The sequence below is a fragment of the Nesterenkonia alkaliphila genome, assembly GCF_009758175.1.
Lineage (GTDB): Bacteria > Actinomycetota > Actinomycetes > Actinomycetales > Micrococcaceae > Nesterenkonia > Nesterenkonia alkaliphila.
Genome location: NZ_WRPM01000071.1, coordinates 57672 through 113728, shown reverse-complemented (window position 1 = coordinate 113728; position 56057 = coordinate 57672). Strand labels below are relative to the sequence as shown.

Sequence of the window (56057 nt, the reverse complement as noted above, 5' to 3'; positions counted from 1 at the left end):
GTAGGGTCTGATCGTTCACAGTGGAATGTTTCCGTGCTTCTTTGCGGGCAGCTGCTCGCGCTTGTGGTAGGTGGCGCGCAGCGCCCTGGCAATCTGCCAGCGGGTCTCTGCCGGCTCGATCACCGCGTCGATATAGCCCAGTTCAGCGGCCTGATAGGGATTAAGCAGTGCGGACTCGTACTCCTCGATCAGCTCTGCGCGGCGAGCCTCCACATCCCCGCCGGCCTTCTCCACCGCGGCCAACTCGCGGCGGTAGAGGATGTTCACCGCGCCCTGGGCACCCATCACCCCGATCTGGGCGGTGGGCCAGGCCAGGTTCACATCGGCGCCGAGCTTCTTGGAGCCCATGACAATATAGGCCCCGCCGAAGGCCTTGCGGGTGATCACAGTGATCTTGGGCACTGTAGCCTCCGCATAGGCGTAGAGGAGTTTGGCCCCGCGGCGGATGATCCCGTTCCACTCCTGGTCGGTGCCCGGCAGGAACCCGGGCACATCCACCAGAGTGAGCACCGGGATGTTGAAGGCATCGCAGAACCGCACGAACCGTGCAGCCTTCTCACTGGCGGAGATGTCCAAGGTGCCGGCGAGCTGGCTGGGCTGATTGGCCACCACGCCCACCGAACGCCCCTCCACCCGGCCGAAGCCGATCAGAATGTTCGGCGCGTACATCGCCTGCAGCTGCAGGAAGTACCCGTCATCCAACAGCTGCTCCACCAGCTGAGTCATGTCATAGGGAGCGGAGGCGGAGTCTGGAATCATCGAGTTCAGCGCCTCATCCTCGGCCTCTATCTTGGGCCGGGCCTCAAAAGGCTCCACCGGGGCCTCCGCCAAATTGTTCAGCGGCAGGAACTCCAGCAGCTCTTTGGCAAACTCAATGGCATCGGCCTCATCGGCGGCCATATAGGCGGCAGTGCCGGTGGTGGTGTTATGGGTGCGCGCCCCGCCGAGCTCCTCCATCTGCACATCCTCACCGGTGACCGACTTGATGACATCAGGTCCGGTGATGAACATATGGCTGGTCTTATCCACCATGATCACGAAGTCATTCAGCGCCGGGGAGTAGGCGGCACCGCCGGCGGCAGGGCCCATGATCAAGGTGATCTGCGGAACCACCCCCGAGGCGTGCACATTATTGCGGAAGATATCGGCGAACATCGCCAACGAGGCCACACCCTCTTGGATGCGCGCCCCGCCGCCGTCATTAATTCCGATCACCGGGCAGCCATTGCGGGCGGCGAACTCCTGGACTTTGACGATCTTCTCCCCATTGACCGCAGAGAGGGATCCGCCGAAGACGGTGAAGTCCTGGGCGTAGACGGCCACCAGCCGGCCGTCCACCGTGCCGTAGCCGGAGACCAGGCCGTCGCCCAGCAGCTTTTTCTTCTCCATTCCGAAGGCATGGGTGCGGTGCACGGCAAGGGCGTCGAGCTCCACAAAGGAATCTTCATCCAGCAGCATCTCGATGCGCTCGCGGGCGGTGTGCTTGCCGCGGTTGTGCTGCTTGGCGATGGCCTCCTCGCCGGCCGGTGCCAGGGTCTTATCCCGCCGGGCCCGGAAGTCTGACAGCTTATCGGCAGTGGTCTTGGGCCGCGGTATCGGCTGCGGGGAATCTTCCATAGTGGTTTTCGGCGCACTTTCGTCGAGGTCCTACAAACTGAAGCACAGTCTAATGAGGATGCTGGGACGTCCTAATGTATGGACCCTACAAATTTAGGACGACGCCGCACACCTCACCTGGTAGCGGTGTTAGCTACCGGTCAGTAAGCTAAGGGGCTATGACGCAGCCCACAGCCTCGCTCGCCTCCAAGACCGTTCTGATCTCCGGCGGCAGCCGGGGGATCGGCCATGCCATTGCGGTGAAACTGGCGGCAGCCGGTGCAAATATCGTGCTGCTTGCTAAAACCGATCAGCCGCACCCCACCCTGCCCGGCACGGTGCACACCGCAGTGGCCGATGTTGAAGCCGCCGGAGGGCAAGGCCTGGCTATCGTCGGTGATATCCGCAACGACGAGGACATCACCCGGGCGGTGGACTCCGCGGTGGAGCGCTTCGGCGGAATCGACGCTGTGGTCAACAACGCCTCAGCCATTGATCTGCGCCCGGCAGAGCACCAAGACATGAAGCGCTACGACCTGATGCAGGACATCAATGCCCGCGGCAGCTTCGCCCTGTCCAGGGCCGCGATTCCGCATCTGCGCGCCAGCGCCCAGCAGTCGGGCTGGGACCCGAAGATCCTCACCCTGTCCCCGCCGATCAACCTGGACCCCAAATGGTTCGCCCAGAACCTGGGCTACACCATGAGCAAATACGCGATGTCGATGACCACAATCGGACTGGCCGCAGAGCTCGCCAGCGCCGGAGTGAAGGTCAACAGCCTCTGGCCGGTCACGCTGATCGCCACCGAGGCGGTACGCAATATCCCCGGCGGTAAGGACCTGGTCCCCGGGGCCCGCAGGCCCCAGATCGTGGCCGAGGCTGCCTACGCGCTGATCACCGGCGAGGCCGACCTGGACTCGGGGACCTTCCTCACCGATGAGCAGGTGCTCCGGGAGACCGGGATCACCGACTTCAGCGACTATGCGGTGGACCCCAGTGCCGAGCTGCTGCCGGACTTCTTCCTGTAACGAGATGCACCCTCTGGACACTGAGCTGCTGCACCGGCGGTTGGTGCAGCCAGGCCTCTACGCACGGCTGCACCGGGTAGAGTCCACCGGCTCCACCAATGCCGATCTGCTGGCTGCCTCGGCCCAGCCGGGCTTCTCCGAGCAGTGGCCGCATCTTTCGGTGCTCACCGCCGAGGAGCAGACGGGCGGGCGCGGCAGACTGGCCCGGGCCTGGTCCTCGCCCGGCGGCGGCTCCTTATCCAGCTCCATTGTGCTGCGGCCCAGTCTGCCCCCAGAGCAGAGGCACTGGCTCAGTCTGGCGGCCGGCCTTGCCCTAGTCGGGGTGCTGCGCAGCCGGGGTCTGCCCGCAGCGATGAAATGGCCCAATGATGTGCATGTGGAAGACCGCAAGATCTCCGGCATCCTGGCTGCAGTTCCGCCGCAGTCCCCAGAGACGGTCATCCTGGGCTGCGGGATCAACGTGCTGCTGAGCGCAGATCAGCTCCCCATCCCCACCGCAACCTCCCTGCTGCTGGAGCTGCAGCGGGCTGGGCTGCCCGCTCCGGCCCCGGACAGCCCGCAGGCGGCCCGGCTGCGCACCGAACTGCTGGCCGACTGGCTGGAGAGCCTGGCCGGACTCCTGCAGCGGATCCAGGGGGCAGGTGATATTGAGCCGATCCGGCAGGAGATCATCGCGGTGATCAGCACGGTCGGCAGGCAGGTCCGGGTGGAGCTTCCCGACGGCAGCACAGCTCACGGCACCGCCACCGGAGTCGAGCCCGAGGGTGCTCTGGCAGTAGAGGTGGACGGGCGGCGTCGTAGCTTCTCTGTGGGAGATGTGTATCATCTGCGCCAGTCCGGCGGGGCCTGAGCCCCGACGTAGACTGGTGACCATGCTGCTGAGACTCGTTGAGGGCGAACAGGTGATCCTGCGCACCCGCGCGCACCACCGGGCGCTGATCCCAGCTGCAGTGAATCTGTTGGTGACCATCGCCCTGATGAGTTTTCTGTTGGGGTACCTCACCCGGGATACCCAGCCGGAGTTCGTGCAGCAGTACAGCCATATCGCGGTGTTCCTGGTCTGGGCGGCGGGGCTGCTCAGCCTGGGGCTGGGCACGCTGAAGCCGCTTATCGGATGGTTGAACCGGTTCACCTTCCTGACCACTGACCGGCTGGTGGAGAAGAACCTCGTCGGAGCACCCCAGCCCACGGTGATCCCGCTGGCACTGCTCAGCCAGCACCAGATCAAACGCACCAATATGCAGGAGATGGCCGGGGCCGGAGATTTGGTGCTGATCCATGGCGCCTACGGCCAGCACCAACGCACCAGACTGCGCGACCTGCCAGATCCCGAGGGCTTCAACACTCTGCTGGCCCAGGAGCTGGGCGAGTACCGGCGCCGGGCCCAGGCCAGAGCGGCAGCCGCCCAGCAGGCCCAGTTCTCCGCTGCCGCCCGCGGAGATGTCCACGGCGCCTCCTTCGGAGCCGGCCGTGTCTGAGGAAATCACCGGGCAGGGGCCGCCCCCTTCCTGGAAGCGCGCCCGCCAGCGCGGGTTCGGGGCCAGCCCCTATATGGCCGATGAGACTGCCGAGCTGCCCCGCCTGGGCGATGAGGGCGGCTATACCGCAGAGGAGCTCTCCGCCGCGCGGGCTGACTGGAGCGACTTCCCTACAGTGCGCACCGGCCGTCCCAGCACCCGCCAGACCAGCCCCGCCCCGCCCCGGCCCGGGGCCCGGCAACCGACCGCAACCCCGACCGATCCCGAAGGTGCAGCCGCCTTCACCGGTCACCCGCTGCCGGAGACCCACTCCGAAGGCGCCTCCGCCACTGCGCCGATTCCCGCGCCCAGTTTGGAGGAGCGTGACTGGCACCGGAACATCCGGCACCTGGAGCACCGGCTGCTGGGCGCCGAGCGTACCCTGACCTACCGTGAGATGGCCCAGCGGATGGGAGTCTCCACCCGCTCGGCCCGCCGGCTTTGGCGGGCGTTGGGCTTCCCCAACCTGGAGGAGGACGTCAAGGCCTTCACCGAGGCCGATGCCGAGGCCCTAGCCCAGATGGTGGACCTGGTCCGGGAGGGGCACCTCAATCAGGAGACCGCGATCAGCCTGACCCGCTCCGTGGGCCAGATGACCGACCGCATGGTGGTCTGGCAGATCGAAGCGCTGGTCGAGGACAAGATCGCCAACCAGGAGCTCTCCGACGCTGAGGCGCGCAGTCAGGTGGTCGAGGCCCTGCCGGAGCTGATCGACCCCCTGCAGCAGCTGATGAGCTATGCCTGGCGGCGTCAGCTCTCAGCCGCCCTGCAGCGGCTCACCGTGCGGGTGGAGTCGGGCCTGGCCTCGGTCTCCCGGGGACGTGACGGCAGCGAGCCGGACGCGCCGCTGCCGCTGGCCCGCGCGGTGGGCTTCGCAGACCTGGTCTCATACACATCGCTCTCCCGGCAGATGAGCGAGCGCACCTTGGCCCATATGGTGCAGCGCTTCGAGTCCCGATGCGCGGAGATCATCTCCATCGGCGGGGGCCGGCTGGTCAAGACCGTGGGTGATGAGGTGCTCTACAACGCCGAGACCCCGGAGGCCGGGGCAGAGATTGCGCTGGCTCTGGCAGAGACCATCGCCGCAGATGATGTGCTCCCAGAGGCGCGGGTCTCAGTGGTCTGGGGCCGGGTGCTGTCCCGGATGGGAGACATCTACGGCCCCACTGTGAACCTCGCGGCACGGCTGACCTCCCTAGCCGATCCGGGCACCATCCTGGTGGACTCCACTACCGCCGCCCGCCTCGAGGAGAACCCGGACTACATGCTGGTGCCGCAGCCGCCGCGGATCGTCCGCGGCTTCGGCGAGGTAGCTCTCAGCATGCTGCTGCGCGCCCGCGGCAGCAGCATCGCCCTGGATAACAGCTAGAGCACGCGGAGATAACGGTGCGGTATCTATTCGTGACAAGATAGTTCCGTGAGCACCAGCGCCAATTCCGCCGACAGCACTGCGGTGCCGTATGTCGACTACGGCTACGGCTCCCATGTCGGCCTGCGCCGTGAGCTCAACGAGGACTCCTTCGTGGTCACCGACCGGCTCTATGCGGTGGCCGACGGAATGGGTGGGCACGAGGCCGGTGAGGTGGCGTCGTCGTTGGCTGTCCAGGCACTCGCTGAAGGCTGGGAATCCCATGCCGGTAAGGTCGGCGAGCAAGATCTCCAGAGGTTCTTAGACGATGCCGACGCCCGGATCAGGGAAGCCACCAACTCCAAGGCCGGCACCACGCTCACCGGTGCCGCAGTGGTGGAGGCCGCCGACCACCACACTGGCGAGGACCACCGGGGCCAGTGGCAGTGGCTGGTGTTCAATATCGGCGACTCGCGCACCTATCTGCTCAACGACGGGGCGCTGATCCGGCTCACCCGGGACCACTCCCAGGTCCAGGAACTGGCTGACTCTGGGATGATCACCGCCGCGGAGATGCACTCGCATCCGCAGCGCAATGTGATCACCCGTGCCCTGGGCGCTGGGGATATGCTCGGGGCAGACTTCACCACGGCCACTGTGGATACCGGCCAGCGGCTGTTGGTCTGTTCCGACGGGCTGACCGGGGAGCTCACCGATGAGCAGATCGCCCAGATCCTCAATGCCGGGCGCAATGCCCAGGAGACCGTTGACTGGCTGATCCACCAGGCGCTGCGCCACGGCGGCCGGGACAATGTCACCGTCATACTTGTAGATGTCACGTAGTACAGCAGCCAACTTTCTAGGGAGCTCTATGTCTGAGATCTCGCGCGCCGACGTCGAGCATCTTGCAAAACTCGCCCATATCGCCATGACCGATGCCGAGCTGGAGAAGATGACCAGCGAGCTCGGCGTGATTGTGGACTCTGTGAAGCAGGTCCAGGAGGCCGCCGGGGCGGATGTGCCTGCCACCAGCCATCCGCTGCCGCTGACCAATGTGTTCCGTGAGGATGTGGTGGGCCATGTGTTCACCGCCGAGGAGTCGCTGGCCAATGCGCCCGATGCTGAGGACTCACGGTTCAAAGTTCCGGCCATCCTGGATGGGGAGTGAGAAGAAGATGACGACGACGCCCGCAGAGCTCGTAAGGCTCACCGCAGCCCAGATGGCAGCCAAGCTCCGTGCCGGAGAGATCACCGCAGTGGAGCTCACCCAGGCCCACCTGGACCGGATCGCTGCGGTGGACGGAACGATCAACGCCTTCCTGCACGTCTCCGCCGAGGAGGCCCTGGAGACCGCCGCAGAGGTGGACAAGATCCGTGCCGCCGGAGGCACCGGCGCCCAGGCCCTTCACCCGCTGGCCGGCGTGCCGATCGCGGTCAAGGACCTCATCGTGACCAAGGGTCAGCCCACCACCGCCGGCTCCAAGATGCTGCAGGGGTGGATGAGCCCCTATGACGCCACCGTGGTGGAGAAGATCCGGGCGGCGAAGCTGCCGATCCTGGGCAAGACCAACCTGGACGAGTTCGCCATGGGCTCCTCCACCGAGCATTCGGCCTACGGGCCCACCCGCAACCCCTGGGACACCGGGCGCATCCCGGGCGGCTCCGGCGGCGGCTCGGCAGCGGCAGTGGCCGCCTTCGAGGCCCCGCTGGCCCTGGGCACCGACACCGGCGGCTCCATCCGCCAGCCCGGCGCGGTCACCGGCACCGTGGGCACCAAGCCCACCTACGGGTCAGTCTCGCGCTACGGGGCCATCGCCATGGCCTCCTCCCTGGACCAGATCGGCCCGGTGGCCCGCACCGTGGAGGACGCCGCGCTGCTGCACGAGCTCATCGGCGGCCACGACCCCAAGGACTCCACCTCCCTGCCCGAGGAGGTGCCCGCTTTCAGCGAGCACGCCCGCAACCACCAGCTGACCGGACTGCGCATCGGCATCATCAAGCAGCTGCAGGGCGAGGGGTACCAGGCCGGAGTGCTCGCCCGCTTCCAGGAGGCACTCGAGGCGCTGCGCAGTGCCGGAGCCGAGATCGTGGAGGTGGACTGCCCCAGCTTCGACTACGCCCTGGGCGCCTACTACCTGATCATGCCCTCGGAGGCCTCCTCCAACCTGGCCCGCTACGACGGGGTGCGCTACGGCACCCGGGTGCTCCCCGAGGAGGGGCCGCTGACCATCGAGCGGGTCATGGGAGCCACCCGGGCCGCCGGCTTCGGCGAGGAAGTCAAACGCCGCATCATCCTGGGCACCTATGCGCTCTCGGCCGGCTACTACGACGCCTACTACGGCTCGGCCCAGAAGATCCGCACCCTGATCCAGCGGGACTTCGAGGCCGCCTTCGAACAGGCCGATGTGCTGATCAGCCCCACCGCCCCCACCGTGGCCTTCCCGCTGGGGGCCAAGCTGGATGACCCGCTGGCCATGTACCTCAATGACATCGCCACCATCCCGGCCAACCTGGCCGGTGTACCCGGCATCTCGGTACCCGGCGGGCTCAGCTATGACGAGAACGAGCAGGGCCTGCCGGTGGGCATTCAGTTCCTGGCTCCGGCCAGGGAGGATGCCCGGGTCTACCACGCAGCCGGAGCCCTGGAGAAGCTGCTGCAGACCGATGCCGAGCCGCTGTGGGCACAGATCCCTGAGCTGGCAGAGACCGCCGGGGCGGCGTCGTCGTCCGTTGTGGAAGGAGCGAACTGATGACTGAGACTCTGACGGAAGCGCAGCCGCTGAGCTTCGAGGAGGCCCTGGAGCGCTACGAGCCGGTGATGGGCTTCGAGGTCCATGTGGAGCTGAACACCGCCACCAAGATGTTCTCCTCGGCGCCCAACGCCTTCGGCGATGAGCCCAATACCAACGTCAACGAGGTCTGCCTGGGGCTGCCCGGCACCCTGCCGGTGGTCAACGGCAAGGCCGTGGAATCGGCGATCAGGCTTGGTCTGGCGCTGAACTGCCAGATCGCCCCCTACTGCCGGTTCGCCCGCAAGCAGTACTTCTACCCGGACACCCCCAAGAACTGGCAGACCTCCCAGTACGACGAGCCCATCGCCTTCGACGGGCACCTGGATGTGGAGCTGGACGACGGCGAGATCTTCCGGGTGGAGATCGAACGGGCCCATATGGAGGAGGACGCCGGCAAGCTGACCCACGCCGGCACCTCCGGGCGCATCCAGGGCGCGGAGTACTCGCTGGTGGACTACAACCGCTCCGGGGTGCCGCTGATCGAGATCGTCACCAAACCCATCACCGGCGCCGGGGAGCGCGCCCCAGAGATCGCCCGGGCCTATGTCTCGGCCATCCGGGACATCGTCAAGGCCCTGGACATCTCGGATGCCAGGATGGAGCGCGGCAATGTCCGCTGCGACGCCAACGTCTCCCTGATGCCCAAGGGCTCCAGCCGGTTCGGCACCCGCAGCGAGACCAAGAACGTGAACTCCATGCGCGCGGTGGAGCATGCGGTGCACTACGAGATCCGCCGCCATGCCGGGATTCTGGCCGCAGGCGGGTCCATCGTCCAGGAGACCCGGCACTGGCAGGAGACCACCCGCACCACCAGCTCCGGGCGGCCCAAGTCCGACGCCGATGACTACCGGTACTTCCCCGAACCCGACCTGGTGCCGGTCACCGTCACCGAGGAATGGGTGGCCGCACTGCGCGCGGAGCTGCCGGAGCCTCCGGCAGAGCGACGCCGCCGGCTGCGCCAGTCCTGGGGCTACACCGACGCGGAGTTCCGAGATGTGATCGCCGCCGGGCTGCTCGACGCCATCGAGGAGACCGTGGAGCAGGGAGCGGCTCCGGCCGTGGCCAGGAAGTGGTGGATGGGCGAGATCTCCCGGCTTGCCAACGCCCGGGACACCGAGCCTGCCGAGCTGGGCGTGTCCCCGGCCACCATCGTGGAGCTCAACGGGCTGATCGAGCAGGGCAGGATCAACGACAAGATCGCCCGCCAGGTCCTGGAGCACCATGTGGACGGCGAAGGATCCCCGGCGGAGATCGTGGCGGCCCGCGGCCTGGAGGTGGTCTCCGACGACGGCGCGCTCACCGCCGCTGTGGAGAAGGCCATGGCCGAAAACCCCGATGTGGTGGAGAAAGTGGCCGCCGGCAAGCTCAAGGCCATCGGCGCGCTCATCGGTCCGGTGATGAAAGAGACCCGCGGTCAGGCTGATGCTGGCAAGGTCCGCGAGATCGTCCTGCAGAAACTCGGCATCGAAGGCTAACTCCGCGTCTGATCTGCTACGACGGCGCCCCAAGAGAGTAAGTTCTTGGGGCGCCGCTCCCATTTAATGAGTGACTCAGATCACTTCAGCGTGTAAAGTAACCGGCAACGGGAAATGTTCTTGTAACACTCGGCAGAACTTTCGCAAACCGTGTGAAACAGAAGTCGAGTAGATTAAGCGCATTCTGGGAGAACCCAGGGGTGCCTTCGGGCACCTGAAACTCGCCTTTGAACATCCACATGAGGGGATGAACGCTATGAGTCCGCACGGACAGATCCTGGCGGCCGAACAGTCGCCGATCCAGGATTTCGCTGACACGATTGACCATCACTTTGGCAATATCACCGAGTTCTTCGTCAACCTGATCTTTGGCACTTCAGTGCAGATCCCCCTGGGCGCGCCGTTCCCTGAGGGCACCGCACTGTGGGACGGCTCCCTGGTGGTCCTCTGGGCCATTGTGGCCGCCATCGGCTTCACCATCTACTTCAAGGGCGTGCAGTTCACCGGCTTCCACGTGGCACTGGAGACGGTGCGCGGCAAATACTCCAGCAAGGATGATCCCGGCGAGGTCACCCACTTCCAGGCGTTGACCGCAGCGGTCTCCGGCACCGTGGGCTTGGGCAACATTGCAGGTGTGGCCGCAGCCATCGCTCTGGGCGGGCCCGGGGCCACGTTCTGGATGATCCTGGCTGGTCTGTTGGGCATGTGCACCAAGTTCGTCGAGTGCACCCTGGGTGTCCGCTACCGCACTATTGATGAGGACGGAACCGTCCACGGCGGACCGTTCAAGTACCTGCCGGTGGCCTTCCGGAAGCTGGGCCGGGTCCCGGTGGCCATCATCACCGGAATCTTCGCCATCTCCGTGATGCTCTTCGGCATCATCGGCGGCGGCATGTTCCAAGCCAACAACGCGTTCACCGGAATCCGCGATGCGCTGGGCACAGTCACCGGCAGCGAGAACACCATCCTGCATGCTGATGCCGGGGCCCTAGTCTTCGGCATCGTCTTCGCGGCCCTGGTGGCCCTGGTGATCATCGGCGGCATCAAGTCCATCGCCAAGGTCACCGCCTCCTTGGTCCCGGCCATGGCCGGTATCTACGTACTGGCATGTCTGGTGGTCATCTTCGCCAACTTCGGCAACATCGGTGCGGCTCTCGAGGCGATATTCGTCGGCGCGTTCTCCCCTGAAGGTGTGGCCGGCGGTGTCATCGGTGTGATCATCATCGGTGTCCAGCGTGCCGCCTTCTCCAACGAGGCCGGCATCGGCTCAGCGCCGATCGCGCACTCTGCGGTGAAGACCAAGCGGCCCGTCTCTGAGGGCTTCGTGGCAGCGCTGGAGCCCTTCATCGACACTGTGGTGGTTTGTACCATGACTGCCCTGGTGATCATCTTCGCCTGGTACCCCGACCAGGGCACCTTCACCGGTGCCGTGGAGGAGCACGCAGATGCTCCGATCGGGCTGACCTTCAGTGCTTTCGACTCCTTCTTCGACGGATTCTCGGTGCTGCTGGCCATCGCGGTGTTCCTCTTCGCGTTCTCCACCCTGATCACCTGGAGCTACTACGGTATACAGGCATGGCGCTACCTGTTCGGCAAGAACCAGGCCAGCGATATGGTCTTCCGGGTGATCATCTGCATCATGATCGTCATCGGCTGCCTGGTGTCCTTCGCCAACATCATCGACTTCGCTGATGCCGCCCTGTTCCTGTGCATCTTCATCAACGTGATCGGCCTGGTCATCCTGGCCCCGGTGGTCAAGAAGGAGATGGAACAGTACCTGGCTGACCGTAAGGCCGGCCGCCTGCACGAGGACCCGGAGTACATCCCCGGTCCGGAGGATATGACAGTGGTGGTGGACGGGAACAAGGTCTCCTCCGACACCTGATCCGAGGAACCCGAACAACTGACGCACCGCAGCGAGCCCGCCGGACTGCCCAGGCAGATTTCGGCGGGCTCGCTACATCCTGGGCAGTGTTGAGCAAGCTCCAAGCTTCCGTTGGGTTCGCACTGACCTGGGACTCCTAGCGTGGCCAGTGTTGGTTAAGCAGACCACGATGAAGCGAACCTTCAAGGAAGGTGATGATCATGCAGCTTGCCACCCTTCGCTCGATCTACGAGGCCGAACCCCCTTTCGCCACGGTCTACCTGCAGGCTCAGCCCGCAACCGCCGATGCTGAGCATCAGGTCCGGCTGCGCTGGGACGCGCTGCGCAAGCAGCTGGCTGATGCCGGTGCCCATGATGAGACGCTCCAGGCGCTGGATGCTGCTCTGCTCACCGAGGAGATCGCCGCAGTCCAAACCGAAGGCCGAATACTGGTCGCCAACCGCCGCGGCATCCTGCTCGAGGAGGACTTCGACGCCACCGGCGAGGGCGGTGACCGGGCGATCCTGGGCGAGCCGCCCGCCTTGGGCGACTACTTGCGCCAACGGCTGCGCTCCGTGCGTGCTCTGGTGGTACTGGTGGATAAGGAACGGGCCACGCTGCGCCGGGAAGTCCTCACCTCCTCGGCCGTACTGGAGGAGGCGCCGTCCTCGGCGGTTGAGGGTTCCGCCACCGAAACCGTGAACAAGCCCCGCGAGGGCGGTGAGCACCACCGGCGGATGCAGCAGCGCGCCGATGAGGCCGCCTGGCTGAACATCCGCGATATTGCTGATCACGTCCGCAAGGTCGCCGCCGGCTGGCAGCCTGATGCGGTGGTGGTGGCCGGGGAGGTGCAGGGCCGCAAGCTGCTGTTGAACGAGCTGCCCACCGATCTCAGCGAGATCTCCCATGAGCTGGAGACCGGCGGGGGGATCCCCAATGACTCCGCGGACTCCGGCGGCGAGCAGGCGCTGGCCGATGAGCTGGCTGGCCTGGCCCGGCGTATCACCATCGATCGCGTCCGGGAGCAGACCGAGCGCTTCGGCGATGCCCGCGCCAACGGACTGGCGGTAGAAGGCACCGAGGACATCCGGCGCGCAGCCCAGCTCGGCGCCGTGGAGACCCTGCTGCTGCGCTACAACGCTGAAGCGGAGGAAGAAGATCAGCTGCTGCAGGCGGCCGCTGAGGTGGACGCCGGAGTTGCCCTGGTGGGCACCGGGGTCTCTGGAAATGTGGCGGCCATCCTGCGGTACCAGGCACCGGTGGACCAGATGGATGTCCAGCCCCAGGGCTAGACTTGATCGGGTGACTACAGAGCACGACGACGCCGCTGCCCCTCCGCCTGAACTGCGTGAGGAGTATGCCCAACTCGCCGAGGAGGTGGCCACCCACCAGGTGGCCTATCACCAGAAGGATGCCCCTCTGGTCTCGGACGCCGAGTACGACGAGCTGATCCACCGGCTGCGGCGCATCGAGGCTGAGCATCCTGAGCTGAAGTCCGCGGACTCACCCACTGAGCAGGTGGGCGGGGCCCCATCGGAGGCCTTCGCCCCGGTGGACCACATTCAGCGGCTGTACTCCCTTGAGGACCTGTTCTCCCGGGAGGAGCTGCGGGTCTGGTATGACCGGGCCGTTGCCTCCCTGCAGCGGCAGCGCCCGGAGGAGAAGCCCCGCTGGCTGGTGGAGCTGAAGATTGACGGTTTGGCCATCAACCTGCTCTACCGCAGCGGGGAGCTGGTCCGGGCCGCCACCCGCGGCGATGGGATCACCGGGGAGGATGTCACCCATAATGTGCGCACCATCAAAGACATTCCGCAGACCCTGGCGGGGGAGAACCACCCGGAGGAGCTGGAGGTCCGCGGGGAGATTTTCATGCCCTCCGCAGACTTTGAGGCGTTCAATGAGACCCTGATCTCCGCTGGCAAGCCGCCGCTGGCCAATCCCCGCAATGCTGCTGCCGGGTCCATTCGGCAGAAAGACCCGGCCAAGACCGCAAAACGGCCGCTGTCCATGTTCGTACACGGGATCGGCGCCCGTTCCGGCCTGGAGCTGACCAGCCAGCACGAGGCCTATGACCAGCTGGCTGCCTGGGGGCTGCCGGTCTCGCCGTACACCGAGATTCTGGATACCTTCGAGCAGATTGAGGCCTACCTAGACCGGTACCAGGACAAACGCCATGATCTGGTCCACCAGATCGACGGCGTGGTCATCAAGGTGGATGACTTCACTCATCAGCGGGCCCTGGGCCATACCTCGCGGGTGCCGCGCTGGGCGGCTGCGTTCAAGTATCCGCCCGAGGAGGTCACCACTGAGCTGCTCGACATCCGCGTGCAGGTGGGCCGCACCGGACGGGTCACCCCGTTTGCGGTGCTGGAGCCGGTGAAGGTGGCCGGGTCCACCGTGGAGAAGGCCACTCTGCACAACCAGGATGTGGTCAAGGCCAAGAACCTGCTGATCGGCGACCGGGTCACCATCCGGAAAGCCGGCGATGTCATTCCGGAAGTGCTCGGCCCGGTGCTGCCGGAGAGGAAACGGCGCCAGGAGGAGCCAGGGCGCCTGAGGGAGTTCGTCTTCCCTACCCACTGTCCCTCCTGCGGTGCGGCCCTGGCACCGACCAAAGAGGACGACGTCGATATCCGCTGCCCCAATACAGAGTCCTGTCCCAAGCAGCTCAGTGAACGGGTCAGTCATATCGGCTCCCGCTCAGCACTGGACATTGAGGCCCTGGGTGATGAGGCCGCCAATGCCCTGACTCAGCCGGACGAGCCGAATCCTGCTCCGCTGCGCAGTGAGGCAGACCTGTTTCACCTCAGCCCAGAGGATCTTCGAGAGGTCCGTATCTGGCGGGATAAACGGGGCAAAGATGCGGGTCCCGGGCAGCGGGAGCTGGTCCGGTACTTCTGGACCAAGAACGGGCAGAAACCCACAGCCAATACCGTCAAGCTCTTTGCCGAGCTGGAGAAGGCTAAACAGCAGCCCCTGTGGCGGGTGCTGGTGGCACTGTCCATCCGGCATGTGGGCCCCACCGCATCCCGCGCGCTGGCCTCGGCCTACGGATCCATGGACAAGATCCGTGCTGCTGACGAGGAGGAGCTGGCTGGCATTGACGGAGTGGGCCCGGTGATCGCAGCCTCTGTGCGTGAGTGGTTCAGTGTGGACTGGCATGTCCGGGTGGTGGACCGCTGGGCCGAGGCCGGAGTGCGGATGGTCGATGAGGTCGATGAGGACACCCCGCGCACTTTGGAGGGGCTGACCGTAGTGGTCACCGGTTCCTTGGAGAACTACTCGCGGGATGAGTCCAAGGAGGCGATCATCTCCCGCGGGGGCCGAGCCTCCGGCTCGGTGTCCAAGAAGACCGACTATGTGGTGGCCGGCGAGAACGCCGGATCCAAACTCACCAAGGCTGAGCAGCTCGGCGTCCCGGTGCTGGACGAAGAGCAGTTCAGCCTGCTGCTGACCCACGGACCCGAAGGGCTGGAGAACCAAGGATGACCTATTCCGAGAGACTCAATGAGCTGTTGGCCATCGCCTCCGAGGCCGCCGCAGCCGGGGCGGCAGTCCTGGCCGAGCGGGAGCAGGTGGCCCCCACCGGGCTGCCGCTGGACCGGGAGAGTCACGGCATCACCACCAAGTCCTCGGAGTCCGACTTCGTCACCGACTTCGACCGCCGGGCCGAGGATGCTGTCCGGGAGGTGATCAGCGCCCGGCGTCCCCATGACGTGATCTCCGGGGAGGAGTACGGCACCACTGAGGTGAGCGATCCCTCCGGCTACCGCTGGTCCATCGACCCCCTGGACGGCACTACCAATTTTGTCCGCGGCATCGTCTACTACTGCACTTCCGTGGCGGTCCAGGACCCTGAAGGGGAGTGGATCATCGGCGTGGTCAACGCCCCCGCCCTGGATCGTGTGTGGTGGGCCGCCAGAGGAATGGGAGCCTACACCCGCCGCGGACAGGGCGAGCCGGTGGCGCTGACCGGTCCGGCCGGTGATCTCGGCTCCGGGCTGCTTGCCACCGGCTTCGGCTACGATCCGGCCCGCAAGGCCCAGCAGGTGGAATCGGTGGGGCTGATGAATGACCACTTTGGCAACATCCGCAGGCTCGGCTCGGCCGCCCTGGACATCTGCCTGGTGGCAGATGGCACCCAGGACGCCTACGCCGAGTACGGGGGTCAGGAGCACGACTGGGCCGGCGGAGCGGTGATCGCTGAGGAGGCTGGTGTGCCGGTGCGCCGCCCGGCCTCCGGGGACGGAGTCAACCACCCGGACTGGTGCATCATCGGCCGCATCGGCATCGAGCCGGCCCAGCTTAAGCCGGTCCCCACCGGACTGTAGCTGCCAGGCAGGGGCCGATGAGCTTCACCAAACGCGTTCTGGGGCCTGCCGGAGCGGCTGAGGCTGCCGGGCTGCGCTGGCTGCGCTCTGCCGAGCAGGCCGGCGGACCACGGGTGGTGGAGGTGCTGGAGGTCCAGCCAGAAGCACTGGTCCTGGAGAGTATCGCCACCGGTGAGGCCACCCAGGAGGCTGCCCGGGGCTTCGGAGCAGCTCTGGCCCGGCTGCACACCTGGCTCTGGCCGGAGCGCGCAGGGCGCGACGACGCCGCCCCACCTCGGTTCGGGCAGCTTCCGCCCGGGCATCCTCCGTCGGTTCCGGCGCTGTTCGGACCCGCTGGACAGTTGTTGGAGCTGGGGGCGGGCCGGCACAGCTCCTGGGGAGCATTCCATGCCGCGGAGCGGCTGGACCCGGTGCTGGGGCAGCTGGATGAGCAGGCGGCGTCGCTTCGCTCACGCTCCGCAATTGCCTCGGGAGACCCCGAGGTGCCGCCGGTCTCCGCTCGGCTCCATCGGGCGTCGTCCTCGGACCTGGAGGTGCTCCGGGCGGCACGGGACCGGATTGCCGCTGGGGACTTCGACGGCTCCGAGCCGGCCTCTCTCCTCCACGGCGATCTGTGGAGCGGCAATGTCCTTTGGTCCCCGCAGGGCGCAGTGCTGATCGACCCGGCAGCGCATGCCGGGCACCGCGAATCTGATCTGGCGATGCTGCAGCTGTTCGGCCTGCCGCATCTGGACACGGTGCTGGAGCCCTACCAAGAGACTGCTCCGCTTGAGCCAGGTTGGCAGGATCGGGTTCCTGTGCACCAGTTCTTTTACCTGGGGGTGCACTGGCTGCTCTTCGGCCCGGCCTACCGGGAGGCCACGATGACCGCCGCCCGCCGGATCCTGGCCCTGTGACCTTCCTGCCAGGTGGGGTCCACCTCGTAGGGTTGGTACTGAACAGATCGAAAGCGAACAGAAGGGTGCCATGAGGACTGAGCCGGTGCAGCGTTTCCAAGTGGTTCCTGCGGCCTTCGTGCACCTAATGGATGAGCAGGATCGGGTGCTGCTGTCTTACCGTCAAGGCACTGGGTGGATGGATGAGCACTGGGCCTGCGGGGCGGCTGGCCATGTTGAGGAGTCGGAGAGCGTTTTCCAGGCGGCGGTGCGGGAAGCTCACGAGGAACTGGGTGTGGTGATCAGAGCAGCAGATCTCATTCCGTTGACTGTTGTGCACCGCACCAATGGCAGCGGCAAGCCTATCGATGAACGGGTGGACTTCTACTTCACGGTGCGGAACTGGGAAGGCCGGCCCAGGATCCGGGAACCGGAGAAAGCCTCCGAGCTTCAGTGGGCGCATCTGAATGATCTACCTGAACCAACCATTCCTTATGAGCGGTTCATCCTGGAGCAGTGGGCCGAGGGCTCTCTGTCTCCGATTACCGCCTACGGCTTCCCGGAGTAGTCTCACGGGTCAGACCGGCACCGTCTCCGTACCTGCCGATAGGCTGATCTCTAATCACTTGACTGAGCACTGTGCGCTGAGGAGGCCGACATTTTGAGTACGACGACGCCCGAGACCGAGGTGGCCGTCGTCGTAAACTCGCCCTCGACAACTTGGGTATGACTAGTCATACTTGAAGTGTGAAGACAGCGATCTCTGTGCCTGATGAAGACTTCGAGCGATTCGAGCGGATTGCCAAGCGCCACGGCATGAACCGTTCTGAGTTCTATCGCCGCGGAGCTCAGAAGCTGGCTGATGAACTCCAAGACGAAGCGGAGCTGACTCGCCGAGCGAACGAGGACATAGAGCAGAACGGCCAGCCTTCGGATGACTTTGACGGTGACTTCCTTCAAGAGTCCCAACGCAACATGTTGAAGGTTGAATGGTGATCCAGCGAGGGGACATCGTCTGGACAGACTTCGGGGAGCCTCGAGGTTCAGAGCCCGCGAAGATCCGGCCGAGCCTGATCCTCCAGGAGGATTGGCTTATTCGGTCACGGATAACAACTATCTTGACTGTCCCCCTGACCCGTAACCTCCGCAGGCAGATCAGCCCCGGGAATGTCCTGATCCCTGCAGGCATCACGGGCCTGGACAGCGACTCGGTCGCCATCGTCAGTCAAGTAGGAACTGTCTCGAGGGAGTTCTTCGAACCTTTTCCTGTGGGCTCCCTGACTGGGGACTATCTGCGAAGAGTTGAAGACGGTATTCGCCTGGTCATGGGACTGTGATCTCGGTGGCCGCCTATAGATTGGCCAATGACCTCACTATGAGCACTTCTGGGGGACTATCAACCACACGGCACTTAGAAACAGAAACACCCCGAACCATGGGTTCAGGGTGTTTCCAATGTTCTGAGACAGAACATTGGCGGAGGCGGGGGGATTTGAACCCCCGATCCCCGGTTAAGAGGATCCTTCATTAGCAGTGAAGTCCGTTCGGCCGCTCCGGCACGCCTCCTGGTCACGTCGAGTGCGGGAGCCGCTCAAGACGCGCCTATCCAGCGTACCGGCACCGCGACATCAGGGCAAAGTGAGGATGACCAGCCGGTAATGTGGAGCAGGTGAATCAGCAGGAGTACGTCATCGCGGTGGTGGGGGCAGGGCCCCGCGGCACCAGCTTCCTTGAGCGGCTGCTCGCCCAGGTCCAACGGAGCAGTCCCGGCCAGCGGCGGCCGCTGCGAGTCAACGTGTTCGACCCCGCCCCGCACGGGCCCGGCAAGGTCTGGCATCCCGAGCAGTCCCCGCTCTATCTGATGAACACCCCCGCCAGCTACCCCACCGCCGCCCCCGCCGGCCAGACCCAAGAGAAGCTGCCAGCTTCATCCTGCTCCCTGAGCTTCATGGACTACTGCCGGGCCAATGCGCTGAACGAGGATGCGGCCACATACCCGGCCCGGGCCGCCTACGGAACCTACCTCGCCTGGCTGAGCAAAGAAGCCTCCGCCCACCTGCGCGGCCGCGGGGTCACTGTTGATCACATCAGCGCCGAGGTGACGCAGCTGAGCCGCCGGAGCAACGGCTACCTCCTGACCGCAGCCGGCCGGGACTATCGGGCTGATGCGGTGATCCTGGCCTTGGGGCACCTGGAGGCCGAACAGGGGTCAGGCCCCTCACATCTGGCAGCACAGGCCGAGCGGCTCGGCCTGCACTACCAGGGCCCGGCCATCCCCACCGATGTGGACTATGAGCGTTTCGGAGCAGGGGAGAAGGTCCTGGTCCGCGGTATGGGACTGAACTTCTTTGACCTGATGATCCAGGTCACTGCGGGCCGCGGCGGGCGCTTCCGGCACGACCCAGAGGCACCGCCCGGACACCGGCTCAGCTACACCGCCTCGGGCCGGGAGCCGCAGCTGATCGCCGGATCCCGCCGCGGCACCCCCTACCGGGCCAAGACCACTGCCCCCGGATTTGTGCCCGAGGGTATCAAGCTGCGCCACCTCACCGAGGAAGCCGTGCAGAGACTGGTGGACGCTCACGGGGAACTGGACTTCACCGAGCACCTCTGGCCGCTGATCCAACAGGATGTGACTACCACCTACGCGCAGTTCGGCGGAGCCGGGGAGTTCGACGCCCAATCCTTCGCCCGTCCCTTCACCGAGCGCCACTGGAGCTCGCCGGAGGAGTATCAGCAGAGCATGATCGAATGGCTCGAGCACGACGCCGCCACTGCCGCAGCAGGTGCCGGATCCCCAGAGAAGATGGCCGTCAACGCCCTCCACGCAGCCCGGCTGATTATCAAGCGACTGGTCACCGAGCGCCTGATCCGGCCTGAGTCACGCCTGCGCGATGTGGAGGGCTGGTTCGAAGCGCTGGTGGAGGGCCTGACATCCGGGCCCCCGCTGCAGCGCATGGAGGAGCTCGCCGCTCTGGCCCGCGCCGGCATCGTGGAATTCCTGGGCCCTGAGCCGGTCTACGGAGTGGACAGCACACAGCGAGCCTTCATCGCAGACTCCGCGGTGGTCCAGGGAGCCCGCTACGCCGCAGAGCACATGATTGAGGCCATGATGCCGCCCAACCGCATCACTGAGGCGATATCACCGCTGGTCCGCGGCCTGCTGCAGCAGGGCCTCGCTGTGCCTGCAGTGATGGAGGCCGGTGGCCAGAGCCATGTGCACAAAGGCTTCGAGGTCACTGAGCAGCCACACCGCCTGCTACATAGCGACGGCACATCGGGCCAGATCTATGCGCTGGGTCTGCAGCTCTCCTCAGCCCAGTGGGGCACCGCCATCGCCGCCGAGGCCGGCGGTGACCCGCAGACCACCGCACGCACCCTGGACGATGCTGATGCCGCAGCGCTCGCAGTGCTGCAGCAGGCCGGCGGAGAAGACTGAACAGCAACCGCTCAGCAGGGCCCTGTCCGGCCTGGCCCCTTCAGCCGCCCAGGACCCTCAGCCAGTACCTTCAGCCCAGTACCTTCCCCGGGTTGAGCAGCCCGGCTGGGTCCAGGGCGGATTTCACCGCGCGCATCGCGCCCAGAGCAGTGGCGTGTTCGGTGCTCATCGGCCCAATCTTTCCGATCCCCACCCCGTGCTCCCCGGTGCAGGTCCCACCCATGGCCAGAGCGCGGTCCACCAGCCGAGCGTTGATCTCCTTGGCCCGGGCCAACGCCTGTTCGTCCCCGGGAGGCAGCAGCATGGCCAGATGGAAATTGCCATCGCCCACATGCCCCACGATCGGGGCCAGCAGATCCACGGAATCCAGATCAGCTTTGGTCTCTGCAATGCATTCGGGCAGCTTGGAGATCGGCACGCAGACATCGGTGGCCATGGCGGTGGCACCCGGGACCAGCGCCAAGGTAGCCGGTAGCACATCATGCCGGGCCTGCCACAGCTGCCGGGACTCCTCCGGGTCCGCGGCCGTCAGGTGCTCGGCGGCCCGGTACTGCTCGGCCAGCTCAGCGAACTGGGCATACTGGGCCTGCACCTCAGCACCGGAGCCGGAGAACTCCACCATCAGCGTCTCAGTCACCGGGGCACTGTAGCCGGTGTAGCGGCGCAGCGCATCCACGGTGAGGCGGTCCAACAGCTCCACCCGGGTCAGCCGCAGGCTGGAACGCAGCGCAGCCACCACCAGCGCCACCGCGCTCTCCAGTGAGGGCAGCGACCAGACTCCGGAGACGCTGGCCTCAGGCACCGGGTGCAGGGCCAGGGTCACCTCTGTGATCACCCCCAAAGTTCCTTCAGAGCCCACAAACAGATGAGTCAGGTCATAGCCAGAGGAACTCTTCTTGGTGGTGGACCCGGTGCGGATCACCGAACCGTCGGCCAGCACTACGGTTAGTGCCACCACATTCTCCTTCAGGGTGCCGTAGCGCACTGCCGTGGTGCCGCTGGCCGATGTGGCGGCCATACCACCCACACTGGCGTCCACCCCCGGCCCGGCAGGGAACTGCAGACCGTACTGCGCCAGTGCGGCGTTCAGCTCCGACTTCATCACCCCGGCCTCAGCAGTGGCGTAGAGATCATCGGCGGCGATGTGGATGATCTGCTTCATTCCGGAGAGATCCAGGCAGATGCTGCCTGAGGAGGTGTTAGCACCGCCCTCCAGCCCGGTGCCGGAGCCGCGCGGAACCACCGGAATGCCATAGGCCTGGCAGATCCGCATCACCTCCGAGACCTCCTGGGTGCTCAATGGCTGCACCACAGCCAGCGGGGGCTCCCAAGAGTGGTAGGAGCGGTCATGGGCCTTCTGGCTCAGCAGCTCAGGATCTGCCGAGACCCGGTCTTCGCTAAGAGCGGCAGCCAGCTCGCTGAGCAATGTGGAGGCTGCGGGTCCAGTCATCGGCGCCTAGCCCTTTATGCGCCGGATGGTCAGAGTCTGAGTCAGTGTGCCCAGCGGCCCATGCTCATCGTGCAGCACTGTCTGGGTGAGCCCGACGCCGCCGGCCCCGGCTGACTGGGTGACATCCAGCCCAATCCACTCACCCCGGGGGTGCCGGAACAGTGAGACGGTGGAGTCCACATTCGGATAGGCCACCTGGCGGGGGTCCATCGCGGCAGCGACCCCGTTGGAGACATCCACCAGGCCGATGTAGCTGGCCAGGGCGCTGACCTGCTGGCCCTGCACCAGGTCTACTGAGGTGCGCGCCCAGGCCTGGGCACGACCAGGGCCCAGTTGCCGGTGGCGGGAGTCCGGCAGGGTGGCGATGAACCCGCCGGGCCAGGAATGCTGAGGATTCCAGAGCTGCATCGTCTCCGGGGCGGGCATTGCGGGCAGTTTGGAGGTCTCCAGGTCCGCTGTGTCAGAGGCGGCCAGAGCCCAGGCCCGCAGCACCGCCACAGTGCGGCCGGCATGGCTCAGCGTGGCCTCGCTGAGTTCAATGGTCCGGCCTGGGCGCAGCACCTGGGTGGTGATCTCAACCTCGGCGATCGGCACCACTCCGTAGATGTCGTAGCTCAGCCGGGAAAGGGTCAGGCCCCGGGCATATCCGGCCTGCTCCAGAGCGTGCACCAGCAGACCCAGGGTGGGGGCAATGTGCTGTTCGGTGGGGTTCCATGCCCCGCCGGTCGCTTCGGTGGCCCGGTATCTGCCGTTGCCCGAAGGCACAAAGTAGGCAGGCGGCGTCGTGCTGGGATCTGTCATATATGCCCCTTCAGTGCTGAGTGAGGTGCTCTGGGTCACAATAAAACTACCAGGGAAAGCGACCATTACTAACCGAACGGTCAGTAAGTCTGCTACATTGATCGTTCGTGAGTTGAATCACTACCCCCTGTGCAGCTCCTCACACGGCTGCGCCACGTCCTTGAAGCGTCACGAGTGTCAATGGAGGCACAATGAGCCAGCAGGCATACCTCAGCAAAGAGGGCCATGAGCTGACCCGCGAGGAGAAGAAGGTCCTCGCGGGAACGCTGGTCGGCACCACTATCGAGTGGTACGACTTCTTCATCTATGCGCAGGCCGCCGGGTTCGTCCTGGCGGTGCTGTACTTCGAGCCGCTCGGGCAGGAGAACGCGGCACTGGCTCAGCTGGTTGCCTGGGCCTCGATCGGCATCTCGTTCCTCTTCCGCCCCCTGGGAGCCATCTTCGCCGGGTACCTAGGCGATAAGTTCGGGCGCAAACTGGTGCTGGTGATCACCCTGATGGGAATGGGCGGTGCCACCGTACTGATCGGCCTGCTGCCCACCTACGCCGCATGGGGTATGGCCGCGCCTATCCTGCTGATCGTCCTGCGCATCCTGCAGGGCCTCTCCGCCGGTGGCGAATGGGGCGGCGCAGCCCTGCTCTCGGTGGAGCACGCCCCGCGGCATAAGCGTGGCCTGTTCGGGATGTACCCGCAGATCGGTGTGCCGCTGGGCATGCTGCTGGCCACAGTGTTCATGTTCGGCCTCAATGCCACGCTCACCGAGGACCAGTTCCTCGAGTGGGGCTGGCGGGTACCCTTCCTGTTCTCCTTCGTGCTGATCGTGGTCGGGTACCTCATCCGCCTGAAGGTGGAGGAGTCACCGGTCTTCACCGAGATGAAGGACCGCAAGAAGGAATCCTCCGCACCGCTGAAGGAGCTGGTCACCACCCACAAGAAGTACACCTTCTTGGCCGCGCTGATCTTCGCAGCCAATAACGCCGCAGGGTACTTAGTCATCGCGTTCTTCGCCTCCTACGGTGCCTCAGCCTTGGGAATGTCGCGCACCGAGACGCTGATCGCCTCACTGATCGGCGGTGTGGGCTGGTTCATCTTCACCATGCTTGGCGGCTGGATCTCCGACCGGATCGGACGGGTGCGGACCTTCCAGATCGGCTATGGGATCATCATCATCTGGGCGGTGCCGATGTGGTTCCTGCTGGACACTGCCTCACTGCCGCTGTTCGCACTGGCGATTTTCATCCTGACCATCGGACTGGGCCCCTCCTACGGCCCGCAGTCAGCGCTCTACGCCGAGATGTTCCCGGTTTCGATCCGGTTCTCCGGTGTCTCGATCGGCTATGCACTGGGCTCGATCATCGGTGGTGCCTTCGCAGCCACTATCGCGCAGGCGATCCTGGATGCCACCGGGAAGTCCTGGCTGATCGGCGTCTACATCGGCGGTTTGGCCGTCGTCTCCTTCATTGCAGTCTCCCTGGTGCCCAAGAACCTCCAGGGCATCAACCTGCATGATGACAGCGACCGGGAGGCCCTGGAGGTCGGCTCGGTGCTCAACAGGAAGTAAAGCAGCTCCAGAACCAGCAGCGGCGGGCTCCCACAGCGTGGGGGTCCGCCGCTGTCTGTGCCCCGCGGGCCGATTAGGCTGAACAGAGTCATTACCATCCATCGTGAGAGGCAGGCAGACATGCGAGTCAGCATCATCGGCACCGACTATCCGGAGCTCCAGGATGCCATCGGCACGGCCGGAGGCGAGGTGGTCAGCGATCCCACCGAGGCTGAGGGCGTCGTCGTCAGTTTTGCCGGCCAGGTGCAGGAGCTGATGGAGACCTTCCAGAAAGCGCCTGCACTGAGCTGGGTGCAGCTGCCCAGCGCAGGGATTGAGCGCTTCACCGAGGCGCTGAAGGAGCGCCCCGAACTGCTTTGGACCAGTGCCAAGGGTGCCTACGCGCTGCCGGTGGCCGAGCATGCACTGACGCTGACCCTGGCCCTGCTGCGCGAGCTGCCAACCCGGGTCCGGGCACGCAGCTGGGCGGCGGCCACCGGCACCTCCTTGCACGGACTAAAGGTCCTGGTCGTGGGCGCCGGCGGGGTGGGGCTGGAGATCGTGCGGCTTATGAAGTGCTTCGACACCCGGGTGACCGTGGTGCGCAGACTGGCTGATCCTGTCGAAACCGCTGATGCCACCATCACCCTGGAGGATCTGGACCAGCACCTGCCGGATACCGATGTGGTGGTGCTGGCCGCTGCCCTGACTCCGGGCACCCGGCATCTGATCAGCGCGCACCAGCTGGGTCTGCTGCCTGAAACTGCCGTTCTGGTCAATGTGGGCCGCGGCGGGTTGGTGGACACCCCGGCACTGGTGACTGCCTTACAGGAGCAGAAGCTGGCCGGGGCGGGCCTGGACGTGACCGATCCCGAGCCGCTGCCTGAGGGGCATCCGCTGTGGGAGGAGCCCAGAGCGCTGATCACCCCGCATGCCGCCGACACCCTAGAGATGATCAAACCCCTCTTCGCCGCGCGGGTGGGCGAGAACATCCGCCGGATCAGCGCCGGCGAGGTGCCAGCCGGGGTGGTGGACGCCGCGGCAGGCTACTGACCTGCCCCTTCGGTCAAGAATGAGTCTGGACATACCGGGCGTGACAGAAGTCGCGGAGCCGGTGGGCCAGGCTCTCCAGAGTGTCCCGGGCGTGGTGATGCCCGCGCCAGGCGGCGTAGAGATGGATCTGCAGCGGTTTTTCCCGGTGCAGAATCTGCAGCGGACGCAGCTCGTAGCGCGGATCATCGGTCAGGATTGCCGCCCCGCGCCGGGCGGCGGCCAAGGCATGGGCCACCTCGCTGTGCTTGGTCTCCAGCACCGCAGCCGGCCGCAGATCAGCCTCCTCCAGGGCGGCCTCGAGCACTCGGCGGGCCTTGAACCCGGAGGTGGGCAGAATCAGCGTCTCCTGGGCAAGGGTGGCGAGGGGGACGGCGTCGTACTGTGTCCAGGGGTGATCTACGGGCACATAGGCCCATACCGGAAGGTCCAGCAGGTGCAGGCTCTGCACCCCGGCCGGCCAGCGCACCGGAGCCACCACCATGTCGAAGGCCGAGAGTGCGCTGGTGACCTCCAGGTCAATCGCCAGCTCTGAGACCGAGGGCACCGGATCCGCCGGCTGGAACGTCGCCACAAAGGGGGCCACGATATCGGTCAGGGTGGTGTTCGGTGCGCCCAGTGAGATCCGCGGCATCCCGCCCTGGGCCAGCTGTGCAGCATACTCCGCCGCTTCATGGTGGTGCTGGAGCAGATCCCGGGCCGTGGTGTAGAAGGCGCGGCCCTCAGTGGTCAGCTGCAGCCTGCCGTGGGCCCGGTGGAACAGCGTCAGGCCCAGGTAATGCTCCAGCTGCCGGATCTGCCGGGACAGCGAGGGTTGGGTGATGTGCAGCTGGTCCGCGGCCGCAGAGACCGTGCCGGCCTCCACCACGGCGGTGAAGTAGCGCAGCAGACGAGTCTCCATGCTTGGAAAGCATACATGTTATCGGAAATAAGTATTGGACCGTATAGCTGGCAGGGAGGACAGTAGGCAGGGAGAGTACGACGCCGCCCACACCCAAGCCATCTTTTGAGGAGCCCCCATGAGCACCGCGGTCTTTCCCGTCACCAACCCCGCCACCGGCGCGCATATCCAGGATGTGCCGGATCTGACCGTGGAGCAGGCCCTGGCCCAGGTGGCGACCGCCCAGGAGGCCTTCACCCAGTGGCGCGAGGTGGCTCCCCGGAAGCGGGCTGAGGTGCTCACCGGGGCTTATGAGCTGATGATCGCCGATGTTGAGCGGCTGAGGGACCTGATCGTGGCCGAGAACGGTAAGTCCCAGGCTGATGCTGAGGCGGAGGTGCGCTATGCCGCAGAGTTCTTCCGCTGGTACGCCGAGGAGGCCGTACGCCTGCACGGGGAGTACACCACCGCCCCGGCCGGCGGGGTGCGCAATGTGGTCACCCACCACCCGGTGGGTGTGGCCCTGCTGATCACCCCCTGGAACTTCCCGGCAGCCATGGCCACCCGCAAGATCGGCCCGGCGCTGGCCGCGGGCTGCTCCGTGGTGCTCAAGCCGGCACGGGAGACCCCACTGACCGCCATTGCCATTGCGGAGATCCTGGTGGAGGCCGGGGTGCCGGAGGGCGCGGTCCAGGTGGCCAGCACCACGGCCACCCGTGAAGTGGTGCCCGCACTGCTGGGTGCCGATGCGGTGAAGAAGCTATCATTCACCGGCTCCACACCGGTGGGGCGGACCCTGCTGGCGCAAGCGGCTGAACGGGTGGTCAACGCTTCGATGGAGCTGGGCGGCAACGCCCCCTTCATCATCACCGCAGATGCTGATGTCCAGGCGGCGGTGGATGGCGCCATGCTTGCCAAGTTCCGCAACTCCGGGCAGGCCTGCACTGCGGCCAACCGCTTCTATGTCCATGCCGATGTGGCGGAGGAGTTCACTGCGGCCTTTGGTGAGCGCATCGCCGCGCTGACAGTGGGCGACCCGGCAACCGGGGCGCAGATCGGGCCGATGATCCATGACAAAGCGGCCGCTGATATCCGGGCCCTGATCGACTCCGCAGTGGCTGAGGGTGCCCAGATCGCCTACCAGGCCCAGGTCCCCGAGGGCGCCGCCACAGATGCGTTCGTACCCCCTACCCTGCTCAGCAATGTGCCCGCCGATGCCGGGATTCTCAAGGAGGAGATCTTCGGGCCGGTGGCCCCGGTAGTGGTCTGGGAGGACCAGGAGGAGCTCATTAGCTGGGCCAATGATGCTGAGGTGGGGCTCTCCTCCTACGTCTACTCCGGCAGACTGCAGGATGCCATGAAGATCGGGGAGCGGCTGGAGTCCGGGATGGTGGGGATCAATCGCGGCGTGGTCTCGGACCCCAGCGCACCCTTCGGTGGTGTGAAGCAGGCCGGCATCGGCCGCGAGGGGGGCCACTGGGGGATCGAGGAGTTCACCGAGCCGCAGTACCTCTCAGTGGACTGGTCCTGACCCGGCAGCAGTCCCTCCCGATGGGCGGCATGGCTCTTCTCCTGGCTGATTGATTTACCAACTGATCGGTCGGTCAGTCTGCTAATATGTGACATATAGTGACGTGCATCACGATGGCTTCCCATAGGTTTCCGCTGGGCGGATAGGCTGGGGGTCGTTTGATCACGCACCTGACGCACCATTGACGCAGTCTCGAGGAGGAGACCATGTTCGCATCCGCATCAACCACTCGGCTGGCTGCTGCCGCCGCAGCCGCAGCGCTGCTGCTCACTGCCTGCAACGGCAACGGCGAAGACACCGACACCGGGGATAACGGCAACGGCGGCGAGGCCGCCGAGAGCTACTCGATCGGAATCAGCCAGATCGTCTCCCATCCCGCCCTGGACAACGCCCGTGAGGGCTTCAAATCCGCCTTCGAGGATGCCGGCATTGAGGTGGAGTGGGATGAGCAGAACGCACAGGGGGAGCAGGCCACCGCCTCCAATATCGCCGGTACCTTCGCTAATGCAGACCTGGACCTGGTCCACTCCATCGCTACTCCCACCTCCCAGGCTGCGGCTCAGCAGATCACTGATATCCCGATTGTCTTCTCCTCGGTCACCGACCCGGAGGAGGCGGGCCTGGTGGACTCCTGGGAAGAGCCCGGGGGCAATATCACCGGCGCCTCAGATATGAATCCGGTGGCTGAGCAGCTGGAGCTGCTCCTGGAGATCGTCCCCGATGCTCAGACTGTCGGAGTGGTCTACTCCTCCGGAGAGACCAACTCCCAGGTGCAGGTGGATATGCTCAACGAGGCCGCAGATGAGCTGGGCCTTGAGGTCCAAGAGGCCACAGTCTCCGCCTCCTCGGAGGTCCAGCAGGGCGTGGAGTCACTCGATGTGGACGCTATCTACGTGCCCACTGACAATGCGGTTGTCTCCGCCCTGGAGGCTGTGCTGCAGTACGGCCAGCAGAACGAGGTCCCGGTCATCGCCGCCGAGGCTGACTCTGTGGTCCGCGGAGCAGTCGCCACCTACGGCATCGACTACACCCAGCTGGGCTACCAGGCCGGTGAGATGGCCATCCGCATTCTGGTGGACGGGGAGGATCCGGCCGCCATGCCTGTGGAGACCCAGTCCGATCTCGAACTGACTGTCAACCCCGAGGCCGCTGAGGCGATGGGCATCGAACTGCCTCAGGAGGTGCTGGACCGGGCGGATATCGTGGTAGGTGAGGACGTTGACCCCGAGGACCCCGCTGAGGCCGGCGAGGACGCCGACGAAGACGAATGATCACTGCCCTCGAACTTGGTCTCATCTATGCCATCGTGGCGCTCGGGGTCTACCTGACCTTCAGGATCCTGAACTTCCCCGATCTGACCGTGGACGGCTCCTTCACCTCGGGAGCCGCCACCGCGGCCATTCTCATCGTCAATGAGGTCAACCCGTTCCTGGCCACGGCGGCAGCCTTTGTGGTCGGCGCCCTGGCAGGGCTGATCACCGGGCTGCTGCACACCAAGGGGAACATCAACGGTCTGCTGGCCGGCATCCTCACCATGATCGGGCTCTACTCCATCAACCTGCGGATCATGGGCGGAGCCAATATCCCGCTGCTCGGCGAGGACACCGTGATCACAGCTCTGCGCCAGATTGCTGGCACCGGCTGGACCTCGGTGCTGGTACTGGTGGCGGTGGCCCTGGTCTTCAAGTTGATCCTGGACTGGTTCCTGCACACCGATGCCGGACTCGCCCTGCAGGCCACCGGCGATAATGAGCAGATGATCCGCTCCTTTGCGGTCTCCACTGACCGGATGAAGATCATGGGCCTGATGCTCTCCAACGGGCTGGTGGGCCTGGCCGGGGCAGTAGTGGCCCAGCACCAGGGCTTCGCCGATATCGGAATGGGCATCGGCCTGATCCTGGTGGGTCTGGCCTCGGTGATCGTGGGACAGGCGATATTCGGCACCCGGGTGGTCATCCAGGCCACCCTGGCCGTGGTGCTGGGCGCGGTGATCTACCGGCTGGCTATCCAGTTTGCGCTCAACGCCGGGCTGAACCCCAACGATATGAAGCTGATGTCCGCGCTGCTGGTGATTGCCGCCCTGCTGCTGCCTCAGTGGAAGGGGTTCCGGAAGATCGCCAGCTGGCGGAAGGGGCGTTCGGCCCTGGACGCCGCCGCGGAGGCCACCCTGACCTCCGATGCAAAGCTCCCCGCAAAGAAGGTGGGCTGAATCATGCTGAACGTGGCAGAGGTCTCCAAGACCTTCTTCCCCGGTACGGTCAATGAGCGCCGCGCTCTAATCAACGTGAATCTTCAGCTGGCCGCCGGGGACTTCGTGACCGTCATCGGCTCCAACGGGGCCGGGAAGTCCACTGTGCTGAACACGGTGGCCGGGCGCATCATCCAGGACTCAGGTTCGGTGAGCCTTGACGGCAGGGACGTCTCCAAGCTCAAGGAGCACCAGCGGGCAGCACAGGTGGGCCGGGTCTTCCAGGACCCGATGGCCGGCACCAGCCCCAACCTCACCATTGAGGAGAACCTGGCCCTGGCAGACAGGCGCGGACGACGCCGCGGGCTCGCCCTGGGAGTCAGCAAGGCCAAGCGAGAGCGCTTCGCCGAAGAGCTGAAGGTCCTGGAGCTGGGCCTGGAGAACCGGCTGAAGACCAAGGTCGGCCTGCTCTCCGGCGGGCAGCGGCAGGCGCTGAGCCTGCTGATGGCCACCTTTTCCCAGCCCAAGGTGCTGCTGCTTGATGAGCACACCGCAGCCCTGGACCCGCAGCGCGCGGAGCTGGTGACGAGGCTGACCGTGAAAGTGGTGCAGGAGCAGGAGCTGACCACCCTGATGGTCACCCACAATATGGCGCAGGCCCTAGAGGTGGGCAACCGGCTGATCATGATGCATGAGGGCCGGATCATCTTGGATGTCTCCGAGCAGGAGAAGGCCAAACTGACCCCGGAGGATCTGCTGGCTGAGTTCGCCAAGATCAAGGGTGCGGCCCTCGACGACAAAACTCTGCTGCAGTAGGTTCATCTCTATGGCACATGTACTGACTGTTAAGGGCAAGACTCCGCGGGTGGGTGAGCGGGTGTTCCTGGCCCCCACCGCCGCAATTACTGGAGACGTGGAACTGGCCGATGATTCATCGGCGTTCTACGGGGTCTCAGTACGCGGGGACTCAGACGCGATCCGGGTGGGAGAGGGGACCAACCTCCAAGACAATGTTGTGCTTCACGCCGATGCAGGAGCGCCCTGCACCCTCGGGGCGGGGGTCTCTGTAGGCCATTCCGCAGTGGTCCACGGGGCCACAGTGAGTGACTACTGCCTGATCGGCATGTCCGCCACGGTGATGAACCGTGCCGTGATCGGGGAGGAGTCCCTGGTAGCTGCCGGCGCTCTGGTGCTCGAAGGAACCGAGATCCCACCGCGCTCGCTGGTGGCCGGAGCCCCGGCCAAAGTCCGCCGCGAACTCACCGATGAGGAGGTCGCCTCCCTGCACCGCAACGCCGAGATCTACCTCGAGCTGAAGGAAGCCCACCTGGATGCAGCTGAGGCACGATAGACGCTGCCTCGTAATGGACCCATGAGTGCGCAGGTTGTGCAGTAGTTTGGGGCATTTTTTCACGCGAATTCTGCACAGATTACGCACTCGATGATCTTATGGTGTGAATCACAAAAATGGGTTGTACGTGGCCTGCGGATAATATACGATCGAGAATATGATCCTGATTGGAAGAGGAGGTCCCTGCTGATGACAGCTGAATCTGATCCCGTGACGCAGCAGCCCGGGAAAATTATCGCGGTACACATCAGCTACGAGTCTCGCGCCGCCGAGCGCGGGCGCCGCCCCAAAGACCCCTCCTACTTCTTCAAGCCCGCCAGCTCCGTGGCCGCCTCCGGCCACTCGGTAGAACGCCCGGCCGGTACTGAGCTGTTGGCCTTCGAAGGTGAGATCGCCCTGATCATTGGCTCCGAGGCCCGGCGGGTACCCCTGGAGAAGGCATGGCAGCATGTCCAAGCCATCACCGCTGCCAACGACTGGGGGCTCTACGACCTGCGCGGGGCCGACAAAGGCTCCAATGTGCGTAATAAGGGCCGCGACGGCTATACCCCGCTGGGCCCCGAACAGATCGATGCGCGTGCGGTGGACCCCAGCGCCCTGCGGATCCGCACCTGGAAGAACGGCGAGCTGGTCCAGCAGGACACCACCGCGGGAATGATCTTCCCGCTGGCCCAACTGGTGGCCGATCTCTCCCAGCACCTGACCCTGCAGCCCGGTGACGTGATCCTCACCGGCACACCCGCCGAAGCCTCGGTGGCAGAACCCGGGGACACTGTGGAGGTGGAGGTGGATGCCCCGGAGAACGGACTGAGCACCGGGCGGCTGGTCTCCCAGGTGGTGGAGGGGCCCGACACTTTCGACCCGCAGCTGGGCAGTCTGCCCGCGGTGGACGATAAGCAGCGCGAAGAAGCCTGGGGCTCAGAGGAGAAGGCCGGGCTGACGCCAAAGACGCCAGTGCTCACCCCAGAGCTGAAGGCCAAGCTCCAGTCGGTCCCAGTCGCCGGACTCTCCCAGCAGCTGCGCCAGCGCGGGCTCAACAACGTCGCCATCGACGGGGTGTGCCCCACCCGCCCCGGTACCAAGCTGGTGGGCGTTGCCAAGACTCTGCGCTTTGTGCCCAACCGCGAGGATCTCTTCAAGTCCCACGGCGGCGGGTTCAACGCCCAGAAACAGGTCTTCGACTCCGTGGCGGAGGGCGAGGTCATCGTCATCGAAGCCCGCGGAGAGACCGGCTCCGGCACCCTGGGCGACATCCTGGCCCTGCGTGCGGCCGCCCGCGGCGCCGCCGGAGTGGTCACTGACGGAGGCGTGCGTGACTACGCGACCGTGGCCGAGATCGACCTGCCGGTCTTCACCTCAGGAGCCCACCCCGCAGTGCTCGGGCGCAAGCACGTGCCCTGGGACACCGACCTGACCATCGCCTGCGGAGGAGCCACTGTCCAACCCGGTGATGTGATCGTCGGTGACGAGGACGGCGTCATCGTCATCCCCCCACACCTGGCAGAAGAGGTGGCTGACGCTGCCCTGGCCAAGGAGGCCGAGGACGCCTGGGTGGCCGAAAGGGTCAAGGAGGGCGGGTCCGTGGCGGAGCTGTTCCCCATGAATAAAGAATGGCGCGCCCGGTACGAAGCTGAACAGAACGGCGCTGAGCAGGAAGCAGGGCAGTAGACCATGCCTGCCCAGGCCGCGCAGACCACCAGCAAATCCCAGCAGACCTACGATTGGCTCCGCGAACGCATCCTGACCCGTGAGTTCAACCCCGGCTACCGGCTGGTTCTGAGCACCATCGCCGCAGAAATGGGCGTCAGCACCGTACCGGTGCGCGAGGCCATCCGCCGGCTGGAGGCCGAAGGGCTTGTGGAGTTCGAACGCAACGTCGGAGCCCGGGTGGCCATGGTGGACGAGGGCGAGTACGTGGACACCATGCAGACCCTCGGTGTGCTCGAAGGCGCCGCCACCGCCCTGGCCCTTCCCGCTATCACCGAAGCCGACCTCACCCGCGCCCAGGCCATCAACGATCAGATGCGGGCCATGCTCACCGACTTCGACCCGGCAGTCTTCACCGCCCTGAACGAGAAGTTCCACAAAGCCATCTGCCAGGCCTGCCCGAATTCGCATATCGCCATGCTGGTGGACCGCGGCTGGTCCCGGATGGCCGGACTGCGCAGCTCCACCTTCAGCTTTGTCCCCGACCGCGCCCCCCGCTCGGTAGAGGAACATGACGAGATCCTCCGGCTGATTCGAGAGAACGCCGACCCGACCCAGATCGAAATGACGGTGCGTCACCACAAATGGCGCACTGTGGATGCCTTCAAGGAGATATCACGATGAACGAATACCAGACCCCCGTCCCCGCCGAACTTCCCGAGCGCATCCAGCACTACATCAACGGTGAGTTCGTGGACTCCGCCGATGGCGAGACCTTCGACGTGCTCAACCCGGTGACCAACGAGACCTACATCCAGGCCGCCGCAGGGAAGAAGGAAGACATCGACCGGGCCGTCGCCGCAGCCCAGGCCGCCTTCGACTCCGGCGAGTGGGCCAACGCGCTGCCCCGGGAGCGCTCCCGGGTGCTGCACCGCATTGCCGATATCGTCGAAGAGCGCGGCGCCCGGCTGGCCGAGCTGGAGACCTTCGACACCGGCCTGCCCATCACCCAGGCCCGCAGCCAGGGCAAGCGGGCTGCGGAGAACTTCCGGTTCTTCGCAGACCTGATCGTCGCCCAGCATGATGATGCCTTCAAAGTCCCCGGCCGGCAGGCCAACTACGTCAACCGCAAACCGATCGGCGTGGCTGGGCTGATCACCCCGTGGAACACCCCGTTCATGCTGGAGAGCTGGAAGCTGGCTCCGGCCATTGCCACCGGCAACTCCGTGGTGCTCAAGCCCGCCGAGTTCACCCCCCTCTCGGCCGGGCTCTGGGCCGGGATCTTCGAGGAGGCCGGGCTCCCCAAGGGTGTGTTCAACTTGGTCAACGGCATCGGCGAGCAGGCCGGCGATGCCCTGGTCAAGCACCCCGGGGTGCCACTGATCTCCTTCACCGGGGAGTCCAGCACCGGTCAGCTGATCTTCGCCAACGCCGCCCCCTGGCTCAAGGGCCTGTCCATGGAGCTGGGCGGGAAGTCCCCGGCCATCGTCTTTGCCGATGCCGACCTGGAAGCCGCCGTCAACGCCACCATCTTCGGGGTCTTCAGCCTCAACGGCGAGCGCTGCACCGCCGGCTCCCGGATCCTGGTGGAACGCAGCATCTATGACGAGTTCGTGGAGCGCTACGCCGCCCAGGCCAAGCGGGTCAAGGTCGGGTTCCCCCACGAGCCCGCCACCGAGGTCGGCGCCCTGGTGCACCCGGAGCACTTCGAGAAGGTGATGAGCTACGTGGAGATCGGCAAGACTGAGGGCCGGCTGGTGGCCGGCGGCGGGCGGCCGGAGGGCTTCGAGGCCGGTAACTTCATCCAGCCCACAGTCTTCGCCGATGTTCCCGCAGATGCCCGGATCTTCCAGGAGGAGATCTTCGGACCCGTGGTGGCCATCACCCCCTTCGATACCGAGGAGGAGGCGCTGGACCTGGCCAATGACACCAAGTACGGCCTGGCCGCCTATGTGTGGACCAATGACCTCAAGCGCTCGCACAACTTCGCCCAGGCTGTCGACGCCGGGATGGTGTGGCTGAACTCCAATAACGTCCGGGACCTGCGCACCCCCTTCGGCGGGGTCAAGGCCTCCGGACTCGGCCACGAGGGCGGCTACCGCTCCATCGACTTCTACACCGACCAGCAGGCGGTGCACATCAACCTCGGCGAGGTCCACAACCCCGTCTTCGGCAAGGAGAACTGAGATGACCCGGACAACCTACGACGCCGCCATCCCCACCCCGAGTGCCCCGGCCCCGGACATTCTCCGCTGCGCCTATATGGAACTGGTGGTCACTGACCTGAAACGCTCCCGGGACTTCTATGTGGATGTGCTGAACCTGGTGGTCACCGCCGAGGATGACAACGCCATCTACCTGCGCTCCATGGAGGAGTTCATCCACCACAACTTGGTGCTGCGCCAGGGAGAGCAGCCCGCAGTGGCCGCCTTCAGCTACCGGGTGCGCAGCCCGCAGGAGCTGGACAAGGCGGTGGCCTTCTACACCGAATTGGGCTGCCCGGTGCGGCGCAGTGCGGAGGGGTTCGTACGCGGCATCGGCGACTCAGTCCGGGTCCAGGACCCGCTGGGCTTCCCCCTGGAATTCTTCTACGAGGTTGAGCATGTGGAGCGCCTGGCCTGGCGCTATGACCTCTACACCCCCGGCGCCCTGGTCCGCCTGGACCACTTCAACCAGGTCTTCCCGGATGTGCCCAAGGCCGTGAAGCACATGGAGGACCTCGGCTTCCGGGTCACCGAGGACATCCAGGACGAGGCCGGCACCACCTACGCCGCCTGGATGCGCCGCAAGCCCACGGTCCATGACACCGCCATGACCGGCGGCGCCGGCCCGCGGATGCACCATGTGGCCTTCGCCACCCACGAGAAGCACAACATTCTGGCCATCTGCGATAAGCTCGGCGCGCTGCGGCTCTCCGACGCCATCGAACGCGGCCCCGGCCGGCACGGTGTCTCCAACGCCTTCTACCTCTACCTGCGCGACCCCGACGGCCACCGGGTGGAGATCTACACCCAGGACTACTACACCGGTGATCCGGACAACCCGGTGGTCACCTGGGACGTCCACGACAACCAGCGCCGCGACTGGTGGGGCAACCCAGTAGTTCCCTCCTGGTACACCGAGGCCTCCACTGTGCTGGACCTGGACGGCAACCCGGTGCCCACCACTGAGCGCACCGAGGATTCCGAGATGGAGGTCACCATCGGCGCCGATGGCTTCTCCTACACCCGCAAGGACGACGACGCCGGGCTGCCCGAGTGGAAACAGGGCGAGTACAAGCTCGGGAACCAGCTGTAGGGGATCGCCATGCTGCCACAGGACACCATCACCGCCATCGCCGATGAGCTCGCCGAGGCCGAGCAGACGCGCAGCACCATCCCGCTGCTGACTGCCCGGTACCCCGAGATGACCATCGAGGACTCCTATGCGGTGCAGAACGAGTGGCGCCGCCGCGGCATCGAGGTCGGCCGCCGCCCGGTGGGCCGCAAGATCGGCCTGACCTCCAAGGTCATGCAGGCCGCCACCGGCATCACTGAGCCCGACTACGGGGCGATATTTGCAGATATGGTCTACGAGAACGGCTCAGTGATCGAGCACAGCAGATTCTCCAATGTGCGCATCGAGGTGGAGCTCGCCTTCGTGCTGGGCAAGGATCTCAGCGGCCCCGATGTCACCGTCTTCGATGTCATGGCCGCCACCGACTACGTGATTCCCGCCCTGGAGATCCTCTCCTCCCGCATCGAGATGGCCGGGCGGACCATTGTGGACACCATCAGCGACAATGCCGCCATGGGCGCCATGGTCTACGGCGGCAACCCGGTCAAACCCCATGACACCGACCTGCGCTGGGCCTCCGCGCTGCTCTACCGCAATGAGACCATCGAGGAGTCAGGGGTGGCCGCCGCAGTGCTCAACCACCCGGCCAACGGCGTGGCCTGGCTGGCCAATAAGCTCAGCCAGCACGGTGATTCGCTGAGCGCCGGGGAGATCATCCTGGCCGGTTCCTTCACCCGGCCCATGTGGGTGGAGCGCGGGGACACCGTGCTCTGTGATTACGGAGACCTAGGAACAGTGACATGCCGCTTCAACTAAGCCCGACTTTCCGCGAGCAGCTGGCCCAGGCCGAACGCACCCTCTACGGCGGCTGGATCTGCTCCGGCTCCCCGGTGGCCGCCGAGATCATGGCCGGGGCCGGACTCGACTGGCTGCTCATCGATATGGAGCACGCACCCAACGGCCTTCAGTCCGTGCTGGCCCAGCTGCACGCGGTCTCCGGGTATCCGGTCACCCCCATGGTGCGGGTACCGGCCGGGGAGACGGTCATCATCAAGCAGGTCCTGGACCTCGGCGCCCAGAACATCCTGGTGCCCATGGTCTCCACTGCTGAGCAGGCCCGCGAGGTGGCTGCTATGGCCGCGTATCCGCCTGCCGGTGTCCGCGGGGTGGGCAGTGCGCTGTCCCGTTCGGCCCGCTGGAACAGGGTCCCCGGATACCTGCAGAACGGCGCTGAACACATCTCGGTCTTCGTGCAGATCGAAACTGCCGAAGGGGTGGGCAACGCTGCGGAGATCGCTGCGGTGGAAGGTATCGACGGGGTCTTCCTCGGGCCCAGCGATCTGGCCGCCTCCATGGGGCACCTCGGTGCCCAGACCCACCCCGAGGTGGTGACCGCGGTGAAGGAAGCCTTCACCGCCATCACCTCCGCCGGCACCCCCGCCGGAGTCAACGCTTTCGATCCGGCAGCCGCCCGCGACTACGCCGATTCCGGGGCCTCCTGGATTCTGGTGGGGGCCGACGTCGCCCTGCTCGCCCGCGGAGCTGAGCAGCTCGCCACAGACTTCATCGGCACAGAGAACTGAGCTTTCAGAACACTTAGAAGGAGCAAGGATGCACTTCCACCACCATGGCTATGTGACCGGAAATCCCCGGATTCAGGCACCAGCCGGCATCGGGACCGAACGGCCCGAGGAGCTGCCCGATGAGATGGACGTGCTGATCGTCGGCACTGGCCCGGCAGGTATGATCACCGCCGCCCAGCTCTCCCAGTACCCCCAGGTGCACACCCGGATCATCGAACGCCGCCCCGGGCGGCTGGAAGTCGGTCAGGCCGACGGCATCCAGGCTCGCAGCGTGGAGACCTTCCAGGCCTTCGGCTTCGCCGATGAGATCACCAATGAGGCCTACCGGATCACCGAGATGGCCTTCTGGAAGCCGGACCCGGAGAACCCGGATCATATTGTGCGCACCTCCCGCCCGCTCGATGACGAGCACGGCATCAGCGAGTTCCCACACCTGATCGTCAACCAGGCCCGGGTGCTGGACTACTTCGCCGAGTACATGGCGCGCTCCGCCTCCCGGATCACCCCCGACTACGGGGTGGAGTTCCTGGACCTGAAGGTCACCGAGGACACCGACTACCCCGTCCACGTCACCGTCCGCCACCTCACTGGCAAGCACGAGGGAGCCGAACGCACCGTTCGCGCCAAATACGTGCTCGGGGCCGACGGCGCTCGCAGCCAGGTGCGCCGCTCCATCGGGCGGAAGCTGGAGGGTGACAGTGCCAAGCACGCCTGGGGCGTAATGGACACCTTGGCGGTCACCGACTTCCCGGACATCCGGCTCAAATGCGCCATCCAGTCCCGCTCCGGCGGCAATATCCTGCTCATTCCCCGCGAGGGCGGGCACCTGTTCCGGCTCTACGTGGACCTGGGCGAGGTGGCCGACGGTGATGCCGGCAAAGTCCGGAACACCTCCCTGGAGGAGATCACTGCCAAGGCCAATGCGATCCTGCACCCCTACACCCTGGACGTGAAGCATGTGGCCTGGCACAGCGTCTACGAAGTGGGCCACCGGGTCACCGATAAATTCGACGATGTGCCCGAGGAGCTCACCGGTGAGCGCACCCCCCGGGTGTTCATCGCCGGGGACGCCTGCCACACCCACAGCGCCAAGGCGGGCCAGGGGATGAATGTCTCCATGCAGGACGGTTTCAACCTTGCGTGGAAGCTGGGCCAGGTGGTCACCGGCCGCAGCCCCGAATCCCTGCTGGCCACCTACTCCCAGGAACGTCAGGTGGTGGCCCAGAACCTGATTGACTTCGATAAGGAATGGTCCGCTCTGATGGCCAAGAAACCGGAGGAGATGGAGGACCCCTCAGTGCTGGAGGACTTCTATGTGAAGACCTTCGAGTTCCCGGCCGGATTCATGACCGAGTACGAGCCCTCGATGATTACCGGCACCAAGGAGCACCAACAGCTGGCCGAGGGCTACACCGTGGGCAAGCGGTTCAAGTCCGCGGAGGTGTTCCGGGTCTGCGACGGCAATCCGGTGCACCTGGGGCATCTGGCCACCGCGGACGGCCGCTGGCGGATCTACGTGTTCGCTGACGCTCCCGCCGCGGGGGAGACGTCCCAGGTGGCCCGCTGGGCTGACTGGTTCAAGAATGCCCCCGATTCACCCCTGCAGCGGTTCACCCCATCTGAGGGGGACGAGGACGCCGTCTTCGACACCAAGGTCATCTACCAGCAGCGGCACTCGGAGGTGGATATCAACGCAGTGCCCGATGCCTTCAAACCGAAGGTGGGCCCATTCCGGCTGACCTACTACAACAGCGTGTTCGCGCTGCACCCCGAGACGGACATCTTCGCCGAGCGCAGCATTTCCCGCGAGGGTGCAGTGGTGGTGGTCCGGCCCGATCAATACGTGGCGCAGGTGCTGCCGCTTCAGGCCACCGCCGAGCTTGCCGAGTTCTTCGCCGGTATCTTCACCGACCAGGTCTAACCCGCGCGGGGCGTGTGGCGGTGTACCAGTGGTAGAACAGCAGGACGATAAGCGTCACGTCAACCACCTCGCCGCCGTAGAACATGATCTGGGCCCCGAGCTCAGCGTCAGCTGACCCAACTCCCTGGGGTGGAGAGGCATAGAGCCGTTTGGCCAGAATCTGATGTACTGCGATGAAGGCGATGAGCACCGCTGCCCGGAGGAGCCAGGGGGCCCGGTGGGGGTTCGGGTCGATGCCGATCAGAGAATAGATGAACGCGTACGCGGCCAGGAAGATATGGGTGTGAAAAAGTGCATGTACCAGCACGGAGGCATGCATGGTCATGAACAGCTCCGTGGTGTAGAGCAGCCATAGCCCGCCGCCGTTGAGCACCCCGGCGACCACGGGATGGGTGACCAGACGCACCCAGGGGCTGCGGAGCACCCGGCTCAGGACTCTGGCCGCGCTCACCGGCAGTGCACGCAGCGCGACCGTGGCCGGGGCCGCCAGGACCAGCAAGAGTGGGCCGATCATTCCCATCAGCAGGTGCGCCACCATATGCGCGGCGAAACTGGTATGTGCAGCAGAAGCCACCGGCCCGATCAACCCAGCGCCGGTACAGAGAATCCCGAGATACCAGAGGACTGCGCGCCGGGCCGGCCAGCGGCCCCGCCCACGGCCACGCCAGAGGCCTAGGCCGTAACCAAGCGCAGCCAGCACCAGCACGATGAGGACCGAGAGTTCGAAAGCCTCCCAGGAGAGCGGGTCATCGAAGGCGCCTTCGCCCCCGATGTGCTCATCTGGGTGATGGTGCACTCTCACCCGCCGCTCAGTTCGGAGCGCTCGCCGCGGGCCGGACCGGCCGGGTTCGCCGGAGCAGCACCAGCCCGATCAGCAGGGCCAGGACGGCCGTGCCGATCCAGACCACGTCATAGACCAGCAGATCTACCCCGTAGCGGATCTGATGGATCTGCAGCACTTTGTGACTGACCACGCCGTCGAAGAGCTGGAACGCCCCCACCCCGGTCACCACCGCAGCGATCCAACGCTTTCACACCACTCGGGCCCGACGCCGAACATCGGCGAGCAGGAAGAGCCCCCAGACAGTGATGAACCATCCGAACGCGTGGAAGAACCCATCAGCGACCAGGGCTGCCTCAGGGGTAGACCTGTCGTAGAAGTGGTGCCACTGCAGCACCAGGTGGAAGATGAAGAGGTCAATCAGTGAAGCGGCGATCCCACACCCGAACAGGACCCCGGAGAGCACTGTGCGCCGATCAGCGGGAGTTGGTCTCGGCATCGGAGTTCCTTTCCAGGGGTGGCCGGGGAAACCTACTCGTAGTTGTAGAAGCCTTTGCCGGTTTTGCGGCCCAGCTCTCCACGGCTGACCATATCGCGCATCAGCTGCGGGGGCTCGAACCGCTCACCCAGAGTGGCGTGCAGGTACTCGGCGATTCCTAGGCGCACATCCAGGCCCACAATGTCGGTCAGGGCCAGCGGGCCGATCGGGAACTTGTATCCCAGCACCATGGCATTGTCGATGTCCTCGGCCGAAGCCACCCCCTCCTCCACCATGCGGATGGCCTCCAGGCCGATTGCCACGCCCAACCTGGAGGAGGCGAAGCCGGGAGCGTCATTGACCACCACGGGGGTTTTGCCGAGACCCCCCACCCAGCTGCGGGCCAGCCGTGTGAGCTCATCGCTGGTCTGCGCAGCCAGCACCACCTCCACCAGTTTGGAGGCGGGGACCGGGTTGAAGAAGTGCATGCCGCAGAACCGCTCCGGACGCTTCAGCTGCTCGCCCAGTTGGGTGACTGAGATGGAGGAGGTGTTGGTGGCAAGCCAGGCATCGGGCGCCAGCTGGGCCTCAGCCTGCTGCAGGGAGGAGACCTTGATCTCCCACTTCTCCGGAACAGCCTCCACTACCAGCTGGCAGTCCGCAAACACCCCGTAGTCGGTGGAGACCGCCAACCTGGGTGTCCAGTCCGCCAAGGACCCGCTGATCTTCCCGCGGTCCAGACTGGAGGCCAGATCCGAGGTGACCCGCTCGGCTGCTGCTGCCGCGGCGGCGTCGTTGATCTCCACCACGGTGACCTGCTCAGACCCGGAGACCAGGAAGGCATGGGAGATCCCTGCCCCCATCCGGCCTCCGCCGAGCACACCGATACGGGCAGGAACTGCAGCGTCAGTCATTCTTCTCCTTGGTCTTCTTGCGGTCGAGGAAGGCCTGCATCCTGTCGAATTTGGCCTGGGACTCAAACAGGATGGCCTGGGCGAGATCATCCACATGCGGGTGGGCTTCCCGGGGCATGGCGAAGACCCGTTTGGCCACCTGCACCGCCAGCGGATCCTGGGCGGCAATCCGGTCAGCCAAGGCCTCAGCGGCCTGGGCCAGCTCCGCCGGCTCATGCACCGAGGTGACCAGACCGTGATCCAGGGCCTCTTGGGCGCTGAGGATCCGCCCGGTGAACAGCAGTTCCTTGGCTATCGCCTCCCCGGCCAGCTCCTTGAGCCGCCACAGCGCGCCGGCGGCGGGGATGATCCCCCAGGCCGGTCTCCGGCTGACCCACTTTGACCCGGGTGGTGGCCACCCTGAAATCGGCGGCCCAGGCCAGCTCGGCGCCCCCGCCCAGGGCATAGCCGTCGATCGCGGCGATCACCGGCATCGGCAGCTTGGCCAACCGGTCAAAGGCACCGGAGTTGATCCCGCGCAGCGCATCGGCACGGCGGCGCTGACGCAGCTGACCAATATCAGCCCCGGAGGCGAAGATGCCCTTACCGTCAGCTTCGGTGCCGGAGAGAATCAGGATCTTGGGCTGGTCTTCCAGATAGCCGCAGAGGCTGTGCAGCTCGGCGATCATCGCTGCGTCAATCGCGTTGCGCACCTCCGGGCGGTCCAGGGCGGCGTGCACCCGGTCCTCGGATTCAGTGATGCGCAGCGTGGAGAACTCTTCCGGGTTCAGCGGCATAGGGCGTTCACACCTTCTCGATCAGCATCGCCTGGCCCTGGCCCACTCCGATGCACAGGGTGGCCAGACCGCGGGAGAGGTTGTCATCCTCCATCCGGCGCATCAGGGTCAGCACAATCCGGGAGCCGGAGGAGCCCAGGGGGTGGCCCAGGGCGATCGCCCCGCCGTCAGTGTTCACGATCTCCTCATCTAGGCCCAGCCGGCGGATGCTGGCCAGGGACTGGGCGGCAAAGGCCTCGTTGAGCTCCACGGCCTCCACATCATCCAGGGACCAGCCGCTGCGGGCCAGCACCTTCTGGGTGGCCGGCACCGGCCCGATGCCCATGATCTCCGGCGGTACCCCGGCTGCCGCCGAGCCCACCACCCGCGCCCGGGGGGTCAGGCCGTATTTCTGCACTGCACGTTCTGAGGCTACGATCACCGCCGAGGCACCATCGTTCAGCGCTGAGGAGTTTCCGGCGGTGACCACGCTGCCGCCGGCGACCACCGGCCGCAGCCCGGCCAGCGCCTGCTCGGTGGTCTCCGGGCGGGGGCCCTCATCGGTGTCCACCACAGTGACCTGACCCTTACGCCCCTGGACCTCCACTGGGGTGATCTCCCGGGCCAGCCGGCCGGATTCAACGGCGGCAGCGGTGCGCCGCTGAGACTGCAGTGCGAAGGCGTCGGCTTCCTCGCGGGTGATCCCGTCCACTCGGGCGACTTCCTCGGCGGTCTCCGGCATGGAGAACGTCCGGCCCCGGTGCTGAAGGTGCTTGGGGTTGACGAACCGCCAGCCGATGGAGGTGTCCAGCACCTCGCCTGGGCGGGCGAAGGGCTTCTCCGGCTTGGCCATCACCCAGGGGGCTCGGGACATCGACTCCACTCCGCCGGCCACTACCAGATCGGCAGCCCCGGCGGCGATCATGTGATGGGCCTGAGCGATGGCGGACATCCCGGAGGCGCACAGCCGGTTGACCGTGACCCCCGGCACGGTGTCTTCGAACCCGGCCAGCAGCCAACCCATCCGGGCCACATTGCGGTTCTCCTCACCGGCTCCGTTGGCATTGCCGAAGATCACCTCGTCTACCTCTGCGGAGGGGACACCGGAGTCCTCCACCACCTGGCGGATGACCAGGGCGGCCAGATCGTCGGGTCGAACCGAGGACAGTGCGCCGCCGTAGCGGCCCACCGGGGTGCGGGTGCCAGAGACGAGGAAAGCGGGTTGGGACACGGAGCATTCTCCTTAGCGGTTGGCGCTTCGACGGAAGGTGAGAGGACAGGGAGTCAGCGGCAGCAGGATCAGAGGTCAGCCAGGGCGGTGGCGGGGTTCTCCATACAGGTGGCCACATAGTTGAGGAACCCGCCGGCGGCACCCCCGTCGCATACCCGGTGGTCGAAGGCCAGTGTAAGGGTGGTGACCTTGCGTACGGCAAGCTCGCCATTCACAGCCCAGGGCCGGTCCATGATACGGCCGATGCCCAGAATGGCGGCCTCCGGGTGGTTGATGATGGGTGTGGCCCCATCAGAGCCGAAGACCCCATAGTTGTTCACCGTGAAGGTGCCGCCGGTGAGCTCCTTGCCGCTGAGGGATCCCGCCCGTCCGGCCTCGGCCAGCCGGCGGATCTCAGCATGCAGCGCCCGGGCAGAGTACTGCTCAGCGTGGCGCAGCACCGGCACCATCAGGCCTTTGGGAGTCTGGGCGGCGAAGCCCAGGTTGACCCCCTCGAACTGGGTGATGGTCTCACCACCCTCTGTGGAGTCGATCCGGGCGTTGAGCTCCGGGTGCTTCTGCAGCCCAGCGATCACGAACCGGGAGAGGAACGCGAGCACAGAGGGGGCCTCCTGGCCTGATCCCTTCAGCTGGGCTCGCATATCCAGCAGCTGGGTCACATCGGCATCCTGCCAGACTGTGGCCTCCGGGATCTCGCGGCGTGACTGCGAGAGCTTAGTGGCGATCGCCTTGCGGATCCCGGTCACCGGAGTCTGCTCGCGGATCGCCAAACCGGTGACGGAGTCAGTATCAGCGGCCGACGACGCCGTCCCAGCCGGCTGGGTGCCCTCAGCTCCGCCTACTGCGGCAAGTACGTCACTGCGCATGATCAGACCGCTGGGCCCGGTGCCGGTCAGCGAGCTGATCTCCACACCCTGTTCGCGGGCCAGTTTGCGCACCAAGGGAGAGGAGACCCGTGGAGCTTGGGCCGGCGCACCAGGGGTGGCGAGCAGTGTCTTAGCCGGTGCGGCCTGAGCAGCTGAGGCTGGGACCTGACGTTTGCGGCGGCGTCGTCGCCCGTTGGCGGACTCCGAGGTGCCGTAGCCGATCAGCACGTTCCCGGATCCCTGGGACTGGTTCTCCTCCGGCACAGCAGTGCCGGCACGCTCTTCTTCTCGGTAGGACAGCGCGCCGGGGGCGTCTTCACCGGCAGGGGAGCCGGCGCCGTCGTTGCCTGCAGCCACGGTGATCAGCGGTTTGTCCACCTCCAGGGTTTCCCCCACCTCACCGTGCAGGGTCTGCACCACCCCGGCGTAGGGACTGGGCACCTCGATGGCGGACTTGGCAGTCTCCACCTCGGCGATGGGCTGATCCACCGCGATAGTGTCGCCTTCAGCCACCAGCCAGCTCAGCAGCACGGCCTCGGTGAGGCCCTCGCCCAGATCGGGCAGATTGAAAGTGGTCATGCTCAGTCCTCCCACTGGAGTTCATCGAGGGCGTCCAGGATCCGGTCCACATCAGGCAGGTGGTGCTCCTCCAGCTTCGGCGCCGGATAGGGGATGTCGAAACCGGTGACCCGCAGCACCGGGGAGGCCAGGGAGTGGAAGCACCGTTCCTGGATCCGGGCGACGATCTCACTGGCCACGGAGACGAATCCCTGCGCCTCGGCCACCACTACGGCCCGGCCGGTCTTCTGCACAGTGCGCACCAGGGCCTCCTCGTCGAAGGGCACCACCGAGCGCAGGTCCAGCACCTCGGCGGAGATCCCGTCCTCAGCCGCGGCCTCGGCGGCCTTCAGCACAGTGGGCACCGAGGGGCCGTAGCTGATGATGGAGACATCGGTGCCCGCCCGCACCACCGTGGCGTTGCCGGCGGCGCCCACGCGGGGGCTGTCCCCCTCAGCGCTGTCCATGGAGGACTCGTACTGTTGGCGCAGGGCGGTGAGGTCTTCGCCAGCCTTGGACCAGTACAGTTTCTTCGGCTCGAAGAACACCACCGGGTCCTCGGTGTCGATGGCCTCGCGCAGCATCAGATAGGCGTCGGCCACCGTGGCTGGGGTGAAGACCTTCAGTCCGGCAGTGTGCGCATAGTAGGCCTCGGAGGAATCGCAGTGGTGCTCCACCCCGCCCACGCCTCCGCCATAAGGGATCCGGATGACGATCGGCAGGCGGACCCGGCCGCGGGTGCGGTTGGCCATCTTGGCGATATGGCTGAAAATCTGTTCCAGGGCCGGATAGGCGAAGGCGTCGAACTGCATCTCGATCACCGGTCGCATCCCGTTGATGGCCATGCCCACCGCGGTGCCGGCGATCCCGGACTCAGCCAGCGGGGTGTCGAAGCAGCGGTTCTCACCGAAGCGCTTAGTCAGCCCGTCGGTGATGCGGAAGACCCCGCCCAGGGTCCCCACATCCTCGCCGAACACCACTACGGAATCATCTGCCTCCATGGCATCAGACATCGCGGTGTTCAGCGCGGAGGCGAAGGTGGTGGTCTTAGTGGCGGTTGCGGTGCTCATCAGCGGGTGGCCTCCTCGGCGCCGGCCTGGGCGTTCCCATGGGCGCGGGCCAGCTCATCGGCCAGCTGCCCCCGTTGGGCGCTCAGCTGGGCGGTGGGTTCGGTGTAGATGTGGTCAAAGATCTCCAGGGGGTCCTCATCCGGCTCCGTGGACATCGCCTGGCGCAGTGAGGCGGCCACCTTTTCGGCGGCCTCGGAGATCTCTGCCTCGGCGGCCTCGTCCAGCAGCCCCTTGGCAGCCAGGAACTTCTGCATGCGCAGCAGCGGGTCCTTGCGTTTCCACTGCTCCACTTCCTCTCGGTCGCGGTAGCGAGTCTCATCATCGGCGTTGGTATGGGCCTGCATCCGGTAGGTGATCGCCTCCAGCAGCAGCGGCATGGAGTTCTCACGGGCCAGGTGCACTGCCCGGCGCAGGGTGGCCAGCACTGCCACCATGTCATTTCCGTCCACCTGCTCCCCGGCCATTCCGTAGCCGATGGCCTTATGCGCCAGGGAGGGGGCTGCGGACTGGTGGGACAGCGGCACTGAGATGGCATAGCCGTTGTTCTGCACAAAGAACACCACCGGCACCTCGAAGACCGCGGCAAAGTTCAGTGCCTCGTGGAAGTCACCCTCGCTGGTGGCACCATCGCCGCACATGGCCAGCACCACTGTGTCCTCACCGCGCAGTTTGGCGGCATGGGCCACGCCCACGGCATGCAGCAGCTGCGTGGTCAGCGGGGTGGACATCGCACCCACCCGGTAGGCCTTGGGGTCGTAGCCGCAGTGCCAGTCACCGCGGAAGGAGACCATCACATCCAGCGGGTCCACACCCCGGGAGATCACTGCTACTGAGTCGCGGTAGGTGGGGAACATCCAATCGCCTTCACCCAGGCAGAGGGCCGCGCCCACCTGGCAGGCCTCCTGGCCGTGCGAGGAGGGGTAGACGGCCATCCGGCCCTGACGGACCAGGGCGTAGTTCTGGTCATTGATGCGCCGCCCGGCCACCAGCGCGGCATAGGCCTTTAACAGCACATCGTCCTCAGGAATCGGGTACTCATGGCCGGGGCCGGTGCCCTGCTCCTCCTCCGGAATCAGCGTGCCCTCCGGGTCCAGCATGCGGATCTGCTGCTGGGCCGGCAGCATGTACTGCTCCGGGGAGATGCCGAAGCTGCTGCTGGCCTCGAGGATCCGGGAGGCCTGTTCGGCCTTCTGGTGACCCGGCTCGGGGTTGGTGATGGGATCGTCCATGTTCACCCTCTCTTCAATAGGCGTTCAGATGGGTGCACGCCGTTGTGTGATACCTGTCACGCTAGTGTATCGTAAATACTGACCGATTGGTCGGTAACGTAGTTTATTACCGAGAGAAGCCCGCCATGAGCACGTGGAATTGAGGACGCCGATGACCGTCGAGACCCCCGCAGCAACCGCGCCGAGCAAGGGACAGCACAGCCCTGAGAGCATCCTGCCCAGCTTCATCGCCGGGTCCTGGTGGACCCCTGAGAACCCGCAGAAGGTCACGGAGATCAACGACGCCGCCACCGGGGAGCTGGTCTGCCGGATCTCCACTGAGGGCCTGGACACCGTCGCTGCCGTGGACTACGCCCGCACAGTGGGTCAGGCCGGACTCGGTGAGCTGACATTCCACCAGCGTGCCCTGATCCTCAAGCAGCTGGCCCTGCACCTGGGCCAGCACAAGGAGCCGCTCTATGAGCTCTCCGACAAGACCGGAGCCACCCGTAAGGATCACCTGATCGATGTGGACGGCGGCATCGGCACCCTGTTCGCCTACTCCTCCAAGGGGCGTAAGGAACTGCCCAACTCCAATGTCATCATCGACGGGCAGGTGGAGCAGCTCTCCCGCGATGGCAGCTTTATCGGCGAGCACATCTACACCCGGTTGACCGGAGTGGCTGTGCAGATCAACGCCTTCAACTTCCCGGTCTGGGGCATGTTGGAAAAATTCGCCCCGAGCTTCATCGCCGGAGTGCCCACTATCGTCAAGCCGGCCAGCCAGACTGCCTATGTCACCGAGGCCTGCGTGCGGCTGATGCTGGACTCCGGGCTGCTGCCTGAGGGGTCCATCCAGCTGATCTCCGGCTCGGCACGGGATCTGCTGGACCAGCTGGACTACCGCGATCACGTGGCCTTCACCGGATCCGCGGGCACCGCCCAGCTGCTGCGCTCGCATCAGAATGTGCAGCAGGAGGGAGTCCGCTTCACCGCGGAGACAGACTCGCTCAACGCCGCGATTCTGGGCCCGGACGCTGGGCCCGAGACCCCAGAGTTTGAGGCCTTCATCAAAGCCGTAGTTCAGGAGATGACCGCCAAAGCCGGCCAGAAGTGCACCGCGATCCGCCGCACCATTGTGCCCAGCGAGCATGTGGACACCGTAGTGGAGGCACTGCGCGCCCGGGTGGAGTCCCGGGCCGTGTTGGGCGATCCGCGCGATGCTGAGACCACAGTGGGTGCCTTGGCTTCCAAGGACCAGCAGCAGGAGGTCACCTCAGCGGTGCAGCGGCTCATCGAAGCCGGCGGGGAGGTCTGCTTCGGCGGACCCGGCGGAGCCACCGGTAACGGTGATGCCGAGCGCGGTGCCTTCTTCCCGGTCACCGCGCTGAAGTTCAGCCAGGCCCGCACCCCCGAGGTGCACCAGGTAGAGGCCTTCGGGCCGGTCACCTCCGTGCTGGGCTACACAGATATCGACGACGCCGTGGCCCTGGCTGCCTTAGGCGGCGGTTCCTTGGTTGCCACCGTAGCCACCCACGACCCGGAGACTGCCGCGAGGTTTGTCCGCGGCATCGGTTCCCACCACGGCCGGGTGCATCTGCTGGACCGGGATGATGCCAAGACCTCAACCGGCCACGGCTCACCGCTGCCGCACCTGGTGCACGGCGGGCCCGGACGGGCCGGTGGTGGCGAGGAGCTCGGCGGTATGCGCGGGGTCAAGCACTATATGCAGCGCACCGCAGTGCAGGGCACCCCGGACCTGCTCACCGGGGTCACCGGGGTCTGGCACCGCGGGGCCAAGGCCAATACCGCCACCCCGGAGACGGTGGCCGCCGGTGAGGCGGTGCACCCGTTCCGCAAATCGCTGGCTGAGCTGAAGATCGGTGACCAGTTCGCCTCAGGACTGCGCCAGGTGCGCCTGGAGGACATCGAGGCCTTCGCTGAGTCCACCGGGGACACCTTCTACGCCCACACCAATGAGGAGGCGGCCACCGCCAACCCGTTCTTCCCGCGCCGGGTGGCCCACGGCTACCTGCTGGTCTCTTGGGCGGCCGGGCTGTTCGTGGAGCCGGTCCCGGGTCCGGTGCTGGCCAATACTGGTCTGGAGAACCTGAGCTTCCTGACCCCGGTCACCTACGGCGACTCGATCCGGGTCACGCTCACAGCTAAGCAGATCACCCCGCGGGAGACCGATGACTACGGCGAGGTCCGCTGGGACACTGTGCTGCACAACCAGAATGACGAGATCGTGGCCACCTACGATGTGCTCACCCGGGTGGCCAAGGAGACCCCCAACTGGGCGGAGTAGGCATGACTGCCAGGCTGGACCCCTCGTGCAAACTAGGAAATAAATCGTATGCAAACTAGGCAACGTAATTTATGCAAAGAGATGCAGGGGGCGCTGGGTGGACCAAGTGTTGAGAAGTACGCTCAGCTCATTGTTCGCGGCGGCTGGCCTGAGTTGGTCAATGATGATGTGGCAGATCCCAGCGACTACCTCGAGAGTTATCTCGATGACATTGCACGGACTGACCTGGAGGCTGCAGAGCTTCGTGTCGACCCGCTGCGGATGGAGGCACTGATCCGAGCCTTGGCCCGGAATGTCTCGACTGAGGTCAGTATTGCCAGATTGGCAGCAGAGGCGGAGATTTCGGGCAACGGGGGAGGGTCAGTTTCCTACAGATCAGCCCGGAAGTATCTCGATGCCTTGGAGAGAGTATTTGTTCTGGAAGAGCAGCCAGCCTGGTCGGTGCATCTGCGGTCCAAAGTGCGACTTCGAGTGCATCCAAAGTGGCACTTCATTGATCCCTCACTTGCCGCTGCGGCCTTGCAGACTTCCCCTCAGGCGCTCCTGGAGGAACTGACGACGTTCGGGTTTCTCTTTGAATCCTTAGCCATTCGAGATTTACGCATCTATGCCGACGTTCATCGCGGACGTGTCTTCCACTACCGGGACAGCTCCAACTTGGAAATTGATGCCATCATAGAGTTGCGTGATGGTCGCTGGGTGGCTTGTGAAGTGAAGCTCGGGGGCCAGAAACACATCGACCGAGCCGCCGATCATCTGCGGCAGCTCAGTCGTAAGGTCTCGGAACAGCGCCAAGCTCAGCTCCAAGCGCTAGTTGTCCTGACCGGAGGCGAGGCCAGTTACACCCGGCCAGACGGAGTGCATGTGGTCTCGCTTGGTCACCTTGCCCCCTGAACGGGCCGCGCGTGCTGCGGCGTCGTGTGCTGACCCGGGTGGCCAAGGAGACCCCCGACTGGGCCCAGTAGCGTAGTTTCAGGGTTTCTTCGGCACTGCGAAGAACTGCAGAACTTCTCCGCCAAAGCGCTGGAAGTGGGGTTGCCAGTGGCGAAGACTTGGGTATGTCAACGATGACAGCCCAAGAGTCACACCGGAATCAAAGGAGATTCGCCATGACTATCACCAGCCCCGAGACCAGCCAGCAGTTCATTTCGCTCTCCGGCCCGGAGGTTCCGCGCCAGGATGAACTCTTCACCCCCGGTGCCCTGGAGTTCTTAGCGGCACTGCACCAGGAGTTCAGTGTTCGCCTCGCGGCCCTGCCAGACCAGCAGGGCGGGAGGACGGTTTCCCGTGACTGGGCTCTGCTCGTGGACCAGCACCTCTCTGAGCCGCCGAGCAGCTTCATCAGCCCGCAGCGGTTGACCCGCGCCCAGGACAAGGTGTTGTGCCACGGTGCAGGCATCTCCGCAGGCCTGGTGGACTTCGGCCTGCACATCTTCCGCAATGCTCAGCGGCTGCTGGATGACGGGCGTGCTCCCTTCGTCTCGCTGCCTGGGGCTGAGACCGAGGAGGAGCTGCAGATTTGGCAGGAGCTCTTCATCCGTGCGGAGCAGCTGCTGAACCTGCCTGATGGAACTATCCGCGCCATCCATCTGCGCCCCGGGGAGCCGGATCAGGACGATGATGAGGACGGCCAGGAGACCACCGCCGGGGTCCTGATGCCCCGCATCAGCGGCTGACTCCGTTCCTGGGACAGCTGCAGCTACCGGCCGTGGAAGCTGGGGGTTCGCTTGGCCTGGAAGGCGGCGAAGCCCTCCGCGTAGTCCTCTGAGGCGCAGAGCGCGGCCTGGGCGCGGTTCTCCGCGTCCAGGGACTCCCAGAGGCCGATCCGTTCATCTCGGATCTGGGCTACCAGCTTCTTCGACTCGCGGAACGCAAGCGTGGCCCCGGCGGCTGCTTTCTGCGCCTTCCCTCGGGTGAACTCCACCAGCTCTGCCGCGGGCACGGCCCGGGAGAAAAGTCCGGCAGCCACGGCCTCGGCCCCGGAGATCAGCTCTGCGGTGTAGATCAGGTCCAGGGTGCGGTGGGCGCCCAGACGCTCGACGAACAGGGCATGGCCACCGGAGTCCAGGGTTGCGCCAAGCGAGGCGAACGGGGAGCCGATCTTGGCGTCCTCGGCAACGTAGACCACATCCGTGGCGATGGCCAGCCCCAGGCCTACGCCCAGGCAGGCGCCCTGAACAGCGGCGAAGGTGGGCGCCGGGAACTGCGCCATCCGGCGCAGCAGCGGGGTGACCTTATCGCCCAGGTAGCCCAGCACATCGTCCTCGGCCGGGGTGACCCCGGAGATATCCCGCCCGGCGCAGAAGCCGCGGCCCTCACCGCGCAGCAGCAGAGCCCGGACCCCGGCCGCCTCGGCCTCCCGGTAGGCGCCCTCCAGCTGCGCCAGGGCCGCCTCATCCAGCGAGTTCAGCTTCTTGGGTGCGTTCAGCACCACCTCTGCCAGTCCGTTATCGATAGTCAGGTCTATCATCAGCTGCTCCGTCTCAATGGTCAGGCGTCGTAGTCGACTACGAGCTTCTCGCCGGTGGGTCGGGTCTGGCAGGTGAGCACATAGCCGCGCTCCAGCTCGTCCTTCTCCAGCGCGTAGTTCTCATCCATCTCGAAGCCCCCCGAGACCACTTTGGCCCGGCAGGTGCCGCAGACCCCGCCGGCACAGGCGAAGGGCACATCCGAGCGGGAGCGCAGGGCGGCGTTGAGCACGGTCTCACCCGAGGCAGCAGGAGAGGCCACCTGACCGGTCAGACCATCCAGGGTGAATTCGATCTCCACGGTCTTACCGCCAGGATCAGCCTGCACCCTGCGGCCCTGCTGGCCGGCGGGGCGGTCCGGGCGCCCGGTGCTGAACAGTTCAAAGCGCACCTTCTCCTCGGCCACACCGCGGGAGGCCAGTTCATCGCGCAGCAGCTGCACCAGTTCAAAGGGCCCGCAGAGGAACCACTCATCGGTGTCCTCGGGCCTCAACACATGGTCCAGCAGGGCAGTGAGCTTCTCCGCGTCGATCCGACCGGTCAGCAGCGGGTTCAGCCGCTGCTCCCGGCTGAGTACATGATGCACTGCGAACCGGGCCGGGTAGCGGTCTTTGAGGTCCCCGATCTCCTCAGCGAACATCACATCAGAGGCCGAACGGTTGGCGTAGACCAGCTCAAAGGTGGCCTCCGGGGAGGAGCGCAGCACTGAGCGGGCGATCGCCATGATCGGGGTGATCCCGGAGCCCGCAGCGAAGGCCACCAGCCGGGCGTCAGCGCGGCGTGCCACCGCCTCCTCGGCCAGCTCCTCGGGGCGGTTCATCGAGGTGATCGCCGTCTTGGAGACGAACGCCCCGGAGGGGTTCATCACCTCGAGGCTGGCCCCGGGAGTCAGTTCCTCATTGGCCCAGGTGGAGAACACTCCGCCGATATCGCGTTTGATCGCCACCCGGATCTCACCGGGAACGGGTTCGGTGCAGATGGAGTAGGAGCGGCGCAGCTGCCTGCCGTCGATCTCTGCTCGCAGGGCCACATACTGGCCCGGGGCATAGTCGAAATCAGCCTGCAGCTCCGGGGGCACCTCAAAGGTGACCTCCACTGAATCGGCCGTCAGCCGGCGGACATCCTTGACTCGCAGTGTATTGAAGGTCGCGCGGCGGCGTGCAGCAGTGGCCGTTTCCGGGGCAGGGGTCTGAACAGTCATCACAGCACCTTGAAGTAGTCGAAGGGTTCCAGGCAGGCTCGGCACTGATACAGCGCCTTGCAAGCGGTGGAGCCGAACCGGGCCAGCTCACGGGTGTCCAGGGAGTCACAGCGCGGGCATTTCACGCTCAGCCCCACCGAGATCGGACCGTTGCGCACCGGGGCGGCCCCAGTGGGTGGGGTGATCCCGTACTCGCGCAGTTTGGCCTTGCCCTCATCAGTCATCCAGTCGGTGGTCCAGGCCGGCTTCAGCACGGTGTGAACCTGCACCGGGTCGTAGCCGCCGCGCTGCAGGGCAGCACGAACATCGGCGGTGATGGTCTCCATCGCCGGACAGCCGGAGTAGGTGGGGGTGATGAGTACGACGCCGCCCCCCTCCTCAGTTGCCGCAGCAGCCCGCAGGATGCCCAGATCGGCAATGGAGAGCACCGGGATCTCCGGGTCGTTGACTTCGGCCGCCAGATCCCAGACCGCGGCATCGCGCGGATCCTGGGGGCGGACTCCCTCCGGGGAGAGCTGAAGGTCCTCAGCAGTGGTCATGACAGCGGTCCTCACCAGCTGGCCCCTGGATGCTGCCGGGCCAGCACCTGCATCTCGGCCAGGATGAACCCGCGCTGTTCGGAGAACCGACCGGAGCGGTCGGCCCCGAAGGCGCCCTTGATCTCCGGGACCCGCAGTCCGGCCTGCTCGATGATCCCGGTCAGCCGCTCCATCACCGATTCCCGCAGGGAAGAAGGCAGCACGGCGATCCCGGCCTCGGCCAGTTCGGCGGTGGGCTCGGCATCGTAGAACAGCTCCTGTACATATGCCCAGACGGACTCCAGCCCGGCCTGCATGCGCCGCTGGGACTCCTCAGTGCCGCCGGCCAGGCGCAGCAGCCACTGGGCTGCGTGGTCCTGGTGGTAGGCGACCTCTTTGAGTGCCTTCTCCGCCACTGCGGCAAGGGTCTCATCGGCGGAGTCCACCAGCCGGGAGTAGAGCTCATGGGAGTAGAAGCTGAAGATCAGCTGCCGGGCGATGGTCTTGGCGAAGTCCCCGTTCTCCTGCTCCACCAGACGTGCGGAGCGGAACTCCTCCTCATCACGGAAATAGGCGAGATCATCCTCAGTTTTACCCCAGGCGGTACCGGCATAGGTGAGGAAGAACCGGGCATGGCCCAGCAGGTCCAGGGCAATATTGCCCAGGGCGATATCCTCCTCCAGCTCCGGGGCCCGGGAGATCCAGTGGCCCAGCCGCTGGGCCAGGATGAGCGAGTCATCACCCAGAATCAGCGCATAGCGGGCGGTCTTCTCATCCGCGGCGGCGCCGGAGGAGCTCAGGTCCTCAGGCGTGATGGCATCACCCACTGAGATCCGAGTGGCGGAGTCCTGCGTGGTGAAGCTGCTCATAGGTGCGGCACCCCCTCGGACTGGGTGTAGTAGGTGGCATGCCGGTAGGCCTTGCCCTGGGCAGACTCGAAGTAGCCGCCCTTGGAGTCGGGGTCGGAGGCTGCGATCTCGGCTGCCGGGACCACCCAGATGGAGGTCCCCTCATTACGCCGGGTGTAGAGGTCGCGGGCATTGCGCAAGGCCATCGAGGCGTCCGGGGCATGCAGGGAGCCAGCATGCACATGGGAGAGCCCGCGTGAAGAGCGGACAAAGACCTCCCAGAGCGGCCATAGGCTGCGCTCAGCGGGATCGGCGGCGATCACGCCGCCCGCCGGGATCTGCTCTGTCTGCTGTGCGGTCTCAGTCATGCCTTCGGAGGCCTTTCGTGCGTGTGCGGAAGGGAGAGTGTGTGCGGGGTGGGGTGAGGGCTCAGGCGGTGAGCAGGGCGGCGTCGTGGGCTGCCTGCTGCTGCTTGGCGGCATAGGCGGCTGCGGCCTCGCGAACCCAGGCACCCTCATCGCGGGCGGCGCGGTAGTGGGCCAGCCGCTGGTGGTTCAGCGGGCCGTTGCCCTTGACCACACTGAAGAACTCATCCCAGTCCAGATCGCCGTAGTCGTAGTGACCGCGCTCATCGTTCCACTTCAGCTCGGGGTCGGGCAGGGTGAGCCCCAGGGCCTCTGCCTGAGGGACGATCATGTCCACGAACCGCTGGCGAAGATCATCATTGGAGAACCGCTTGATATTCCAGGCCATGGACTGCTTGGAGTTGGGCGACTCGTCATCTGGCGGACCGAACATCTGCAGGGCCGGGCCGTAGAACCGGTCCACAGCATCCTGGGCCATCTGCTTCTGGGCTTGAGTTCCATGCGAGAGCGTGTAGAGGATCTCCCAGCCCTGGCGCTGGTGGAAGGACTCCTCCTTGCAGATGCGGACCATGGCCCGGCCGTAGGGGCCGTAGCTGGCCCGGCACAGCGGCACCTGGTTGGTGATCGCCGCTCCGTCCACCAGCCAGCCGATGGCCCCGATATCGGCCCAGGTGCGGGCGGGGTAGTTGAAGATCGAGGAGTACTTGGCCTTGCCAGTGTAGAGCTGCTCGTAGAGCTCGTCCCGTGGGGTGCCCAGTGTCTCGGCGGCGGAGTAGAGGTAGAGTCCGTGGCCGGCCTCGTCCTGCACTTTGGCCATCAGCACGGCCTTGCGTTTCAGCGAGGGTGCCCGGGTGATCCAGTTGCCCTCCGGCTGCATGCCGATGATCTCGGAGTGGGCGTGCTGGGAGACCTGGCGGACCAGAGTCTTGCGGTAGTTATTGGGCATCCAGTCCCGGGGCTCCACGCGCTTGTCCTCGGCGATGAGCTGCTCGAAGCGCTCCCAG

The 56057-nt window shown here is 65.6% G+C and carries 51 protein-coding genes, 1 tRNA gene and 2 pseudogenes (2 of these 54 cut by a window edge); 34 read left to right on the top strand and 20 right to left on the bottom strand.

All coding sequences use genetic code 11. The features are described 5' to 3' along the window. Both GNZ21_RS10500 and GNZ21_RS10495 read right to left on the bottom strand, forming a co-directional pair. Positions 1–19: the 5' portion of a hypothetical protein gene (locus tag GNZ21_RS10500; RefSeq protein ID WP_157324064.1), read on the bottom strand. Its footprint begins 221 nt before the window's first position; only the first 19 of its 240 coding nucleotides appear in the window; its start codon is at positions 17–19; its stop codon lies off the left edge, out of view. After that, the gene (locus GNZ21_RS10495; RefSeq protein WP_157324062.1) at positions 16–1617 is read right to left on the bottom strand and encodes an acyl-CoA carboxylase subunit beta; all 1602 of its coding nucleotides are present in this window, start codon (positions 1615–1617) and stop codon (positions 16–18) included. Before GNZ21_RS10495 ends, GNZ21_RS10500 begins: the two co-directional genes overlap by 4 nt. A 158-nt stretch (positions 1618–1775) precedes the next feature. On the opposite strand from GNZ21_RS10495, the gene GNZ21_RS10490 reads away from it, so the two are divergent. The 16 genes from GNZ21_RS10490 to GNZ21_RS10415 all read left to right on the top strand — a co-directional run bounded on the left by GNZ21_RS10490 (position 1776) and on the right by GNZ21_RS10415 (position 18163). Then, entirely contained in the window at positions 1776–2624 is an 849-nt protein-coding gene (locus tag GNZ21_RS10490) for an SDR family oxidoreductase (protein WP_157324060.1), read from the top strand. 4 nt (positions 2625–2628) lie between these two features. Further along, the gene (locus GNZ21_RS10485; RefSeq protein WP_157324057.1) at positions 2629–3474 is read left to right on the top strand and encodes a biotin--[acetyl-CoA-carboxylase] ligase; all 846 of its coding nucleotides are present in this window, start codon (positions 2629–2631) and stop codon (positions 3472–3474) included. A 22-nt stretch (positions 3475–3496) separates the two neighbouring features. Continuing rightward, positions 3497–4102: a hypothetical protein gene (locus tag GNZ21_RS10480; RefSeq protein ID WP_157324054.1), complete on the top strand. Its 606-nt coding sequence runs from the start codon at positions 3497–3499 to the stop codon at positions 4100–4102. Then, positions 4095–5510 (top strand): adenylate/guanylate cyclase domain-containing protein, encoded by a 1416-nt coding sequence (locus GNZ21_RS10475; RefSeq protein WP_308805440.1) that lies wholly within the window; start codon positions 4095–4097, stop codon positions 5508–5510. Before GNZ21_RS10480 ends, GNZ21_RS10475 begins: the two co-directional genes overlap by 8 nt. 48 nt (positions 5511–5558) lie before the next feature. Next, positions 5559–6332: a protein phosphatase 2C domain-containing protein gene (locus GNZ21_RS10470; RefSeq protein ID WP_229659326.1), complete on the top strand. Its 774-nt coding sequence runs from the start codon at positions 5559–5561 to the stop codon at positions 6330–6332. A 28-nt stretch (positions 6333–6360) separates the two neighbouring features. Beyond that, entirely contained in the window at positions 6361–6657 is a 297-nt protein-coding gene (gene gatC, locus GNZ21_RS10465) for an Asp-tRNA(Asn)/Glu-tRNA(Gln) amidotransferase subunit GatC (RefSeq protein WP_157324052.1), read from the top strand. A gap of 7 nt (positions 6658–6664) precedes the next feature. Next, complete coding sequence (gene gatA / locus GNZ21_RS10460) at positions 6665–8239, top strand: Asp-tRNA(Asn)/Glu-tRNA(Gln) amidotransferase subunit GatA (protein ID WP_157324050.1); 1575 nt, start codon at positions 6665–6667, stop codon at positions 8237–8239. After that, positions 8239–9756 carry an Asp-tRNA(Asn)/Glu-tRNA(Gln) amidotransferase subunit GatB gene (gatB, locus tag GNZ21_RS10455; protein ID WP_157324048.1) on the top strand — a complete coding sequence of 506 codons (1518 nt, stop codon included), beginning with the start codon at positions 8239–8241 and terminating at the stop codon, positions 9754–9756. The genes gatA and gatB overlap by 1 nt, the downstream gene beginning before the upstream one ends. A 256-nt stretch (positions 9757–10012) precedes the next feature. Further along, on the top strand, positions 10013–11641 hold the full coding sequence (locus GNZ21_RS10450) for an alanine/glycine:cation symporter family protein (protein ID WP_157324046.1): 1629 nt from the start codon (positions 10013–10015) through the stop codon (positions 11639–11641). A gap of 200 nt (positions 11642–11841) precedes the next feature. Next, positions 11842–12912 carry a baeRF2 domain-containing protein gene (locus tag GNZ21_RS10445; protein WP_157324044.1) on the top strand — a complete coding sequence of 357 codons (1071 nt, stop codon included), beginning with the start codon at positions 11842–11844 and terminating at the stop codon, positions 12910–12912. Then, positions 12893–15109: an NAD-dependent DNA ligase LigA gene (gene ligA, locus GNZ21_RS10440; RefSeq protein ID WP_157324042.1), complete on the top strand. Its 2217-nt coding sequence runs from the start codon at positions 12893–12895 to the stop codon at positions 15107–15109. Before GNZ21_RS10445 ends, ligA begins: the two co-directional genes overlap by 20 nt. Next, positions 15106–15951, top strand: a complete 846-nt coding sequence (locus GNZ21_RS10435) for an inositol monophosphatase family protein (RefSeq protein ID WP_157324040.1) — start codon at positions 15106–15108, stop codon at positions 15949–15951. The genes ligA and GNZ21_RS10435 overlap by 4 nt, the downstream gene beginning before the upstream one ends. Positions 15952–15968: 17 nt before the next feature. Next, on the top strand, positions 15969–16847 hold the full coding sequence (locus tag GNZ21_RS10430) for a fructosamine kinase family protein (protein WP_157324038.1): 879 nt from the start codon (positions 15969–15971) through the stop codon (positions 16845–16847). A gap of 70 nt (positions 16848–16917) precedes the next feature. Beyond that, the gene (locus tag GNZ21_RS10425) at positions 16918–17394 is read left to right on the top strand and encodes an NUDIX hydrolase (RefSeq protein ID WP_157324036.1); all 477 of its coding nucleotides are present in this window, start codon (positions 16918–16920) and stop codon (positions 17392–17394) included. Between the two features lie 179 nt (positions 17395–17573). After that, complete coding sequence (locus GNZ21_RS10420) at positions 17574–17822, top strand: ribbon-helix-helix protein, CopG family (RefSeq protein WP_188503378.1); 249 nt, start codon at positions 17574–17576, stop codon at positions 17820–17822. Then, complete coding sequence (locus GNZ21_RS10415; protein WP_157324034.1) at positions 17816–18163, top strand: type II toxin-antitoxin system PemK/MazF family toxin; 348 nt, start codon at positions 17816–17818, stop codon at positions 18161–18163. The genes GNZ21_RS10420 and GNZ21_RS10415 overlap by 7 nt, the downstream gene beginning before the upstream one ends. A gap of 137 nt (positions 18164–18300) precedes the next feature. Here GNZ21_RS10415 and GNZ21_RS10410 read toward each other — a convergent pair. Beyond that, a tRNA-Ser gene (locus GNZ21_RS10410) sits at positions 18301–18392 on the bottom strand. Between the two features lie 103 nt (positions 18393–18495). Here GNZ21_RS10410 and GNZ21_RS10405 point away from each other — a divergent pair. Continuing rightward, a complete protein-coding gene (locus tag GNZ21_RS10405) occupies positions 18496–20265 on the top strand; it encodes an FAD/NAD(P)-binding protein (protein WP_229659324.1) in 1770 nt (589 codons plus the stop codon). 70 nt (positions 20266–20335) lie between these two features. On the opposite strand, the gene GNZ21_RS10400 is transcribed toward GNZ21_RS10405, so the two are convergent. Together GNZ21_RS10400 and GNZ21_RS10395 are read right to left on the bottom strand one after the other, a co-directional pair. Continuing rightward, positions 20336–21715 carry an FAD-binding oxidoreductase gene (locus GNZ21_RS10400; RefSeq protein ID WP_157324032.1) on the bottom strand — a complete coding sequence of 460 codons (1380 nt, stop codon included), beginning with the start codon at positions 21713–21715 and terminating at the stop codon, positions 20336–20338. A 6-nt stretch (positions 21716–21721) separates the two neighbouring features. Next, a complete protein-coding gene (locus GNZ21_RS10395) occupies positions 21722–22516 on the bottom strand; it encodes a thioesterase family protein (RefSeq protein ID WP_157324030.1) in 795 nt (264 codons plus the stop codon). Between the two features lie 191 nt (positions 22517–22707). On the opposite strand from GNZ21_RS10395, the gene GNZ21_RS10390 reads away from it, so the two are divergent. Continuing rightward, positions 22708–24078 (top strand): MFS transporter, encoded by a 1371-nt coding sequence (locus tag GNZ21_RS10390; protein ID WP_157324028.1) that lies wholly within the window; start codon positions 22708–22710, stop codon positions 24076–24078. A 120-nt stretch (positions 24079–24198) separates the two neighbouring features. After that, a complete protein-coding gene (locus GNZ21_RS10385; protein WP_157324027.1) occupies positions 24199–25110 on the top strand; it encodes an NAD(P)-dependent oxidoreductase in 912 nt (303 codons plus the stop codon). 13 nt (positions 25111–25123) lie between these two features. On the opposite strand, the gene GNZ21_RS10380 is transcribed toward GNZ21_RS10385, so the two are convergent. After that, on the bottom strand, positions 25124–26008 hold the full coding sequence (locus GNZ21_RS10380; RefSeq protein ID WP_157324025.1) for a LysR family transcriptional regulator: 885 nt from the start codon (positions 26006–26008) through the stop codon (positions 25124–25126). Between the two features lie 118 nt (positions 26009–26126). Between GNZ21_RS10380 and GNZ21_RS10375 the strand changes: the two genes are divergently transcribed. The 12 genes from GNZ21_RS10375 to GNZ21_RS10320 all read left to right on the top strand — a co-directional run bounded on the left by GNZ21_RS10375 (position 26127) and on the right by GNZ21_RS10320 (position 39484). Next, positions 26127–27518: an NAD-dependent succinate-semialdehyde dehydrogenase gene (locus GNZ21_RS10375; RefSeq protein ID WP_157324023.1), complete on the top strand. Its 1392-nt coding sequence runs from the start codon at positions 26127–26129 to the stop codon at positions 27516–27518. Between the two features lie 206 nt (positions 27519–27724). Beyond that, positions 27725–28789 (top strand): ABC transporter substrate-binding protein, encoded by a 1065-nt coding sequence (locus GNZ21_RS10370; RefSeq protein ID WP_157324021.1) that lies wholly within the window; start codon positions 27725–27727, stop codon positions 28787–28789. Beyond that, positions 28786–29727, top strand: coding sequence for an ABC transporter permease (locus GNZ21_RS10365; protein WP_157324019.1), 942 nt, complete (start codon positions 28786–28788; stop codon positions 29725–29727). The genes GNZ21_RS10370 and GNZ21_RS10365 overlap by 4 nt, the downstream gene beginning before the upstream one ends. Positions 29728–29730: 3 nt before the next feature. Continuing rightward, the gene (locus tag GNZ21_RS10360; RefSeq protein WP_157324017.1) at positions 29731–30522 is read left to right on the top strand and encodes an ABC transporter ATP-binding protein; all 792 of its coding nucleotides are present in this window, start codon (positions 29731–29733) and stop codon (positions 30520–30522) included. A gap of 10 nt (positions 30523–30532) precedes the next feature. Beyond that, complete coding sequence (locus GNZ21_RS10355) at positions 30533–31057, top strand: gamma carbonic anhydrase family protein (protein ID WP_157324015.1); 525 nt, start codon at positions 30533–30535, stop codon at positions 31055–31057. Between the two features lie 189 nt (positions 31058–31246). After that, positions 31247–32725, top strand: a complete 1479-nt coding sequence (locus GNZ21_RS10350; protein WP_157324013.1) for a fumarylacetoacetate hydrolase family protein — start codon at positions 31247–31249, stop codon at positions 32723–32725. A gap of 3 nt (positions 32726–32728) precedes the next feature. Then, entirely contained in the window at positions 32729–33388 is a 660-nt protein-coding gene (locus GNZ21_RS10345; RefSeq protein ID WP_157324010.1) for a GntR family transcriptional regulator, read from the top strand. Then, positions 33385–34890 (top strand): 5-carboxymethyl-2-hydroxymuconate semialdehyde dehydrogenase, encoded by a 1506-nt coding sequence (hpaE, locus tag GNZ21_RS10340; protein ID WP_157324008.1) that lies wholly within the window; start codon positions 33385–33387, stop codon positions 34888–34890. Before GNZ21_RS10345 ends, hpaE begins: the two co-directional genes overlap by 4 nt. A 1-nt stretch (position 34891) precedes the next feature. Then, positions 34892–36001, top strand: coding sequence for a 3,4-dihydroxyphenylacetate 2,3-dioxygenase (gene hpaD / locus GNZ21_RS10335; protein ID WP_157324006.1), 1110 nt, complete (start codon positions 34892–34894; stop codon positions 35999–36001). Positions 36002–36010: 9 nt separating this feature from the next. Next, positions 36011–36796, top strand: coding sequence for a 2-oxo-hept-4-ene-1,7-dioate hydratase (gene hpaH / locus GNZ21_RS10330; RefSeq protein ID WP_157324004.1), 786 nt, complete (start codon positions 36011–36013; stop codon positions 36794–36796). Next, complete coding sequence (locus GNZ21_RS10325) at positions 36781–37563, top strand: HpcH/HpaI aldolase family protein (protein WP_157324002.1); 783 nt, start codon at positions 36781–36783, stop codon at positions 37561–37563. The genes hpaH and GNZ21_RS10325 overlap by 16 nt, the downstream gene beginning before the upstream one ends. 28 nt (positions 37564–37591) lie before the next feature. Then, positions 37592–39484 carry an FAD-binding monooxygenase gene (locus GNZ21_RS10320; RefSeq protein ID WP_157324000.1) on the top strand — a complete coding sequence of 631 codons (1893 nt, stop codon included), beginning with the start codon at positions 37592–37594 and terminating at the stop codon, positions 39482–39484. On the opposite strand, the gene GNZ21_RS10315 is transcribed toward GNZ21_RS10320, so the two are convergent. The 8 genes and pseudogenes from GNZ21_RS10315 to pdhA all read right to left on the bottom strand — a co-directional run bounded on the left by GNZ21_RS10315 (position 39468) and on the right by pdhA (position 47366). Then, positions 39468–40280, bottom strand: coding sequence for a cytochrome c oxidase assembly protein (locus GNZ21_RS10315; protein WP_229659323.1), 813 nt, complete (start codon positions 40278–40280; stop codon positions 39468–39470). The two genes, GNZ21_RS10320 and GNZ21_RS10315, sit on opposite strands and share 17 nt — an antisense overlap. Positions 40281–40293: 13 nt before the next feature. After that, a pseudogene (locus GNZ21_RS10310) lies at positions 40294–40764 on the bottom strand (DUF2243 domain-containing protein). Positions 40765–40796: 32 nt separating this feature from the next. Continuing rightward, on the bottom strand, positions 40797–41657 hold the full coding sequence (locus GNZ21_RS10305; protein ID WP_157323998.1) for a 3-hydroxyacyl-CoA dehydrogenase family protein: 861 nt from the start codon (positions 41655–41657) through the stop codon (positions 40797–40799). Beyond that, positions 41650–42433 (bottom strand): annotated as a pseudogene (locus GNZ21_RS10300) (enoyl-CoA hydratase/isomerase family protein). Before GNZ21_RS10300 ends, GNZ21_RS10305 begins: the two are co-directional and overlap by 8 nt. Positions 42434–42440: 7 nt before the next feature. Next, on the bottom strand, positions 42441–43643 hold the full coding sequence (locus GNZ21_RS10295) for an acetyl-CoA C-acyltransferase (RefSeq protein ID WP_188503375.1): 1203 nt from the start codon (positions 43641–43643) through the stop codon (positions 42441–42443). 68 nt (positions 43644–43711) lie between these two features. Then, a complete protein-coding gene (locus GNZ21_RS10290; RefSeq protein ID WP_157324097.1) occupies positions 43712–45094 on the bottom strand; it encodes a dihydrolipoamide acetyltransferase family protein in 1383 nt (460 codons plus the stop codon). Next, positions 45091–46137: an alpha-ketoacid dehydrogenase subunit beta gene (locus GNZ21_RS10285; RefSeq protein WP_157323996.1), complete on the bottom strand. Its 1047-nt coding sequence runs from the start codon at positions 46135–46137 to the stop codon at positions 45091–45093. The genes GNZ21_RS10290 and GNZ21_RS10285 overlap by 4 nt, the downstream gene beginning before the upstream one ends. Continuing rightward, positions 46137–47366 carry a pyruvate dehydrogenase (acetyl-transferring) E1 component subunit alpha gene (gene pdhA / locus GNZ21_RS10280; RefSeq protein ID WP_157323994.1) on the bottom strand — a complete coding sequence of 410 codons (1230 nt, stop codon included), beginning with the start codon at positions 47364–47366 and terminating at the stop codon, positions 46137–46139. Before pdhA ends, GNZ21_RS10285 begins: the two co-directional genes overlap by 1 nt. A gap of 151 nt (positions 47367–47517) precedes the next feature. Here pdhA and paaZ point away from each other — a divergent pair, with 151 nt between their 5' ends. The 3 genes from paaZ to GNZ21_RS10265 all read left to right on the top strand — a co-directional run bounded on the left by paaZ (position 47518) and on the right by GNZ21_RS10265 (position 51329). Continuing rightward, complete coding sequence (gene paaZ / locus GNZ21_RS10275) at positions 47518–49653, top strand: phenylacetic acid degradation bifunctional protein PaaZ (protein ID WP_157323991.1); 2136 nt, start codon at positions 47518–47520, stop codon at positions 49651–49653. 81 nt (positions 49654–49734) lie between these two features. Further along, positions 49735–50547, top strand: a complete 813-nt coding sequence (locus GNZ21_RS10270; protein ID WP_157323989.1) for an ATP-binding protein — start codon at positions 49735–49737, stop codon at positions 50545–50547. A gap of 215 nt (positions 50548–50762) precedes the next feature. Then, positions 50763–51329 carry an aldolase/citrate lyase/malate synthase family protein gene (locus tag GNZ21_RS10265; protein WP_157323986.1) on the top strand — a complete coding sequence of 189 codons (567 nt, stop codon included), beginning with the start codon at positions 50763–50765 and terminating at the stop codon, positions 51327–51329. Positions 51330–51352: 23 nt separating this feature from the next. Here GNZ21_RS10265 and GNZ21_RS10260 read toward each other — a convergent pair whose 3' ends face one another. The 6 genes from GNZ21_RS10260 to paaA form a co-directional block, all read right to left on the bottom strand. Then, entirely contained in the window at positions 51353–52123 is a 771-nt protein-coding gene (locus GNZ21_RS10260) for an enoyl-CoA hydratase/isomerase family protein (protein WP_157323984.1), read from the bottom strand. A gap of 20 nt (positions 52124–52143) precedes the next feature. Further along, positions 52144–53322 (bottom strand): 1,2-phenylacetyl-CoA epoxidase subunit PaaE, encoded by a 1179-nt coding sequence (paaE, locus tag GNZ21_RS10255; RefSeq protein WP_157323982.1) that lies wholly within the window; start codon positions 53320–53322, stop codon positions 52144–52146. After that, entirely contained in the window at positions 53322–53861 is a 540-nt protein-coding gene (gene paaD / locus GNZ21_RS10250; protein ID WP_157323980.1) for a 1,2-phenylacetyl-CoA epoxidase subunit PaaD, read from the bottom strand. Before paaD ends, paaE begins: the two co-directional genes overlap by 1 nt. Before the next feature lie 11 nt (positions 53862–53872). Continuing rightward, a complete protein-coding gene (gene paaC, locus GNZ21_RS10245; protein WP_157323978.1) occupies positions 53873–54709 on the bottom strand; it encodes a 1,2-phenylacetyl-CoA epoxidase subunit PaaC in 837 nt (278 codons plus the stop codon). Further along, a complete protein-coding gene (gene paaB / locus GNZ21_RS10240; RefSeq protein ID WP_157323976.1) occupies positions 54706–55056 on the bottom strand; it encodes a 1,2-phenylacetyl-CoA epoxidase subunit PaaB in 351 nt (116 codons plus the stop codon). The genes paaC and paaB overlap by 4 nt, the downstream gene beginning before the upstream one ends. Before the next feature lie 61 nt (positions 55057–55117). Further along, positions 55118–56057, bottom strand: partial view of a 1,2-phenylacetyl-CoA epoxidase subunit PaaA gene (paaA, locus tag GNZ21_RS10235; protein ID WP_157323974.1) — the 3' portion only. Its footprint extends 101 nt past the window's final position; the window shows 940 of its 1041 coding nt (coding positions 102–1041); its start codon lies off the right edge, out of view — the gene reads right to left on this strand; the stop codon is at positions 55118–55120.

What these genes read in the sequence shown, in the direction of transcription:
- GNZ21_RS10495 (WP_157324062.1), bottom strand. Translation starts at nt 1,617, where the DNA reads ATGGAAGATTCCCCGCAGCCGATACCGCGGCCCAAGACCACTGCCGAT.
- GNZ21_RS10490 (WP_157324060.1), top strand. Translation starts at nt 1,776, where the DNA reads ATGACGCAGCCCACAGCCTCGCTCGCCTCCAAGACCGTTCTGATCTCC.
- GNZ21_RS10485 (WP_157324057.1), top strand. Translation starts at nt 2,629, where the DNA reads ATGCACCCTCTGGACACTGAGCTGCTGCACCGGCGGTTGGTGCAGCCA.
- GNZ21_RS10480 (WP_157324054.1), top strand. Translation starts at nt 3,497, where the DNA reads ATGCTGCTGAGACTCGTTGAGGGCGAACAGGTGATCCTGCGCACCCGC.
- gatC (WP_157324052.1), top strand. Translation starts at nt 6,361, where the DNA reads ATGTCTGAGATCTCGCGCGCCGACGTCGAGCATCTTGCAAAACTCGCC.
- gatA (WP_157324050.1), top strand. Translation starts at nt 6,665, where the DNA reads ATGACGACGACGCCCGCAGAGCTCGTAAGGCTCACCGCAGCCCAGATG.
- gatB (WP_157324048.1), top strand. Translation starts at nt 8,239, where the DNA reads ATGACTGAGACTCTGACGGAAGCGCAGCCGCTGAGCTTCGAGGAGGCC.
- GNZ21_RS10450 (WP_157324046.1), top strand. Translation starts at nt 10,013, where the DNA reads ATGAGTCCGCACGGACAGATCCTGGCGGCCGAACAGTCGCCGATCCAG.
- GNZ21_RS10445 (WP_157324044.1), top strand. Translation starts at nt 11,842, where the DNA reads ATGCAGCTTGCCACCCTTCGCTCGATCTACGAGGCCGAACCCCCTTTC.
- ligA (WP_157324042.1), top strand. Translation starts at nt 12,893, where the DNA reads ATGTCCAGCCCCAGGGCTAGACTTGATCGGGTGACTACAGAGCACGAC.
- GNZ21_RS10435 (WP_157324040.1), top strand. Translation starts at nt 15,106, where the DNA reads ATGACCTATTCCGAGAGACTCAATGAGCTGTTGGCCATCGCCTCCGAG.
- GNZ21_RS10430 (WP_157324038.1), top strand. Translation starts at nt 15,969, where the DNA reads ATGAGCTTCACCAAACGCGTTCTGGGGCCTGCCGGAGCGGCTGAGGCT.
- GNZ21_RS10425 (WP_157324036.1), top strand. Translation starts at nt 16,918, where the DNA reads ATGAGGACTGAGCCGGTGCAGCGTTTCCAAGTGGTTCCTGCGGCCTTC.
- GNZ21_RS10415 (WP_157324034.1), top strand. Translation starts at nt 17,816, where the DNA reads ATGGTGATCCAGCGAGGGGACATCGTCTGGACAGACTTCGGGGAGCCT.
- GNZ21_RS10400 (WP_157324032.1), bottom strand. Translation starts at nt 21,715, where the DNA reads ATGACTGGACCCGCAGCCTCCACATTGCTCAGCGAGCTGGCTGCCGCT.
- GNZ21_RS10395 (WP_157324030.1), bottom strand. Translation starts at nt 22,516, where the DNA reads ATGACAGATCCCAGCACGACGCCGCCTGCCTACTTTGTGCCTTCGGGC.
- GNZ21_RS10390 (WP_157324028.1), top strand. Translation starts at nt 22,708, where the DNA reads ATGAGCCAGCAGGCATACCTCAGCAAAGAGGGCCATGAGCTGACCCGC.
- GNZ21_RS10385 (WP_157324027.1), top strand. Translation starts at nt 24,199, where the DNA reads ATGCGAGTCAGCATCATCGGCACCGACTATCCGGAGCTCCAGGATGCC.
- GNZ21_RS10380 (WP_157324025.1), bottom strand. Translation starts at nt 26,008, where the DNA reads ATGGAGACTCGTCTGCTGCGCTACTTCACCGCCGTGGTGGAGGCCGGC.
- GNZ21_RS10375 (WP_157324023.1), top strand. Translation starts at nt 26,127, where the DNA reads ATGAGCACCGCGGTCTTTCCCGTCACCAACCCCGCCACCGGCGCGCAT.
- GNZ21_RS10370 (WP_157324021.1), top strand. Translation starts at nt 27,725, where the DNA reads ATGTTCGCATCCGCATCAACCACTCGGCTGGCTGCTGCCGCCGCAGCC.
- GNZ21_RS10365 (WP_157324019.1), top strand. Translation starts at nt 28,786, where the DNA reads ATGATCACTGCCCTCGAACTTGGTCTCATCTATGCCATCGTGGCGCTC.
- GNZ21_RS10360 (WP_157324017.1), top strand. Translation starts at nt 29,731, where the DNA reads ATGCTGAACGTGGCAGAGGTCTCCAAGACCTTCTTCCCCGGTACGGTC.
- GNZ21_RS10355 (WP_157324015.1), top strand. Translation starts at nt 30,533, where the DNA reads ATGGCACATGTACTGACTGTTAAGGGCAAGACTCCGCGGGTGGGTGAG.
- GNZ21_RS10350 (WP_157324013.1), top strand. Translation starts at nt 31,247, where the DNA reads ATGACAGCTGAATCTGATCCCGTGACGCAGCAGCCCGGGAAAATTATC.
- GNZ21_RS10345 (WP_157324010.1), top strand. Translation starts at nt 32,729, where the DNA reads ATGCCTGCCCAGGCCGCGCAGACCACCAGCAAATCCCAGCAGACCTAC.
- hpaE (WP_157324008.1), top strand. Translation starts at nt 33,385, where the DNA reads ATGAACGAATACCAGACCCCCGTCCCCGCCGAACTTCCCGAGCGCATC.
- hpaD (WP_157324006.1), top strand. Translation starts at nt 34,892, where the DNA reads ATGACCCGGACAACCTACGACGCCGCCATCCCCACCCCGAGTGCCCCG.
- hpaH (WP_157324004.1), top strand. Translation starts at nt 36,011, where the DNA reads ATGCTGCCACAGGACACCATCACCGCCATCGCCGATGAGCTCGCCGAG.
- GNZ21_RS10325 (WP_157324002.1), top strand. Translation starts at nt 36,781, where the DNA reads ATGCCGCTTCAACTAAGCCCGACTTTCCGCGAGCAGCTGGCCCAGGCC.
- GNZ21_RS10320 (WP_157324000.1), top strand. Translation starts at nt 37,592, where the DNA reads ATGCACTTCCACCACCATGGCTATGTGACCGGAAATCCCCGGATTCAG.
- GNZ21_RS10305 (WP_157323998.1), bottom strand. Translation starts at nt 41,657, where the DNA reads ATGACTGACGCTGCAGTTCCTGCCCGTATCGGTGTGCTCGGCGGAGGC.
- GNZ21_RS10285 (WP_157323996.1), bottom strand. Translation starts at nt 46,137, where the DNA reads ATGAGCACCGCAACCGCCACTAAGACCACCACCTTCGCCTCCGCGCTG.
- pdhA (WP_157323994.1), bottom strand. Translation starts at nt 47,366, where the DNA reads ATGGACGATCCCATCACCAACCCCGAGCCGGGTCACCAGAAGGCCGAA.
- paaZ (WP_157323991.1), top strand. Translation starts at nt 47,518, where the DNA reads ATGACCGTCGAGACCCCCGCAGCAACCGCGCCGAGCAAGGGACAGCAC.
- GNZ21_RS10270 (WP_157323989.1), top strand. Translation starts at nt 49,735, where the DNA reads ATGCAGGGGGCGCTGGGTGGACCAAGTGTTGAGAAGTACGCTCAGCTC.
- GNZ21_RS10265 (WP_157323986.1), top strand. Translation starts at nt 50,763, where the DNA reads ATGACTATCACCAGCCCCGAGACCAGCCAGCAGTTCATTTCGCTCTCC.
- GNZ21_RS10260 (WP_157323984.1), bottom strand. Translation starts at nt 52,123, where the DNA reads ATGATAGACCTGACTATCGATAACGGACTGGCAGAGGTGGTGCTGAAC.
- paaE (WP_157323982.1), bottom strand. Translation starts at nt 53,322, where the DNA reads ATGACTGTTCAGACCCCTGCCCCGGAAACGGCCACTGCTGCACGCCGC.
- paaD (WP_157323980.1), bottom strand. Translation starts at nt 53,861, where the DNA reads ATGACCACTGCTGAGGACCTTCAGCTCTCCCCGGAGGGAGTCCGCCCC.
- paaC (WP_157323978.1), bottom strand. Translation starts at nt 54,709, where the DNA reads ATGAGCAGCTTCACCACGCAGGACTCCGCCACTCGGATCTCAGTGGGT.
- paaB (WP_157323976.1), bottom strand. Translation starts at nt 55,056, where the DNA reads ATGACTGAGACCGCACAGCAGACAGAGCAGATCCCGGCGGGCGGCGTG.